This is a genomic window from Ruegeria sp. HKCCD4884, assembly GCF_013110855.1.
GTDB lineage: Bacteria > Pseudomonadota > Alphaproteobacteria > Rhodobacterales > Rhodobacteraceae > Ruegeria.
Genome location: NZ_WVRJ01000022.1, coordinates 1 through 52,210, shown reverse-complemented (window position 1 = coordinate 52,210; position 52,210 = coordinate 1). Strand labels below are relative to the sequence as shown.

The 52,210-nt window shown below is 52.2% G+C and carries 48 protein-coding genes; 27 read left to right on the top strand and 21 right to left on the bottom strand.

Features of this window, described 5'->3' with window-relative positions:
- The 3 genes from GS636_RS21885 to GS636_RS21875 form a co-directional block, all read right to left on the bottom strand.
- Positions 1 to 883: cation transporter (locus GS636_RS21885; RefSeq protein ID WP_171672753.1), on the bottom strand; the 883-nt coding region annotated here is incomplete at its 3' end.
- A 62-nt stretch (positions 884 to 945) separates the two neighbouring features.
- Positions 946 to 1,557 carry a TetR/AcrR family transcriptional regulator gene (locus GS636_RS21880; protein ID WP_171672750.1) on the bottom strand — a complete coding sequence of 204 codons (612 nt, stop codon included), beginning with the start codon at positions 1,555 to 1,557 and terminating at the stop codon, positions 946 to 948.
- A 72-nt stretch (positions 1,558 to 1,629) separates the two neighbouring features.
- The gene (locus GS636_RS21875) at positions 1,630 to 2,904 is read right to left on the bottom strand and encodes a serine hydrolase (RefSeq protein ID WP_171672748.1); all 1,275 of its coding nucleotides are present in this window, start codon (positions 2,902 to 2,904) and stop codon (positions 1,630 to 1,632) included.
- A gap of 428 nt (positions 2,905 to 3,332) precedes the next feature.
- Between GS636_RS21875 and GS636_RS21870 the strand changes: the two genes are divergently transcribed.
- From GS636_RS21870 to GS636_RS21860, 3 genes are all read left to right on the top strand, one after another.
- Complete coding sequence (locus GS636_RS21870; protein ID WP_171672746.1) at positions 3,333 to 4,187, top strand: hypothetical protein; 855 nt, start codon at positions 3,333 to 3,335, stop codon at positions 4,185 to 4,187.
- Positions 4,188 to 4,336: 149 nt separating this feature from the next.
- Complete coding sequence (locus tag GS636_RS21865; protein WP_171672744.1) at positions 4,337 to 5,623, top strand: serine hydrolase; 1,287 nt, start codon at positions 4,337 to 4,339, stop codon at positions 5,621 to 5,623.
- Positions 5,624 to 5,698: 75 nt separating this feature from the next.
- Complete coding sequence (locus GS636_RS21860; protein ID WP_216602995.1) at positions 5,699 to 6,979, top strand: phosphatase PAP2 family protein; 1,281 nt, start codon at positions 5,699 to 5,701, stop codon at positions 6,977 to 6,979.
- Between the two features lie 137 nt (positions 6,980 to 7,116).
- Here GS636_RS21860 and GS636_RS21855 read toward each other — a convergent pair whose 3' ends face one another.
- From GS636_RS21855 to GS636_RS21830, 6 genes are all read right to left on the bottom strand, one after another.
- Positions 7,117 to 7,995 (bottom strand): CopD family protein, encoded by an 879-nt coding sequence (locus tag GS636_RS21855; protein WP_171672741.1) that lies wholly within the window; start codon positions 7,993 to 7,995, stop codon positions 7,117 to 7,119.
- Complete coding sequence (locus GS636_RS21850; RefSeq protein ID WP_171672739.1) at positions 7,992 to 8,336, bottom strand: copper resistance CopC family protein; 345 nt, start codon at positions 8,334 to 8,336, stop codon at positions 7,992 to 7,994. The genes GS636_RS21855 and GS636_RS21850 overlap by 4 nt, the downstream gene beginning before the upstream one ends.
- A gap of 12 nt (positions 8,337 to 8,348) precedes the next feature.
- Entirely contained in the window at positions 8,349 to 8,792 is a 444-nt protein-coding gene (locus GS636_RS21845) for a cytochrome c (RefSeq protein WP_253762970.1), read from the bottom strand.
- A 20-nt stretch (positions 8,793 to 8,812) separates the two neighbouring features.
- Positions 8,813 to 9,280: a DUF411 domain-containing protein gene (locus tag GS636_RS21840; RefSeq protein ID WP_171672734.1), complete on the bottom strand. Its 468-nt coding sequence runs from the start codon at positions 9,278 to 9,280 to the stop codon at positions 8,813 to 8,815.
- A gap of 58 nt (positions 9,281 to 9,338) precedes the next feature.
- Positions 9,339 to 9,674, bottom strand: coding sequence for a hypothetical protein (locus tag GS636_RS21835; protein ID WP_171672731.1), 336 nt, complete (start codon positions 9,672 to 9,674; stop codon positions 9,339 to 9,341).
- Between the two features lie 63 nt (positions 9,675 to 9,737).
- Complete coding sequence (locus GS636_RS21830) at positions 9,738 to 10,334, bottom strand: hypothetical protein (RefSeq protein ID WP_171672729.1); 597 nt, start codon at positions 10,332 to 10,334, stop codon at positions 9,738 to 9,740.
- A 44-nt stretch (positions 10,335 to 10,378) separates the two neighbouring features.
- Here GS636_RS21830 and GS636_RS21825 point away from each other — a divergent pair, with 44 nt between their 5' ends.
- Positions 10,379 to 10,975 (top strand): Crp/Fnr family transcriptional regulator, encoded by a 597-nt coding sequence (locus GS636_RS21825; RefSeq protein WP_171672726.1) that lies wholly within the window; start codon positions 10,379 to 10,381, stop codon positions 10,973 to 10,975.
- 252 nt (positions 10,976 to 11,227) lie between these two features.
- On the opposite strand, the gene GS636_RS21820 is transcribed toward GS636_RS21825, so the two are convergent.
- The 3 genes from GS636_RS21820 to GS636_RS21810 are packed head-to-tail and all read right to left on the bottom strand — an operon-like array spanning position 11,228 to position 13,370.
- Positions 11,228 to 12,490, bottom strand: coding sequence for a DUF2254 domain-containing protein (locus GS636_RS21820; protein WP_171672724.1), 1,263 nt, complete (start codon positions 12,488 to 12,490; stop codon positions 11,228 to 11,230).
- 44 nt (positions 12,491 to 12,534) lie between these two features.
- Positions 12,535 to 12,822, bottom strand: coding sequence for a coiled coil domain-containing protein (locus tag GS636_RS21815; RefSeq protein ID WP_171672722.1), 288 nt, complete (start codon positions 12,820 to 12,822; stop codon positions 12,535 to 12,537).
- 47 nt (positions 12,823 to 12,869) lie between these two features.
- Complete coding sequence (locus GS636_RS21810; RefSeq protein ID WP_171672721.1) at positions 12,870 to 13,370, bottom strand: Dps family protein; 501 nt, start codon at positions 13,368 to 13,370, stop codon at positions 12,870 to 12,872.
- 211 nt (positions 13,371 to 13,581) lie between these two features.
- On the opposite strand from GS636_RS21810, the gene GS636_RS21805 reads away from it, so the two are divergent.
- Positions 13,582 to 13,800, top strand: coding sequence for a hypothetical protein (locus GS636_RS21805; protein WP_170429673.1), 219 nt, complete (start codon positions 13,582 to 13,584; stop codon positions 13,798 to 13,800).
- An 817-nt stretch (positions 13,801 to 14,617) separates the two neighbouring features.
- Here the strand turns inward: GS636_RS21805 and GS636_RS21800 are convergent.
- On the bottom strand, positions 14,618 to 16,753 hold the full coding sequence (locus GS636_RS21800) for a winged helix-turn-helix domain-containing protein (RefSeq protein WP_171672720.1): 2,136 nt from the start codon (positions 16,751 to 16,753) through the stop codon (positions 14,618 to 14,620).
- Between the two features lie 888 nt (positions 16,754 to 17,641).
- The gene (locus GS636_RS21795; protein ID WP_171672719.1) at positions 17,642 to 20,545 is read right to left on the bottom strand and encodes a hypothetical protein; all 2,904 of its coding nucleotides are present in this window, start codon (positions 20,543 to 20,545) and stop codon (positions 17,642 to 17,644) included.
- Between the two features lie 1,667 nt (positions 20,546 to 22,212).
- Between GS636_RS21795 and GS636_RS21790 the strand changes: the two genes are divergently transcribed.
- Genes GS636_RS21790 through GS636_RS21770 form a run of 5 tightly spaced genes read left to right on the top strand, consistent with a single transcriptional unit; the run spans position 22,213 to position 24,503 of the window.
- Entirely contained in the window at positions 22,213 to 22,806 is a 594-nt protein-coding gene (locus GS636_RS21790; protein WP_171672718.1) for a hypothetical protein, read from the top strand.
- Complete coding sequence (locus GS636_RS21785) at positions 22,790 to 22,999, top strand: hypothetical protein (RefSeq protein WP_171672717.1); 210 nt, start codon at positions 22,790 to 22,792, stop codon at positions 22,997 to 22,999. The genes GS636_RS21790 and GS636_RS21785 overlap by 17 nt, the downstream gene beginning before the upstream one ends.
- Positions 22,996 to 23,772, top strand: coding sequence for a hypothetical protein (locus GS636_RS21780; RefSeq protein WP_171672715.1), 777 nt, complete (start codon positions 22,996 to 22,998; stop codon positions 23,770 to 23,772). Before GS636_RS21785 ends, GS636_RS21780 begins: the two co-directional genes overlap by 4 nt.
- The gene (locus GS636_RS21775) at positions 23,765 to 24,304 is read left to right on the top strand and encodes a hypothetical protein (protein WP_171672713.1); all 540 of its coding nucleotides are present in this window, start codon (positions 23,765 to 23,767) and stop codon (positions 24,302 to 24,304) included. The genes GS636_RS21780 and GS636_RS21775 overlap by 8 nt, the downstream gene beginning before the upstream one ends.
- The gene (locus GS636_RS21770; RefSeq protein WP_171672711.1) at positions 24,297 to 24,503 is read left to right on the top strand and encodes a hypothetical protein; all 207 of its coding nucleotides are present in this window, start codon (positions 24,297 to 24,299) and stop codon (positions 24,501 to 24,503) included. The genes GS636_RS21775 and GS636_RS21770 overlap by 8 nt, the downstream gene beginning before the upstream one ends.
- Before the next feature lies 1 nt (position 24,504).
- Here the strand turns inward: GS636_RS21770 and GS636_RS21765 are convergent, their stop codons facing one another.
- On the bottom strand, positions 24,505 to 24,690 hold the full coding sequence (locus GS636_RS21765; RefSeq protein ID WP_171672709.1) for a hypothetical protein: 186 nt from the start codon (positions 24,688 to 24,690) through the stop codon (positions 24,505 to 24,507).
- A 232-nt stretch (positions 24,691 to 24,922) separates the two neighbouring features.
- On the opposite strand from GS636_RS21765, the gene repA reads away from it, so the two are divergent.
- The 6 genes from repA to GS636_RS21735 all read left to right on the top strand — a co-directional run bounded on the left by repA (position 24,923) and on the right by GS636_RS21735 (position 31,394).
- Positions 24,923 to 26,107, top strand: a complete 1,185-nt coding sequence (repA, locus tag GS636_RS21760) for a plasmid partitioning protein RepA (protein ID WP_170782330.1) — start codon at positions 24,923 to 24,925, stop codon at positions 26,105 to 26,107.
- Entirely contained in the window at positions 26,107 to 27,213 is a 1,107-nt protein-coding gene (locus GS636_RS21755) for a ParB N-terminal domain-containing protein (RefSeq protein WP_171672706.1), read from the top strand. The genes repA and GS636_RS21755 overlap by 1 nt, the downstream gene beginning before the upstream one ends.
- Positions 27,214 to 27,395: 182 nt before the next feature.
- On the top strand, positions 27,396 to 28,436 hold the full coding sequence (locus tag GS636_RS21750; protein WP_171672703.1) for a helix-turn-helix domain-containing protein: 1,041 nt from the start codon (positions 27,396 to 27,398) through the stop codon (positions 28,434 to 28,436).
- Between the two features lie 473 nt (positions 28,437 to 28,909).
- Positions 28,910 to 29,632 carry a ParA family protein gene (locus tag GS636_RS21745; protein ID WP_171672701.1) on the top strand — a complete coding sequence of 241 codons (723 nt, stop codon included), beginning with the start codon at positions 28,910 to 28,912 and terminating at the stop codon, positions 29,630 to 29,632.
- Between the two features lie 11 nt (positions 29,633 to 29,643).
- On the top strand, positions 29,644 to 30,015 hold the full coding sequence (locus tag GS636_RS21740; protein ID WP_171672699.1) for a hypothetical protein: 372 nt from the start codon (positions 29,644 to 29,646) through the stop codon (positions 30,013 to 30,015).
- 329 nt (positions 30,016 to 30,344) lie between these two features.
- The gene (locus tag GS636_RS21735; RefSeq protein ID WP_171672696.1) at positions 30,345 to 31,394 is read left to right on the top strand and encodes a hypothetical protein; all 1,050 of its coding nucleotides are present in this window, start codon (positions 30,345 to 30,347) and stop codon (positions 31,392 to 31,394) included.
- Here GS636_RS21735 and GS636_RS21730 read toward each other — a convergent pair.
- On the bottom strand, positions 31,391 to 31,540 hold the full coding sequence (locus GS636_RS21730) for a hypothetical protein (protein ID WP_171672694.1): 150 nt from the start codon (positions 31,538 to 31,540) through the stop codon (positions 31,391 to 31,393). The genes GS636_RS21735 and GS636_RS21730 overlap by 4 nt on opposite strands.
- Positions 31,541 to 31,758: 218 nt before the next feature.
- Between GS636_RS21730 and GS636_RS21725 the strand changes: the two genes are divergently transcribed.
- From GS636_RS21725 to GS636_RS21700, 6 genes are all read left to right on the top strand, one after another.
- On the top strand, positions 31,759 to 33,168 hold the full coding sequence (locus tag GS636_RS21725) for a DUF4041 domain-containing protein (RefSeq protein ID WP_371808766.1): 1,410 nt from the start codon (positions 31,759 to 31,761) through the stop codon (positions 33,166 to 33,168).
- Positions 33,158 to 34,324, top strand: coding sequence for a hypothetical protein (locus GS636_RS21720; RefSeq protein WP_171672692.1), 1,167 nt, complete (start codon positions 33,158 to 33,160; stop codon positions 34,322 to 34,324). The genes GS636_RS21725 and GS636_RS21720 overlap by 11 nt, the downstream gene beginning before the upstream one ends.
- Before the next feature lie 54 nt (positions 34,325 to 34,378).
- Positions 34,379 to 34,717, top strand: a complete 339-nt coding sequence (locus GS636_RS21715; protein ID WP_171672690.1) for a hypothetical protein — start codon at positions 34,379 to 34,381, stop codon at positions 34,715 to 34,717.
- A 518-nt stretch (positions 34,718 to 35,235) separates the two neighbouring features.
- Positions 35,236 to 37,854 carry an AAA family ATPase gene (locus GS636_RS21710; protein ID WP_171672687.1) on the top strand — a complete coding sequence of 873 codons (2,619 nt, stop codon included), beginning with the start codon at positions 35,236 to 35,238 and terminating at the stop codon, positions 37,852 to 37,854.
- A gap of 904 nt (positions 37,855 to 38,758) precedes the next feature.
- Positions 38,759 to 39,673, top strand: a complete 915-nt coding sequence (locus tag GS636_RS21705) for a DNA-processing protein DprA (RefSeq protein WP_170782351.1) — start codon at positions 38,759 to 38,761, stop codon at positions 39,671 to 39,673.
- Positions 39,674 to 40,300, top strand: coding sequence for a hypothetical protein (locus GS636_RS21700; protein WP_171672685.1), 627 nt, complete (start codon positions 39,674 to 39,676; stop codon positions 40,298 to 40,300).
- Positions 40,301 to 40,659: 359 nt separating this feature from the next.
- On the opposite strand, the gene GS636_RS21695 is transcribed toward GS636_RS21700, so the two are convergent.
- From GS636_RS21695 to GS636_RS21680, 4 genes are read right to left on the bottom strand one after another with little or no spacing between them, the layout of a single operon-like run.
- Positions 40,660 to 40,944, bottom strand: coding sequence for a YciI family protein (locus GS636_RS21695; RefSeq protein WP_171672683.1), 285 nt, complete (start codon positions 40,942 to 40,944; stop codon positions 40,660 to 40,662).
- A 53-nt stretch (positions 40,945 to 40,997) separates the two neighbouring features.
- Positions 40,998 to 41,846 carry an MBL fold metallo-hydrolase gene (locus tag GS636_RS21690; RefSeq protein ID WP_171672680.1) on the bottom strand — a complete coding sequence of 283 codons (849 nt, stop codon included), beginning with the start codon at positions 41,844 to 41,846 and terminating at the stop codon, positions 40,998 to 41,000.
- Complete coding sequence (locus GS636_RS21685) at positions 41,846 to 43,270, bottom strand: sulfatase-like hydrolase/transferase (protein WP_171206964.1); 1,425 nt, start codon at positions 43,268 to 43,270, stop codon at positions 41,846 to 41,848. Before GS636_RS21685 ends, GS636_RS21690 begins: the two co-directional genes overlap by 1 nt.
- Complete coding sequence (locus GS636_RS21680) at positions 43,267 to 43,749, bottom strand: MarR family winged helix-turn-helix transcriptional regulator (protein WP_171169398.1); 483 nt, start codon at positions 43,747 to 43,749, stop codon at positions 43,267 to 43,269. The genes GS636_RS21685 and GS636_RS21680 overlap by 4 nt, the downstream gene beginning before the upstream one ends.
- 119 nt (positions 43,750 to 43,868) lie before the next feature.
- Between GS636_RS21680 and GS636_RS21675 the strand changes: the two genes are divergently transcribed.
- The 4 genes from GS636_RS21675 (at position 43,869) to GS636_RS21660 (ending at position 48,552) form a co-directional block, all read left to right on the top strand.
- The gene (locus tag GS636_RS21675; protein ID WP_171672678.1) at positions 43,869 to 44,819 is read left to right on the top strand and encodes a tripartite tricarboxylate transporter substrate-binding protein; all 951 of its coding nucleotides are present in this window, start codon (positions 43,869 to 43,871) and stop codon (positions 44,817 to 44,819) included.
- A 72-nt stretch (positions 44,820 to 44,891) separates the two neighbouring features.
- Entirely contained in the window at positions 44,892 to 45,443 is a 552-nt protein-coding gene (locus tag GS636_RS21670) for a hypothetical protein (RefSeq protein ID WP_171672676.1), read from the top strand.
- Positions 45,443 to 47,032 (top strand): tripartite tricarboxylate transporter permease, encoded by a 1,590-nt coding sequence (locus GS636_RS21665; protein ID WP_171672673.1) that lies wholly within the window; start codon positions 45,443 to 45,445, stop codon positions 47,030 to 47,032. Before GS636_RS21670 ends, GS636_RS21665 begins: the two co-directional genes overlap by 1 nt.
- Positions 47,029 to 48,552, top strand: coding sequence for a sulfatase-like hydrolase/transferase (locus GS636_RS21660; RefSeq protein ID WP_171672671.1), 1,524 nt, complete (start codon positions 47,029 to 47,031; stop codon positions 48,550 to 48,552). The genes GS636_RS21665 and GS636_RS21660 overlap by 4 nt, the downstream gene beginning before the upstream one ends.
- Before the next feature lie 206 nt (positions 48,553 to 48,758).
- Here GS636_RS21660 and GS636_RS21655 read toward each other — a convergent pair whose 3' ends face one another.
- The gene (locus GS636_RS21655; RefSeq protein WP_171672669.1) at positions 48,759 to 49,934 is read right to left on the bottom strand and encodes an aminotransferase class V-fold PLP-dependent enzyme; all 1,176 of its coding nucleotides are present in this window, start codon (positions 49,932 to 49,934) and stop codon (positions 48,759 to 48,761) included.
- 195 nt (positions 49,935 to 50,129) lie between these two features.
- Here GS636_RS21655 and GS636_RS21650 point away from each other — a divergent pair, with 195 nt between their 5' ends.
- A complete protein-coding gene (locus GS636_RS21650) occupies positions 50,130 to 52,040 on the top strand; it encodes a DUF3604 domain-containing protein (protein ID WP_253762968.1) in 1,911 nt (636 codons plus the stop codon).
- The last annotated feature ends 170 nt before the right edge of the window (positions 52,041 to 52,210 follow it).

Here is a 52,210-nt window from a genome sequence, read left to right as displayed (position 1 = left end):
TCGCGTGTTTAAGTTTCTGTCGCAGACTCTGCTCCAGTTCATCCGAAAGAGTGTCCACTTCAATTGCGGACACTGGTCGCTGAGGATCAAACAAGACAACGATAGAGTGACTTCTCCCTGTTTTTACAACCAGTAGTTCAACCAATTTGCCTCCAAATGACGCTATCGGCTCTTTGACGACAGCCAACACCATTTCATAACTGGCCTTTGGCGCTACGACCCCTGCCAACTCGGCCAATCCCGCTCGAAAGTCCGCAAAGTAACGAATTGCAGCCATCGAACATAAGATTAGAACAATCAGAGAATCTCCGATGGGGGCGACAACCGCCAACGGCCCATCTTCTATAGAAGCGACCAAAAACAAACCGACACCCGCGGCGGCAGTTACAGCGCCGTCAAAGGCAGCCGCATTGGCCTCCAGCTTTAAAATATCACTGCGCTTTCCGCCTTTCCTCCAGGCTCTCTGGTGAAACAACCAAAGAACCAGGCAAGTCATCAAGATCGCGGCGAGATAAACTGCTATGGGTTCGAACTGCAATGGTGGCGGCAGCTGACCGTTCGCGTATGAGCCAATGTTGCGAAGCGCATTGATGATTGCAAAGAGCACCACCCCAAGCAGCGAAAGCGCCCTGAATGTTGTAAAAATTGACTCCTCCGACCCGTAGCCAAAAGGGCGCATGTGGTCGGGTGCCTGTTGGACTCTTCCAATAACCCTTCGCGCAAAAAGTGCTGCCGCAAAACCGACAAATGAAAACAACCCATCAAGGAGAATGGCTTGGGAGTTCGATAGAATGGCTGCGCCGATACCCGCCAGCCCCATCAAGAGCGTGCCAATCATACTAACGGTTAGAGCACGTTGCTCAGATGCATGTTCATTCCGCATGAGTGCCTCACAAAACTCTTGAGTGGACCGGGAAAGGTACAGTGCTTGAAAGGATCTGGCTGTCAAACGCCTCGGCGTGGAATGCGATCTGGGATGAACTGACGCAAATATGAGATCGAGGCGGAAAGCCCATCGTCGATCATCTCGGGTGTCAGAGCCCCATGCCTCTGAAATGATAGGCTGAGGAACAGATCAAATATCTCAATTGCATGGAAGAAACGTAGTTCGCGTTGGTCAATCTCAGGCAAAACAAAGTAGCTGTCCATGAGTTCCGCGAATTGAGCACCAAGCTCAAAGTCGTTCTGTCTATCGGTAGCCTTGATCGCAGGTGCCGTTGCACTCCCCAAAATAAGCCGGCAATAGCCTGGCTTCTTTTGATACAAAGCAACGCCCCGGCGTGCTGCGTGTTCAAACAAGCTACGCCAATTCTCCAAGGCAGTGCCTGAGTAGGGCGAGATTATGTCTCCGATTAACTGCTCACCAAAACGACTGGCCGCAGCTGCAAACACCTCGTTGGCCCCCTTGAAAAAGTGGTAAGCAGAACCTGACGGGATATCGGCTTCTGCCGCGATCCTGTGCATGGTGATATCTGGAAGGTCTTCATTTTCCAGAAGTGTTTCGGCAGCAAGGATCAACTTCAATCGTCGCTCCTCGCCTTTAGCGTAGTGTTTCATTCACAGTCTTAACCATTGGTATTTGACACGTCCGTACCAACATCAGAACCCGCGCGTCAAATTCCAGCTGCCCTACATCTTTGCTGTTTCATCTAGAATCGCTGGAACAACCTGTAGGAAAATCATGGAATTCATGCGTTCTGTTTCCGTCTGAGGGTAGCCACCGTTCATTGCAATGACGGTTTCACTTTCTGGCTCAACCACCAAAACCTGACCGTGTATTCCGACAAACGCCGCGAATTTGTGGCCACCAATTTCCAAGATCCGGATCTGATCTTTATACCACCCATTTGGCGCGAGTACGGCCTCTTTTCCGTTGCTCCAAGCACCGCGGACCCTGTCGTTTCCCATCCACAGGGCGTCCAGGAAAGCGGCAGGGATGACTTGATCTCCAGCGTAGTTCTTACCTCCGGCGAGCATCATGCGTCCGACGCGCGCTAGGTCACGCGTTCTCATGTTCAATCCCCCGGAAGCAACTGTTGCACCCGACGGGTCAGCCATCCAATATGCCTCGCCCTCAGCTCCTAGCTTTGACCATAACTTGTCTTGCAAATACTCGGCCAATCCAACACCGGTTGCCGCTTCGACAGCAAGACCCAGAACTTCTGTGTTGGGGTCCTGGTACTGATAATGTGTGCCTGGTTCATATTTTCGTTGCGCGATTGTAACCAGGTAATCTTCGATGCCGTTCAAACCGCTATCATTGGGTCCGTTCCATTCCTGAGACTCGGTGAATTTTGGGTCCCACGAAAGAAAGGGCGGTGTGGGAATGTCGAGGCCTGAATTCATGTCGGCCACGTCTTGCAGCGAAACGCCTTCAAACGCTGTCCCTTTGAACCTTGGCAGATAAGCTTCCACCGGTGCCGTCATGTCCAGTTTACCCTCGGCCGCAGCAATTCCAGCAAGAATGGCAGTGAAGGACTTCGTTACTGACATGTCCAAGTGGGTCGATGTTTCATCCATCCCGTTCCAAAAATGCTGGTGCAGCAGGTCGTCGCCCTTCAGAATTACCATTGAATGGTTCTTGAGCCTGTCCCGCAACAAAGTCTCGATATCCAGTGGACCATCAGCGTCTTCAGCAGTCAGTCCGGACAAGTCGAGACTATTGGACTCCGTCCAGCTCTCGGGCTCAATGTCACCGCTCGGTTCAACAACGTAGTGACGCGTGAACTTGTAGGCATTGGGAAAGGTTACGGCTGCGTTTTCGCCGCTATCCCAGTTTTCTTGGGTGACACCAAAGCCTTCTACTTGATCGAGGAACGCCTGATCTGGAGGCAGTATTGACTGAGCATATGCTGCTGATGACAGGAGAAAGCTAACTGCTACTATACAATTGATTTTGTTCATCTGTTTTCCTTGATGCCGTTGAGCTTATTTCTAGTGACTGCACTGCATGTCTTATGAAATCGAAGCGCAGTCAGATCTGAGAAGTGTGCTTTGCGCCATTGGCTGAGCGCGGAATTTGTTATTCGAGTCCAGCTTCACCGATATGGTTACACCAAGAATGGCGATGCCGACAACAGTCGAGTTTTGGCTGGGATTTCAGCTATACCGGGCTGTCGCTGACGCGCACCCTTGCTAAAAAAATGAGCAATTTTATAACCTTGTGACAAATCAGCTTCGACAATTTCCCAAACCCAAACCCACTGCTCTCGAAGTTATCGACAAGAGTCGAAAATAAACTATAAAAATCTCGTGGGAGAATCTGGTATGTTTAACGTTAGGAGCATCCCTTGTCTTGCATAATTATTAGGCCCTGGGGCCGGGCAACTCAGTTGAGCACGCTAGCCAAACGACTATGTGTGCCTTCGAGGCTGGTTCTCTTTGGAATTTGCTGCTCGGTATTTTTAACCTCTTTCGCCAAAGCACAAGAAGAGTGCGATGCCGCGTGTCAGGCGGCACGTAAGGCACAGGACCCGCTCGCCGCAGTCACCGCACTACTTACGGATAACACAATCGGCTTTGGCCCCAATAGCGACAGCACAACCTACAATTTTCAGCTTCAGCCAGTTTACACGTTCGAGGGAGAAGCCGCGAATGTGATTTTGCGCGGATTGATACCTTATGTTGGTTTGCCAGGTGGTGTAGCGGGCGCAGATGCCAGCCTCCCAGAATTCGCCTTTTCCGACAGTGGCGGAGGAACAGATTTCGGCTTTAGCGATACCATTGTTCAGGCCTTTTATGTTCCGGAAGTGGAACCAGGGACATTCAAGATCGGATACGGCGTCCAACTCTCTTTCGATACTGCTGAAGACGGATTCAACGGGCCCGGAAACGGAGCGGGCCTTGCACTTGTTGGGTTCAATTTTGCTGGCGATTTGTCTTATGGCGGGGTGGTCGGGCATCTTTGGGGAGAGAATGATTTTTCGCTCACCACCATACAGCCGATAGTCTTCTACAATTTGGAGAATTTCCTCGGAGGTTCTTACGTCGGCTACTCCAATACGAGTAGCTATAATTGGAACACAGGCGACTGGGTTGTTCCCGTCGGAGCGACCTTCGGGAAGACGTTCGTCGTGGGTGGCGGAAATGCTATCGACCTGAATGTTGGTGCCTATTATCTCGCCGAGGCGCCGGACAACAGCAATGACTGGCAGCTCAAATTCGGCGTTTCCTGGTTCTTGCCGTGAACCCGCCAAGACAATCCCCATACGATGACTGTCGATGTCACAGAGTAGGCCATCAGGAGAGCGTTTTCCCTACTACCTATATCCGCCGAACTCCTTTCAGGCAGTCGCTGCAAGGTTCGCTCAAACAGATCCAAAGAGGTTTTTTTGCAATGAGACACATCCCTACAACAGCATTCGGGGCTATTCTGGTTGGAGCGCTGACGGTCAGTGCTGAAGCGACAACCTTTAAAGAGCCGGACGCTGAATTCATCGAAGCTGCGTCAGCAATTGGTTTAACGGGAGAGAACTGGGAAACACCTGAATTCATCGCCTCTGCCATGCCACACGTCTACAAGTTTTCCCACAGCTACACGCTGCACAAGGGCGATTATGTTCGTGAGTTGCCCCAAAGCGATCAGGTTCTGAACCTAGAAGAAGTAATGGTTCAGGATTATGACGGGCCAATTTCTGCAAGAGACTTCCTGTTGAACCGGATGCAGAACCACAATGCAGTGATTATTCAAAATGGTGAACTTATTCATGAGCACTACGGAAATGGATTGGACGAGTTTTCCACGCATCTAGACATGTCGGTTTCTAAGTCCTTTACAGCGATGGCCGCGGCAATTGCTGTTGGAAAGGGTTTGCTTAATTGGGAAGACCCAGCAATCCAGTACGTACCTGAATTAGCAGGGACCGCATTCGAAACCGCCACGGTGCAAGAGATTTCTGACATGCGAACTGCGGTCGTGCTGGCCCCCGGAACAGCGGAAAAATATTGGGATACCCGCCTTTCTGAGGCACAGGGTTATTATGGTCAGGAAAAGTCCGAAGCTTACCCAAACGGCACGATGGACTTCTTTCCTCTGATCACTGAGCGGCAAGACTACGCAATGGGTGAGAAGTACGACTACCAGGATGTCAACAGCGAGCTTCTGGGGCTTATCGTGGACCGCGCGACAGGCGAGTCTTTCACGACAATTCTTGAGCAGGACCTTCTACAGAAGGTGGGTGTCGCTTCAGATGCCCATTTCATGTCCGACAAGAAGGGCCTAGCGATGGGGTCTACAGGCATGAACATGGCTACCAAAGACCTCGCTCGTGTCGGCCTGATCTTTCTGAATGAAGGCAAGAACGAACTTGGGGAGCAAGTGTTGCCCGCCCAATTTGTCTCTGACCTTTGGGAAGGAAATGAAGCCGTACGCAGCGCTTGGCTCAAGGGCAAGGAATCTGCGCTAGCTCCGGGTTACTACAAAGATCAATTTAGAGTTCTTGAAGTAGGTGATTACCGCATTTTGGCTATGATTGGCGTCAATGGGCAAATGTGCGTCATCAACAAGGAAACAAACTCGGTCATTGCCTTGAACGGTGCGTACCCAATGGCAGAAACCCCTCGTTTCGCCACCATGCAATTCCATCAGTTCGTGCCAGCGATCTTAGATGCCATGTCAAATTAGTAGTGGTCGCTGAACCAACTCGTGAGGACAAGTCTGCCCACTAGTTTCAAAGGGGTGCAAGTTGAGGCGTGAACTATGGAAATGTTAAGAAAAGCAACTGCGGTCGTGCTGTGTGCGTCTCTAGGTGCACTGTCTTCTCCGTCAGTTGTATCTGGTGACACGACTGATGACCTCGAAGACGTCGGCGACGTTCTTCAACTGGCAATTCCTCTCGCAGCCCTTGGGATAACTTATGCTAAGGACGACAAGGAGGGGCGACAACAGCTCGCAAAGGGTGTTGGCACGACCTTTCTGACCGTTCAGAGCCTTAAGTTTCTTGTGGAGAAATGGCGCCCCAATTACTCGGCGGACAATTCCTTTCCGTCGGGGCACACCGCAGCTGCATTCTCGGGTGCTGCTTTCCTTCAAACACGGTACGGATCCAGCTACGGCGTACCAGCTTATCTGCTAGCGTCATTTGTCGGTTACACCCGAGTTCGCGCCGAGAAACACTTCTCCGACGATGTCCTGGCCGGTGCAAGTATCGCAATGCTTAGCAATTGGTTGTACGCGACGCCCTTGGAGAACGGAGTCAGGGTTCTTCCCACAGTCTCGCAGGATGCAGTCGGCTTGCAGGTGTCGATGCTTACTGGATCAAGCAAATCGGCAGAGACAAAAGAGACAGAACCCTTCAAACCCAGGTTTAGGTTTTCATTCTCCTTCGGCGCGAGCAGTCTGGACAACAACGACGTACGATCTCCCAGTTCAACCGGCTCACAGCTAGACCTTGAACAGTTTGATACCTTTTCAAACCCGACCACAAGTTCCGCAGCGAGTTTCGAGTATTTCATGTCTGATCGGCACGAGTTCTACGCGGTCCTAAATCCGCTAGAGGTACGAGACGAAGGCACTTTTTCAAACCCCGTTCGGTTCGACGGCACGGTATACCCGGCAAACACGACAACTGCGATGGATTACGTTATGAACGAAATTCGTGGCGGTTACCTGTACAACGTCGTCCCTGAAGGTCGGTTCGATTTGAAAGTTGGCGGGGGTCTGACCTTTCAAAATACCTATGTGCGACTTGTTTCCGGCAATCTGGATCAAGAAGTCGAAAACAACGACTTTGCGCCATATGCGAGCATCCATGCCAGCTATGAACTGTCTGATCGGTTAGAATTTCAGTTGGGTGTCGACGGCACTTCGTTTGACTCTGTCGAGTTTCTAGATGCGGTCGCCTTGCTGAGCTACGAACTCACTCCACAATGGGATATTGGAGTAGGTGTTCAAAGCTTCAGCCGAAAGCTGGATGTGGCTGAACTGAAGAACAAATACGATGCCACCAGTGTCTTTTTGAATGTTGGGTATTCATTTTGAAGACTTGGAAGGAACCCAAATAGGCTGTCGAGGCTCAATCAGTCGACCTTCGCTGCTTCCCGTGCCTATGACTGGAGGCAGCCCAAAGCGGACATTCGTAACAAGGCTTTGCAGTTCCGGCTTCGGACTATAAGCCGTCAGAGATTGATGGGAGGTGTCGTCACACTGGTTAGCGTTGCCGTTGCAAACAGGATCAGGACAACAGCCAACATCTCAATTGAAATCGAACGTCGTAGAGCAAGTGTCGCACCACGCGTCTCAGCCCTGAGAGCCGGAACAAATCTCAGCTTGTTCAGCGCCGCGAGACCAAGAAGGGTAGAAACGATCACGACCTTGACCAGAAGCACCAATCCATAGGCCGTTCCGAACAAAGCGGTCACGGAGCCCGAAAGCAGCCACGCGAGCGCTGCGCCTGCAACAATCAGGACGGCAACTCCGTAAGCAGCGACATTGCCAAAGTGGTGCAGTAGATCGGCCCCGGTTGGAGTGAGCGCCGCTTTGCGCAAAGGCAGGAGAGCGCCAACCCAAAACGCGGCAGCCAGCAGATGCAGAACCAGTAAGACTGCGAGAAGCCCCCTTGGCTCTCCGAGGGAGTGTCCCACCTGAGCAAAGGAAACCGCAACGGCAAGGCTGCCCGCCAAAGCGATCCACTGCCCGACGCGTGGGAGCAAAATTGCCAATATCGCGAGTTCACCCACTCCTCGCCAAATCGCGGCGGTGCCAAGTGGACTGTCCCAGACAAAGCCAAGCATCATTGGGTCCGTCGCGCCCTCAAAGCCCATCCCGGATATCCGCGCCGCCCTAATGCCGAAACGCAAAGCCAGAACGGCGAGACCGAGTAGCGCGGCACCGACCGCGAGGTGCCTGGCAAGGCGCCAAACAGACACTTCGGCGCGCGTTGCAAAGAGGACGGCGAACAGGACGTTACCCATCGCCAGCAGCGCCGTACCGTAGCCAAGTGCTTTCGCCAGAATGGCCAAGACGACAACACCGTCAATGGGGGCCAGTCCGGTCACTCAGTTACCGTGAAAGAGAAGCTGCCCTGCATCGGGTGACCGTCGGAAGCCATACCGCGCCAGTCGAAACGATAGCTTCCGGGTGCAAGCTCCTCCAAAGGCATAGCGCGGAACTCCATAGCGGGGTCCATACCTATCTCGCGCTCAATTTTAACGTCGCCATCGGGTGAGGTCAGCGTGACCGAGATGATGCGCATCGGATCATCGAACCGCATGGAAAGCTCCGGCACGTCCGTGACAGTCGCGCCGTCAGCCGGTGTCGTTGCCTCGGACTTTGAATGCGCAGCCGCAAGCATTGGAGCCATCGCTACGGCCAAACCAAGAAGAGTTTGTTTGATCATCTGAGTTTTCCTCTATTCGGATTGGGCATTCAGTTCGTCGTGATACTCACGAATGTCATCAGGCCAGGTTGATTTAATAAAGGACAGCACTGCAATGATTTCTTCATCGCTGAGCACTCCTTCATAGACCGGCATACCAGTTGCGGGCGCATTCTCCATCAGTCCGGCCAGGCCAAATTTGGTCAAGGTGAAGAGCGTTTCATCATCGTGGTGCCACGTGTGCCCTGTGGCGTCGTGCGGCGGTGCCGGTAGTAAACCATCCTCGCCGCGCATCTGCCAGTTTGGCTGTCCTTCCAGGCGTGCTCCGTGGCAGGCAGCACATTGGTCCGCGTATATATCTTGGCCAAGGGCGACCAGTTTGGCGTTATCCGGTGTCAATAGACCGACCGCTTCGGAGGGCTGAGCCAGAACGAAAGCTACGGCGAAACCGGTGAGCGCAAGCCCACCGGTGACCAAGAGTGTTGTGCACCCTAGCATCAGGTATCGAACGGCTGCGCGGTGCCCGCACGGTAGTATACTGTACCGACCCCAGCCTCTCCCCCAAATGCAATGACGTCGTAACGGGCGGACGGATCGTCGCCCATTCCTGGGGAGCCCATTGGCATGCCGGGAACCGCAAGCCCTGTGATGTCTGGCCGATCCTTCAACACGGCTTCCAGAGCTTCGAACGGCACATGGCCTTCAAAGACATAACCGTCGGCTTCAACGGTGTGACAGGATGCAAGGTTCAGTGGGATACCTCGTGCTGACTTCTGTGCCTCGGGGTCTGTCAGTTCCTCAACGGTGACGGCGTAACCACGAGCGCGAGCCAAGTCGGCCCATGCGTGACAACATCCGCAACCTGGTGAGCTGAGCACGTGCATTGGGGTGCCTGCACGGACGGGAAGAGCGGTCGCGATGAGAGCAGTTGCAGACAGTGTGGTGAAGTGACGACGTGTGATCATGTCTGTCGGTCCTTTGAACTGAAATTTGAACGGAATGCGGGCGAGCGCCCGTTGCCGTTCAGGCTTTCGGAGGACCGGTGGGAACACCAAGTGCGAGGCCCGAAAGATCGGCTCCAGCGTACGTCACACCACCCACTGAGATCACCAGTGCAGCAATCGGCGAAATCCCCGCCGTGGCGACAAGATCACCAAAACAGGATGTTGAGCCCTTGCCGCTAGTGGTGTCGCAACAATCCGCAGCAGCTTTCTCGACATCAGCCAACAGATCATCGCCCGCCATGTGAGCATGATGACCAGAATGATCCGATCCATGGGTCAAGCCATGCTTCACCGACGCTACGGATGCGCCAGAGAATGCAACAACAAGAAGTATCGACAGGACCAGGCGAAACATACCAAATACCTACTGGCGGTATGAGGTTTTGACAAGTTTCGAGGATGTTTCGCCGCATACAACCTAGTTGCACCCATTATGGGTGCGCCACATCTCTGGATCATGTCCGTCCGGAACAGTGAAACATGGATCATATGTATATCCGCGTAAGACTGAATACTGGCTGACTTGCGCATCAGTCAGCAACGTCAATGTCAACAGGTGAGCGTTCAGATGGACGAAGCGCAGGGCTGCTCGCGCCGCGCCCGCTTCCATAACCAGTCGTTCAAGAGTTTCTGCCGTTGGAACACCTTGCTGAAAAGCCAGATCAAGCGCCTGTTCCATTTCGATTAAGTGTTCGCCTGCCTGTATCGCGTCTGCCTGCATCTGGGCGCGGATTAATTCGATTTCTTGGCGCTGCTCTTCAGTCAGACCAATTTGATCGGCAAGTTCGAGAAGATGCGTTGGCCCCGGAACGCCGTTAAGCTCCGCTGCTCGCGCGAGGCCCCATCCGCCACCACGCGCGATCTCCTCTAGGTCCTGTTCCGACAGAGATTTGATGAGGCGCGTTTCTTCACCCGCATAGGCCGACGTTATCGTGTTGTGGTTCCCAGAGTGGGTCTGAGTAAAAGCCACGGAAGGCAAGATCGCTACAAGAAGTGCGAAACGCTTGGTCGCCATGTTAAAAACCCTCGGTTGAGACAGCATTGGCACGAAGGGATTGCATGGAAGACGCAATACGGAACATGATAGAAATCATGTCGGATCATTGGCTTCATTGTTTTGACTACGCACCAAAGCGAACGCTGGTGGAAGGCGAAACTCTGTTTCGGCGGGATGACAGAGTGGAATGGGCTTTTCTGGTTCGTAAGGGGCGGATCTTCCTTCGGCGAGCGCTGCAAGATGGCGGGCTTTTGACGCTTCATACAGCCAATGCTGGTGATCTGGTCGCGGAAGCATCCCTGTTTGCAGACCGCTATCACTGCGACGCTGTGACCGATCTTTCTACGACGGTCTTATTCCTCCCGAGGGACGAATTGATCACGCACTTAGAGGATGCAGCTTCATCAAACCATCTTTCGATCAGAGCGTTTGAACGAACAGCGAGAGATCTACAGACTTTGCGAACCCGCATTGAAATCATGCGACTGCGAAAGGTGACAGATCGACTGGATGCCTATCTCGAACTGTACGGGCCACCGGAAGAAGGCGGTTGGGTGCGTGTTGCCGATTGGATCGGAGTGACGCCCCCCGCGCTATATCGTGAGTTGGCGAAGCGTCGAGAGAAAAAAGATATTCACCATCTCGCAGCAAAATCGTAGATATTGGCTCGGTTCTGACCCTCTCAGCGGTGAGCCAAAGTAGCCGCTCGCAGCCCCGAAGCGGCCATTCACAAATGGACTTTGAATATCCCGAGAAGTAGACAAAGCTGTCGATTTCTTTTGAGGCCCACCGGTTGTCTTTCTGAACTTGAAGCCGAGCGCGCGCCTTAAAATTTCTCTATAAGTTGGGGGATGGCCCACTCACAAACCACCCCCCAGCCGAACTGGACTGCAAAGGTCCAGGACGGTTGACTAAAATCGTTCAATTGCGGTTTCTACTTGGCCGCAAAACTTATCAATATCGCGCTTTAGCATATCACTTTCTCGCGTCTCATCTCTGACGCCAGATAGTTCTTCCATAACAGCCCACAAATCTTTTTCTGGAGCTGCCTCCGCGATGCGCACCAAAGCTCGAATAAGGGCGGCCGTTACGAGGCCATTGCCCCGGGCAGCGCGTCGCAGAGCTGGCATCGAGTCTTGAAACAGTGCCTCAGCCGTGATGGACGGGTAAATCACCCGCGCGTTTCCGTCGTCATCCCGATACACACCCGTGCAGAGCTTGGATGACCACGCTCGAGCCAGAGATGCTGATAGACGGTCGATGCACACAATTGCGGTAAACGTGTCATTTACACCCGGCGACAAAGCCCGAAGTGCGATTTCAATGAGGAGGTGGACAGAAAAGCGGATATCTCCATTAGGATCTCGCGCGGGGATCAACGGAGCTGCCGCTTGCACTAGATCATTCAGGCTCTCGTCACTATCACCATAAACATTGGCCAAAGTGTCCGTTGGAACCATGAAGTCACCTGGCTGCACATCAAAAACGACGACTGCCCCTGCTTCCTTGGCCGCACTCACCAGACCTTCGGTGTTGATCGAATTCACATATCCAGTGCCCGCGGCCGAGACTTGGCGCTTGTCTCCCTCCTTAGGGACTGCCTCTGAAGACGGAATATCTGCACTGTTTTCGATTGCGGCGCTCACTTGGCGATCCAAGGCTTCAGAAATCCGCGCCGCCTCCTGATCAATGGTTACGCGCGTCGAAACAGTATGAACGAAGAGCAACAGCAAAAGAACTGAGATGATCGAATAGACTATTCCAATCGCGACGGCCAAATTGACGGATGTGTCATCGCGTATGAGCCACAAGATCAGCAAGCTGTATAAAAACGTAGCTCCGAGTGAGCCAACGGCGATCTGGTTTACCCGGTCTTCGCCAAAGCGCTGCAAGAGCCTGGGACCTATGGATCCTGCTGCCAAAGTGTAGACCAATAGAACAATGGAGTAGACCATGACCAACGCGGACATGGATGCTGCCGAGATTGCGCTGAGCACATCGCTAGCATTGTGATTGGAAACACTGAGCCAATCAGAAGTGGACCAACCCCAACGTACGAGCGCTTGCTCCGTTTTGAAGACAATCCCAGCCACCAAAAGCCCTGAAAGACTAATGGCGGCAGGGATGGTTAGGAACCCGCGAAAGTACCTCACTAATTCTCTAGGTGTTTGCATTCCGGTCCCCATTCACGACACGAGCTTTGCTCCTAAACCCAGCTCTACGCGAACCGGTCGGCCGCTTCTTTCAAAGCACTCTGCATATCGCCCCATGCAGCCTCGTAGCCCTTTTTGACATCTTCCCAGGCCTCGTCGCTGGTCGACTTCAAATCATTCAGTTGAGCCTCTGCGTCAGATCTTGCCTTGTAGAGCTTGCTGAGCTGCTCCTCGAGCTCGAGTTTGGCGTCCGCTTCAGCCACCTTCAGTTTGGCCTCGAGAACATCAACTTGAGCATTCCAGCTATCCAGTTGCAGCTGTGCTTTCTTCTCGTACCCAACACGTGTCATCATTTTTCCTTTCTTCGCAGACCTGCGTTCAAATTGAAGGGAGCCATCCATTAGGCCGCGACAATTGCCTTGAGCATCCAGACCGCTTCTTCATGCTTCGCCATCCTGGCATTCATCAGATCCTCGGTCGCTCCATCGCCATAACGGGCAGCGGTCGCGGCAGTCTCACGCAAGTTCCGGGCAATCGCTTCGTGGTCTGCGACCAGTTGTTTGATCATGCCCTCTGCGTCTTTGACCGTCTCTTCTTCGGTCAGCTTGGCTTGGCTAACCATGTCCGTGAACGAGATCGGGGCCACCTGACCCAACGCGCGCACCCGCTCTGCCAGTTCATCCGCAGCTTCGAACAGGTCGCGATACTGACGCTCTGTCAACTCATGGATCGGCAGGAAAAGCGGGCCTACGACGTTCCAGTGCGTCCCTTGCGTTTTCACCATCAGGACCATGGTATCGGCCAGTACTTCCGTCACCGCGTTGGCGATCCAAGCGTTCTTGTCGATGCCTGTGTCGTTGGATTCTTCCTGAACTTCAGACTTCAAGAGTTGCTGTATCATTTTCACTCCGTTTCGTTGCTTGCGGAGTAAAACCTAAGGGCGATTCATAAAAATTCAAATAAAATCATATACTTAATATAGGTATCCGACACATCATGGGGCGCTTCATGATCCTGGGTATCCGGCACAACATGCCAAGATTGATGTAGACACGCAGGCCCATTGGCATACATGCTTGGAGTAACTGACGTAAGCTACTGAGGTCATGCCAGTGTCTGATCCAAATCGACCACCCAAGCGCACGGAAAAACTGCAACTGATGCTCGACCTCGAAGAGCTTAAAGCCATCGATGATTGGCGGTTCGAGAACAGACTGCCATCCAGAGCGGCCGCCATTCGAGAACTCATCCGTCGCGGCTTGATTTCGAACGAGTTCGAAGAACCACCCACTGATGCGCCTTCCGGTGAGTTTCGTGTTGTGGATGAGTGACAGGAACATCCACAGAGCACCAAGCGAAAACCATGTTTGATTACCAAAGACTTTGCAAAGTCCGCTTACTGCGCAATGCCGACATTTGAGCTTCGCGCAGCAGCGAATAGGAGTTTGGTCCCGCAGAGCAACCTTTGGTTTTTGCAAACCTGGGACGCTTAGTATTCCTATAGGACGGGCGCTTGGATGCGGTTGAGTTCATAAAATACCGCACCGGCTAGTGGCTAAATCCGACTACCCCGCGAAACTCCATCGCTGCAAAACGTCTCGCGCTTTTGCCATATTCATTGCGTTTGCTAAGTCGTTTTGCATTCCTTCACGTGCCTGATCATCAAGCACAAGCAACTCGCTAAATCCACACGCACTGCAAGTGATGTCTTCATTTGAAATTGTACTATCGGTAGAGCCGCATTCTGGGCACTTTGCAAGGACATCGTCGTTGAACATTTCGCAACCTCTAGCCAGCTATTTCTAAACTAGGTCAGTTTATTGATGTTTCACGGGATCACAGTGTGCCAACTTGTTTTCCATTGAAGCCAATGACTTCCACTCGTCCGTTTTGCTAGCGTATCAACCCGAATGCAAAACCTGATGATGTTCTGCAACGGGCCGACGCACGGCTTTATCGGCTCAATTTATCCACGATAGTCCGGATTGGCGCTGGTTTCTGAAATCATCACTTGTTCGCTTTCCGAGCGGCCTGCTTCGCGTCACTGTTCTCGCCGTGAGGAAGGCACATGTGAAAACACGAGCTGGCTGTTCCTGAAAACACATCAAGCGTTCTTAGAAACACGAATAACGCGCTGGGATGGTCACCTTAGCCCGACCAAAGCAAGCGCTTTCTGCAATTCAAGGGCACCTCAGGGCCCTCCAAAGGTTGGAAATAAAGATCCTGCGGACGTGGGCTAGACGCGATGGGTCCAAAACCAATAATCTTGGCCCGTTGTTTGTCAGGTATTGATTTCGGAGGATGGGCTTCGACCGGTTTTTCAGGCTCAAAGGGTGTAACCTTCGCCCCTTCCCGTACTTTCTCCCATTTCTTGTCCGAAAGCTTCACGACAGATGAGGACTTGCGGATCGAAACCAAGGCCTCCTCTGGGTTCGAGAGCCCTTTATAATATACAGACTCATCTGCGCCTCGCCGCGCCGGCTCGCTCCTATTATCTTTACAAGGACAAGCCGAGTCAGTTCTGCTGGTTTCGTTCTCCATTCGTTTCAGGCGGCGTTGAACCAGGCCCAACGAAACACCCAGCTCAGTTGCGACACCCCTTTGGGACAGACCCTTCTTCTCCATGAGTGCCTTAATCGCCCTACCCTCAGCCGCATATTGCGCGGCCTTCTCTTCAAGGGAGATCGGAGTTGTAAGCTGACCACGCTCCAGGGCCTTACGAGTGCGATCACGCTCTCGACGGATGTTCGTCGAGATCAACACGCGCAGATTCCAGCTGCGCATCTCAGCATCTGAAATCCTGAACAGGTCTATGAGACGCTTCGCTGAAAAGGAGTAGTTCAGGACCGTGCGCCCCTGGGAGCCTTCCTTAGCTCCCCATTTTGTCTTTGCCTTGAGAGCTTCGGCATCGCCCTCACCCGCCAACAGGCCCGAATTGACAGCGTGCTGGGCCAGCATTCTTTGATAAGCCGGCGCCATAGCCTTGGCTGTGGCCATCCCCTTCAGGCCGATCTCGACACCCTTGGCGACGATTTCATCGGTGAACGCTTTCATATTGGCCGGGCGAACAAGCACAAGCTTTGCTGAAACCCAAGCTAAGAGCCAACGATTTCGATTGCCGCGTGGAATATGCCCTCCGCCCCACTTCCGTTTGTGGATCTTTTCAAGATCTTCGACCGAGACACGGGCATAGCTGTGGCGACCTTTGTGCTGAGGAAGCGTGGCCGACTTTTTGGTAAGAAAAACAACGCTGTGTCTGTAAGCCTCGGTAGCGGCCTTGCGTTCTGCATTGATGCGTTTGAACTCTAATCCACGCGCGATGTATTGGCGCATGCATAGGTCGCGATACTCATCTGATGACATAGGCAGGATCTCATCACATAGCTTATTAAAGTCGTGCTCATAGGGCCGTCCTCCCTGCCCCGGACGAACCCAGAGAGGTCGGCACATCGCGCCACTCTTGGTGTTGATCGAACCTGGCACCCGCAGCACTCGGCTAGGATCTGCAACGGCTGGGTCCGGCATGACATCTGCAAGCATATTGCGCAGGCGCTCCATTGAAAGGCGCCAACGTCTGATTTTGTTGGCACCCTTCACTGGCTTGACATACCAGCTGGCACAGACACCGCGACCCGTGAAAAAGACGGCCGATGGCAAGGGTATGTTTCTCTGCTCACAGGCTGCCAGAATAAACGCGGCAACCTGATCAGCGTCCATGTTATGATTGGTCAGCAGGTCATCAACATCGAGATACAGAGCCCGGATGATGTCGACGTTATCCTCGCATCTCCGCCAAGGCATAATCTTTGTGCGATCCTCAACTGGAACACCTTGTTTCGCTTCAGCGCGATACTGGTGAAGCTGCGGTATCCAATACCAGCTATTACCAATAGGGTTTTGCGAGCAGTAGATATCACCTTCTTTTTCAACGCTGGTCAAAACGGCCAGTGCTTTAAAGGCAGCGTCGTCACCGTAGGGATCCAGCAGAGCATCCATCTTGAACGACTTAGTGATCCACTTGCGGTTGGGAGAGACCTTTTCTCTCCAGAACATATCCTGAGCACGCCAGATCTCGAGTTCTTCTTCAGTGACGCCCTCGTCAAGAATGCGCTCATAGTTTCGCTCGATTGTGACATAGCTGCCGCCATACCCGGCCTCGACACACGGGCCCCAAAGAATACGGAAGTAGTCCTCGGGCGTCCACGGAGCCGGGCAATTATAGACAATCTGCTCCAGGTAGGTTCGATAAGATGGTACGAAGTCAGCATCGATCTGGATCCGCAACGGGATCAGACTTACGCTTTCCTGGACTTGTTCTTTAACCTGGGTCGTTGTTATTAGGCTCGACACACTGGACCGGACACTTTCCGGCCTGCCGCAGTGCTGGTTGCAGCACGCGCAAATGGTGGAGCCAGGACTGGCACATAATCAGTATTCTGACGACGCACCGCATGCGTCTTTGAGCTGCTCAAAACGAACATTTTTAGAATCCATCTTTTATGCTTCAAGACCAGAAACTCGCGGCCGGCGATCTCTACCCCTGAGGCCAACCTAAATTGATCGGCTGAGTGGGAAGTAAGCGATGCCCTGGCTCAAATCAAGAAATCTGAGAAGCGATGAGGGCGATTATTAACGAGTTTTTAAGTATTTAGAGCAAATCGCCCAGGGAAGGAAAGATTAACCCCAAAGACTTGCAACGCGCATCTGAACTGCCATATCTCTCTCATGGGCGGTCCATTGGGCCGCCATCGGACGATAAGAGTCTCCCATTGGATTATTTTATTGTTTCGCGGCCCAGGTAGGATCGCTCCAGGTGCAAATCTGGAGCGTTTCCTCGCTTTAAAGCCCTCAAAAAAGGGGGGGCCCTTCATGGTCTTTCTATCGTCACGCAAGTGCAAATTGACCATAAGCGTGCCCGAGTCACTCAATTCGCGTCAGAACTGTGTAAAAATATTTTTGAAAAGCAGATAGTTAACGCTGCGCTATTTTTCTGTAACGCCATAACCGTGCAACGGTGGAAGCATAAGCGTGCAAACATGGTTCAAGGCTATTTGGGGTAGTCGCTTTTACTTACGTATTCTGAAGTTCGGGCTTTGGACTTTCCACACCTCAAAACGTCAGGAAAACTGCACAACTTCAAGACTGTGTCTCCGAAGCCGCGTTGCAGTACTCTTAGTTTTTGAGCGAGTCGATCAAAACCCCAGCATCTGCCAGGCTTGCAAACGCAGACGAGTAATCCTTGAATTTTGTATAATCTGGCTGCTGTCTCAGAAACTGTGCAAGCTGCCAATCGGCCTCTTCGATGCCCTCTATCAGCATGAAAGTCTCCGATCCGTCGCGCGCCCTGTCAAACACTCGAACTCCGGCGCTATCAAAAACCCCGTTAGACAGGCTTTCTGACAGCCGAGCAAACGCGGGCCTTGTATCAATGGCGCGTCCGTAGCCGATCCTCATGATAGTCTCGGCTGCAAGTTTGGTTTTCAGGAGGGTTTCTGCATTCGCTTTGGTATCCGAGGTAGCCACCAGGTCACGCCATTTGTCCGCCGCGTTCTGAAGCATCCAGGGTATCCAGGCCAGAAGAATTGAGCGCAGTGTTTCGAGCTCGTCATCCGTGATTTCCAGCCGCTCCTGGTCCCATATATGCATATGGTGTGGGTGTTGCTGGGTAACCGTGTATTTTGGCACCCTACCATTCAGTCTTTTCACATGCGCCATCATATCTCGGATTCCACGCACGCGACTGGCTGCAACATATCTGTTGATTTTAGCACTTACGTAGAGCGTTTCGAGTCCGTCGTAGCCTGTAGAGGCCAGAACCTCCTTTCCCGCGTCTGTAAATCGACACTCATTCAGCACGTACTCATAGGGAAAGTCCCAATTCAGAGACTGCGAGCGGAAAAGTTCATAGTCGTCGTAATCGATATCGTAAACAATGCGCCTTTCAAACACAAAGGTCACTCTTCGCGTTGTGGTCGATTGGACAACCTCCTTGTATTCCAGAAGGCCCAGATTCTGTCCAAAGCCCAGAAGGCGGTCGCGCGGGGCATTTGTGATGATATCGACAAGTCTCTGCTCAACAGTGGGCTTTCCGGGGCGAGTCTCAAGGCCGAGGCCGCCCGTGTAGAGCTCCCAATAGAGTTCGCTGCCCTCGTCTGAGAGATTATCCAATCCTGGTACGAAAACATAGCTGATCTCATGGCGCATTTCATACGTCAGATCAAAGAAGGCGAATGTCTGATCTTGGAGTTCTTTGACCGCATGGGCAAACAGGTCGCGGCTCGCGTCAACGACAGCCTGCACCTTCTCAACCTGATCCATCAGGCTATCTGCAAGACCATCCAGACTATCTGGATCATAGTGAAGTCCGCGGCTAAGGATGAACCTCGTCAGGAACACGTTGAAAAACAGGGCAGGGTTGCCGATCTCCTCCAGTGCTGCTGTAAGCCTCCGACCCAGCGCTTTTGTTCTTGGATCCGCATCTGGCTTTACCAAAAAAGCGACCGCATGCTGAGCAAAGCCCATGCGTTCTTCGATAGGAAGGGCAATGATATCTTCGAGCTGCTCGATAGGGCGTGCGAAGACATTCTCCTTAAGCATGAAGGTCGGCGTGCGAATGATATCCAGATCTGTAGAGAGCTTGACCAGGTCTTGAAGGTAGAAGCGCAGCTTCAGATAGACATCTTTCAGTTCTTGCGGGAAATCAGTGTAGGTATCTGGTCGTGTTTCAGCCATTTGATAGATCTGAGTCAGCGGATCTCGGAGAATGTCTGCTGCGCGCTCATCCAAACTGACGTTGCGCAGCACCTCGTCCCGGAAGCTGGACCTGATGAGCGTGTTCAGCGACAGCAGTTGATCTGTCATCAGGTCAATTTGATCTTTGACGTCATCAATACTGTCGAGGATATCCTGAGTGTTCTGTTGGGAGAGTTCGATCAGGTAATCGACTGATCCCTGAAGTACCGCGATGTCTTGTTTGACTTCCGTCAGCAGCTTCAGCGTTTCAATTTGCAGCTCAACGACTTGCGAGATCGCATCCAAAATAATCTCGTCTGCTGTGGGGCCTGAATCTCCAAACACGCCAGAGATCGCAGATATTCCGCTCAGGACATTGCCCACCCCGCTGAAGCTCAGACCGCCTGATGCGTACATCGAGCCAATACCATCGAAAATCTGAAGGCCGCCATTTGCCAGGGCGCTAAACTTTGAGCCGAGTTCGGGATCAAAAAATGAGATGATCTGGGCCGCCCCATTCACCTCTTCGGTCAGGTTCTTGACCCTCTCATTGTGCTTTTCGATATCCGTCAGTTCATTATGTGCATCTGCCAGAGCATTCTGCACGCCTTCACGAACTGTGTCGTTCACTCTTCGAAAGAGATCTTCTTCGAAGTCCGGGCTTAGTCCTGCTTCTGTGCGGACTTCGTCTATTGGCTTGTCCCCCAGCTGAATACTACCCCATCCCTCGTAGGAAACATTCGGCGGGTAGAGGCTGAAGTCGATCTCCATCTGAAAATATGAGCGCGCTGTTTGGACGTCTTCGGTGAAGTTCAAGGTGGAAGAGATTTCATTGAAAAGCTCAAAATCGCTTTCTCCGGGACGATAAGAGCCATGCATTCCGATGGTAGGGCCATCGGTTCTCGAGGTGCGTTGCGCAAGACGTCGGTCAAAGATGAAACCAGCGTTTTTCTCAAATTCACGCGGGTTGGCTTCGATACTGCGTCGCAAAACATCGACCGCATCTATGCCGTGTCGATCTCCAGGTGCTCTGGTTAAAGCAGCCAACAAGCGGGGGTCGAGTTTGATTTTTGCCGCAAGCCTTCCGAACTTAAAGTCCTTGCTGAAAGACAAGGAGACCGAGTTCCCTCCGGAGCGATAACTCTGCACCCACTTTTTGAGGACGGCGCGCTTATAGGGTCCTTGATTGATCGCGGCCAACAAATGGAGTGCGTAGGCACGCGGATTAGCCCTATATGCAGCCTTCAATCTGCGTATTCCGGCCTCACGGGCGATCTTCTTGCTGCGATCACTCTGCTGCTCCCAGTTGGCTCGAAACTCGGCCGCGCTTACCTCTTGCGTCATCGTAATACCCTATTGTGAAAACGCTCTCGAAATCGAATCCGAGTTGACGAGGTTAATTTGAGCTAATTCAATTGCAAGCCCTTCAGAAATTCTTCTAAGTTTGGTGTTTCAGCGAGTATGCTGAGTGAATGATCGTATGACATAAATGTTTCCGAGCGGAGTTGCGTCAGCAACAAGCTCGGCCTAATTTCAATTCGGCACCAGATGAGCAGCAACCACAAATCAAACACCCGCCACAAATGCCAGCTGAGAACCCGGACACCTCTGCAACGGCCAAGAATTGAGAGGTTTGCTGCCAGCGGAAAAGCCGAGAATCTCGCCTAGTTGAAGCACTTGCAGAAAGACTTGTTGACATGCATTTGCGCGAAATGCGCAGAATTTGCATGCTTATGCCCAATTCGCAGCAAGGCAAGTCTTTCCAATACAAGACTTTACTGAACTTGTTTTTGCCATGGAGTAGTCGCCCTCTTGGATCTCTGTCGGTTTGTTTGGCGTCGACGCTTGAAGTAGCCTCTGCGAGCCCCCTACCCTGCCGCGATTGATCCCCAATCATCCGATAAACAGTTTGATCGAAGCGGCCTTCTCGGACACGAGTGACCAGGATTTGACCCATCTGTTCGAGAAGGTTCACAGGCCCGAGCAACGCGCAGCCAGCCACATTTGAAAGCACTTCTCAGCTTGTGTTTCTGGTTGCCAAACTCAACATTTTTCTTACCCAACCTCTCCACATATTGGTTACCTAACTCCAGATTCTGCGTTCTTTTGGAAGAAGTAATGGGGAGAGCAACGCGCTTTTGAGTTTGAACGCCAGACGTAGATTTCAAACGGTCGTATAGGTCCCTGACCGACGCTCAGATCTTCAGGCCGTCGACCAACTGGTTCGACCCAATCCGGGGAAGAGATGCGAGCTTATCCGACGACGTGACCCGAGACCAGCTCCCAAAACAGGCCGTTGACACGACTCGAAACTGTGCATACCCAATATGGACGATGACTTACTTTGTGCACCAGTCGAGCAATCTCATACGTCGCTGATTCAGCGTCGTCTTTGGGAGTGCCATGGTGGGCCAGAAGTCTTATAAGCTTTTTGCACCAGATTAGTGTCGCGGCGAGGGATCATGCCCCTCCACTCCTACCAATCACAGGAGGAGTCCGACATGTCGTATAGTGTTTCGAACGCAGTTGATTTCAGCGATATCAAGCAATCGGTCGAGGAAAGCCTCGGTCGCACACCCAATGGTTGGGCCGGCTTGGTCACGACGCTTTTTTCTGAGATCAAACAGTACTGCGATCAGAAACAGGCGCCCTACCCCGCCATTCTCCAGATCAAAGAAAAGCTAGGAGAGCTCCGTATCTACCACAGGTGTGATGATCGACACATCCAATCGATGATCACCGCCACGATTGCACGCGCAAATCGTACCTGTGAGCGCTGCTCAAACGCCGCCGAGACCCAGCTGTTGAACGGCTGGTACACGACGCTTTGTTGCTGGTGCGCACATGACGTCGCGAGCCAGCGTCATCCGGAGCGGCGAAGGTTGTTTGGCGTACCAAAGAAACCCATTCGAGATCGAATGACGTGCACAACTTGTGGCTATTTCGGTCAGATCGACCGAACGGATGACCGCGGTCGGTGTCCTGCATGTGTGACGAAAGGGTGGTGAGTGATGCTCAAAATCGTTGTCTATGTGAACGAACACGAAGTTGCCCGGGCCCACGCTGGGAACATCAGCGACGATCTTGACGGACTCTGCGACTACGAAGTGCGCGTGAACGAGCGGGCTTTCGAACCCCTCGGCATCGAAGAGAAAGCAGTTCGCTTCGAAATCTCGCAGCATGATCGCGCACAGACCGTGTGGACACTCGTTGAGAAGATCGCTGCCATGTGGCTGGAGAAGATCGGTGCGCGAGAACCCCTCACTACAGCTGATGAGGTGACACGCGCCTTTCTGAAACTAAAGAAGGCCGAATTTGTCGGAGGCCGAGCACCGCTGGCTGATCCAGTCAGCGGAGAGGAGTTCGACGCGCTCGCTGCTGACGTCGAGATTGATCCACTGACCAGTGCGCTTTTGGCACTGCAAGAGGCAAGGATCGCACTTGGCCGGGCAAGGTTATCTGGTCCGATTTCCGCAGATGAGATCAGAGCGCGCAAGGTAGGTGAAGAGAGAGACAACGAATTGTTGTCGCAGATCCAGGCGAGCATTCGCAAGTTGGATGAGCGCATCGCTAAAAAAGAGAATGGCCATGACGAGGACAATTGAGCCAGTTTTCAGCAGGACTGAAAACTCCAGGTTCCTGAAGTTGTCGTTTGCGGTTCACGACAGTGAAAGCAATGTGGTGTTCCCAATCTCGCCTGCCGATTTCGAAGGTATCGAAGATCTCACCGATGACGAGATCATGCGTGTTGTTAATGAAACAGCTGACGCCATGGCGCAACTGAGGGATGAGCAATGAAGCCCGTTGTCGACTGGAATGATATCTACGCGAGCGTTCGGAAAGAGCTTGGCGACCATCGCGCTGGCTGGGCTGACCAACTCGCTCTGGTGCTTGAGGATGTGAAGCGCAGCGTTGAGCACCACCCGGATGTTTTTGGGAGTGAACTGCCGGTCGTCCAGCAGATCAAACAAAAAATGGGCGGCCTTCGAGTCTACACGCGAAAGTGCAATCAGAATATTCTCGACGAGCTAGATACGCGTATCGACGAGATCGAGAGGACCTGTGAGCGGTGCGGAAATTCTGCCGGAATCCAAAACATCCAGGGCTACCTGACGACACTTTGTTGTTGGTGCTACCACGAATACCTAGAGTACAGATTTGAAGGGGCTGAAGCGAATTGGCCGACAGATCTCAAGCTCGATATCGCGGATCGATTTCCGGATCTGGTCAGCGCAGATACTGCGAGCCTGAAGCCAGCAATTGGCCCAGGCTGGCTTGTGCTGCTTGGACGGTTTCTCCAGGCTACAGAACATGTAGTCCGGAAAGCTTTCGTCGAACCAGTTGTCGTGCAAATCACCGACGTGAAGACGAACCGAAATGGCTCAATCGACATCGTTTTTAGCAGATACGATCACTGCCTGGATCAGCTGCTTAGGCGGATCGAACTGGATAGCAAGCGCACATGTGCGAAATGCGGCCATAAAGGCGACATCGTCCGAAAAAAAGATGAGGCGAACGTGCTATGTGCACACTGTCATGAACAAGGCGAGTGGAGCCCCTTCGATGAGTGACAAAAAAGATAACATCACAATCGGCACTGGCAGCGTTTATACCGATCTTGGGCTGCCAGAACCTGTTGTCCGTTTGATGTTCTGCGACCTGCGCATTGTAGCCACCAGAGGGCAATTCTACCCAATCGAGATCGCAGTTTTGAGGGTGATGGATGACAAGGCCCGCACCTGGTCATCTCGCATCTACCCTGCCCTGAACTGGTCAACGCAGGTCCTCGACGCATCTCCTATCGACCTGTCGACAGCTCCAGCTGCCGTAGATGTAGCCAACCAAACACTAAATCTCATTGAGAGCTGTGCTGCTGGCTGGATCTACTCGGACTGTTCTGCAACAGGAGCCCTGATCGAACGCCTACTTGCAGAGGCGGACGTCGGCTATCTGCAAAAAGTGGACATTCTCCCGGCCCGTCAGCTGTCTGATGAGATGCGAGATCAACTGAAGAAGAACAGGCGGACATCAGACGATCCCGGAGTGGAGGTGCAGCGGTTGTGGAGCTGCTACCAAGCGACGAAGGAAATGAACAATGAATGATGAGGGATTCTCAGACGAAGAAATCTTCGGCCGACCGTTGGAATCCATTTCCACAGATGACTTGATTGCCGAGATTCGAGCGCGCTTGAAAGTGGATGAAGCGGTTTGGCCAGCGTTGCTCGCCGTTGTGCAGGATCACGTTGTAGCAGTTGATGATGTGGCGATCTGGACCGACGAATGGATTAAAGAGAACAAATGAATCAGGACTTCTTGCGATCAAGAACCCGATCCGCATGGGACCAATCTATACTGGACATCAGATCCTCAACGGCCAGCGGGTCGACTACACGATCCGAGCCTGCGGTTCTGATGACGCCTCGGACGTACACAATAACTGCGAAGGTTGCGACTATACTAAGGATGAGGCTGATTAGTTCAGGTGTCATACTGATATGGTGACGCCCTTGCATACCAAGTTCGATCAGTCGACTTCACAATTGTGAAGTCACAACCCCATCCTAATTGGCATACTTCACAATTGTGAAGTCTTGAGCCCAACATTTAGTGTGACCTGTAAGTCCCCTACCCCACATGTAAATAATCGTTGACATGAATCACCTCATGAGGTCTCTCTAATAGTAGAGCGGCAAACGCCAACACGAGCAGATTGAGGTAACTATGATCCCGACCCTTCCGATTGCGTCGACTAGTCCGGTCGATATCGCTGCTGAGATCAGTACGCGCCTGAATATGGCGATCAAAGAGCACCTGCTCGCGGCCTATGCACCTGACTCTAATAAGCAGCTTAGACTCTTTCCTGCAACCGAAGTTTGCGAGCTGTTAGATATCAGTCACCAATACCTCCGGAAGGCAACTACCGAAGGTAAAGTTGCGGAAGCATCAGAGATCCGCGGCGGCCGTCGTTACTACACCGGACAGGAAATTATCCAACTCCGGCGTGATCTGGATAGCCATGCAAAGCGACCCGGTCGATACGTCCCCTGCCGCCGTGATGGTGAGCACCTCCAACGCATTCAGGTCATGAATTTTAAGGGCGGGAGTTCGAAATCAACCAGCTGTATTCATCTGGCCCACTATCTGGCCTTGCAAGGCTATAGAGTGCTCGCGATTGACCTGGATCCGCAAGCCTCTTTGACGTCGATGTGTGGTCTTCAAACCGAACTCGATGAGAATATCGAGACGGTCTACGACGCCATCACCTACAACAACCCAGTCCCATTCAAAGACGTAGTTCGGCAAACCTACTTTCCGAACCTGGCTATCGCGCCGGGTGGCTTGATGCTGTCAGAATTCGAAACTGAAGCTGCAAAGCAAACCAGTGTCGATGAGCCGTTCTTTATGCGGCTTCACAACGCCATCATGAGTGTCGAAGATGACTACGACGTGGTCATTATCGACAGCCCACCCTCTTTGGGCTTTATCACAATGAGCGGAATGGCATCTGCCACATCCGTGATTGTGCCACTCACGCCGTCCATGTTGGACGTCGCGAGCACCGCGCAATTCCTCCAGATGGCCAGCAGCTACATGGAGGTTATTGAGAGTATTGGCGCCAATCTGAGCTATGACCAATTCCGCCTGTTGGTCACCCGGGACGAGCCAACCGACATTCCGTCACAAACCATTGTGAGCTTTCTACGGGCCCTATTTCAGGAGCGTGTCATGATGGCAACCAGCCTGAAGTCAACGGCTATCGCAGATGCTGTAATGCTCCAACAGAGCATCTACGAGTTGAATAGAAGCGACATTACGCGATCCACCTATGATCGAGCAAAAGCTAGTATGGATGCTGTCGGTGTCGAGGTTGAGCAAATGATCAAAGCATCTTGGGGGCGTGAATAATGGCCACGAAGAAAAAGAGAGACGTCGCCACGAACCTAATGAATTCCGTTAAGGCCTCATCAGTCACCGGCACCGATGTGAAGTCCAAACAGCCTACCAGGAAGCCGTCTACAACTCCCGGCATCCAGCTCATTGAAAGGACCTACAATGCTGTCCGTGAGATCGATCCAGACCTCATTGATGACAGCCCGCATGCTGACCGGTTGGAACTCTTCACAATTGTGAAGTCCGCGGAAGCGCTCACTGAGGATCAAGACGTCGATCTTCAAGATGGATCCCGTGAGCGGCTTGTCGACAGCATTTTGACCCATGGTCAAAAAGTACCAATCTTGGTCCGGAACTCTTTAAAGGAGAAAGGACGCTACGAGGTTATCTTCGGGCGACGCAGGCTTGCGGCGATCCGCTACATCAGATCCAACCCTCGACCAGGGGAAGAAGGGGAAAAAGACAAGAACCTGAAGATCCGGGCGAACGTCGAAACGAAGGACCCACTTATTTCGGATGCCGAATTTGACAACCAAGTTCTTGTAACTCAGGCATTGGAAAATGCAGCTCGCAAGAACCTGTCTGCGTATGAGAAGGCCCGTTTCGCCAATCTCATCCACTCTACGGGCGTGGAGAAACAAGAAGTCGCACGCATGATGAACTTGTCGGCATCCAACCTTTCCAACCTCCTTAAGATCACGAAAATGGTGCCTGATAGCCTGGGCGACATGATCGGGGCCGCATCCGGGTGTGGCCGCCCGAAGTGGGAGGCTCTCGCAACCGCTCTGGAGGAAAAAGCTCTCACCGTTAGGGAGGCGACAAAACTCCTACGTGACATGGACGCAACAAGTTCATCTGATGATCGCCTCAAGGCCCTATTGGCCGAAATCAAGCGCCGGGCTGAACACAAATCCAAGACAGAAGTGCGTGAACTGGGCGGCATTGCAAAGGTTCAGAAGGGCCCTTCAGGCCTAAAACTGACAGTAAACGAAACAAAAGAAACGGCAGGTTTCGCGGATTGGCTCGATACGAACATCGAAAAGATCCTGGAAGAGTCCCTGAAAAGGTTCCAAGCAGAGAACCCAGGGAGAGCTGACTTCACAATTGTGAAGTCTGAATGAGGCAACGAGCAAAGGAGATAAGGCGGAAAAGAGAAACCCCCAGAACCGAAGTTCCGAGGGCTGCACAAAAACCGCATACGCGGAAATTAGTCTAAGCACCTAATTTTTAGCAGCCCGCGAATCACTTCACAAGAAAAAACACCCTTGGGTGATCGGGATTTCTTTGTCTGCTGACAAAAAACATGAGGACAGTTAGAGATTTTGCTCCGGACGGAGCTACCGGGCAATCGGCCGGGCAGGGGAGTAGTGCACCCAAATGGCAGCAACTTCGTGCAGTTGAGGAGGCGCGAGAGGCGCTAGGTCTGAAAGCAACCAGTATAAACGTCTTACGGGCTATGCTGAGCTTCATGTCGGCAGATCGCGTGTCAGAGATGGCACCTGACCATCACGTGGTCTACGCAGGAAATGCTGCGATTGCCCAACGGGCACATGTCAGCGTTCAAACTGTCGAACGGCACATTGCGAAGCTGGTTGACCTTGGCATTATTCAACGTGTCACCGCGGCAAATGGGAAGCGATGGTGCCGGAGGGATAGTGCAGGGCAGGTGGCACTGGTTTCAGGCCTCAGCCTGCTGCCGCTGACCACCAGGCACGCTGAATTCACAGCTGTGGCCGCACAGTACCAACGCACGCAAGATTCACTTAGGGCACTTAAGGATGAGTGCCTACTGGCGTTGGCACGGCTGCAAGAGGTCTGCTGTGAAGGCATCCAGCACCTCATGGATCATGCTCGGACAATCCTGCGTCGCCGACCGCAACAGGACGTTCTTCAGTGCCTTCTGAATGAGATCAATGCGGCTATGCCCGTGGACAACACCGCAGAAGAAGAGGTTCAGCCCAGCAAATTGAGGGATGGTGACATCGAAAATGAGGGGCACAAAGAGCATTCACTGAATCCTGATAGTAAAAAAAGAAAATCTCTTTCGATTAGTTTGACCCAAGACGACATGGAGCGATCTTTCCCAGCCTTGTGCGCAGAATTGCGATTTGCGCGCAACAATGAGGAAGGTTTGCGAATGATGGACGACATTGCCCAACAATTGCGCCTGGGGCAGGCGTGGTGGAAATGCAAAGAAATGGGACCAGCGATTAGCTTTATCTTGTTAGGATACATCCTAGAGCGCGTGGACAGCGTGCAGAACCATCGGTCATACTTGGTGTCTATGATGGGAAGGCTGGAAGCCGGCGAGATCGAGCTGGAACAACTGGTGAGGCCGTTGTGACTTTCAGCGCCTGGAAGTCACACTCGTCAAATAGACCACATCCCTAATGGAACCTTTGCTTCACCAGGCTTCACAATTGTGAAGTGACACGTGCCGATCAACTCATTCAAGATCCATAAGCATCAAATCTACAAGGAAGCGAAAATCTCCTGTTTCACGTGTGCTTGTCAACAAAATATACTTTAGATTGCGTGGTTTAGAGGGAGGCTACCCTGACATTACCCTCTTTTTTCGCTAGTAACGAAAAAGGGGGGTAATACCCTTGGCTTGGGCACCCGGCCTGCTCAAACTCAATGTCAAACTTCACAAACCCTATGAAATAAGGGGCATCGATAGGTCAGTCTTGTAAAGTAAAGACGAGTCAAGTTCAGACTTTACTAGTAAAGGTCGGTAAAGGCCTGCCTTTCAAAGAAAAGTCTTGGCCAGTCTTGTAAAGTAAACGCTGTCTAAACCTTTACTTCGTATCTTCCTCATTGAGCCGAGCAGCTCTTCAAAAAATCATTGAGGAAGATTTTGTTATGTCGACTATTTCATTTTGCAGCTCGAAGGGCGGCTGCGCAAAAAGCACTACATGTATTCTCACATCTCTTGAGGCAGCACGGGCCGGCAAGCGGGTCCTGATCCTTGATAGCGATCCGAAGAAGTGGCTATCTGGCTGGTCGGATATCAAAGAGATCCCAGAGAACATCACCGTTCAACATGTCGAACGCGAAGAGATCACAGAGCAAGCCCTGTATGCCGCCGACGAATACGATGTCGTTCTGATCGATGTCGAAGGCTCTGACGATGCAAGCATCATTGACGCAATTCTGGTGAGTGACCTGGTCGTGATCCCAGGTCAGGCGTCTCTTCCAGATGTAAAGGCGGCCGTCCAGGTCCTGAAACGGGTTCGGTCACGCAGTAAGATTCTTGGACGTGATATCGAGGCACGCGTGCTTTTGACATTCACTGAAGCAGGCCCAATCGAGGCGAACATCAGCAAGGACATGCGCCAGGTTCTGGTAGAGAACAACGCCCCCCTCATGCGTGCGCAGTTGGCGCATCGGCCGATCTTCAAATCAATGGTTTCCGCAGGAGGCGACTATGTCGATCTGCCAGCGCGCTACCAAGGCTCCAACCTGGATTCTGCGGTTGAGAATGTAGAAGCCATCACCAACGAAATTTTCACCCTTCTGCGCGAACGCGCCGACAAATAAGGAGTTCAGCTATGAGTGCAGATACATCCGCAATCGGTAAAGTCACAATGGATGACGATGAGCCATGGTCTTACAAGGACAAGCATGGTCGGAGACCATCAGGTTCTGACACCAAGCATGCCAAACGTGTTCGCATGATCGCCGAGATCCAAGCAGACGCGGGTAGGGAGCTCGACCCTGAAGAGCTGGAAGATGAGATTGAGCTGCGCCTGGAAAAAGAGAAAAAGGCGGCGCGCCAACAAGTCTTCTCCACAAAGGTGAACCTTCGGCTCTATCGCAAATGGGACAAAGTTGCCAAGAAGAAGGGCAAAAGTGTCGTCGTGGCTATGGAGGAGTCGATGCTGGCTTTCCTCGAAAAGCACGATGTCGACTTTGAGTTTTAGTTCAGTAAAGACAAGACTTTACTTAACTTACAGTGGGGCAGGGGGGATCTCCTGCCCTAGGAAGTCCCAAAAATACTGAGTGAGGCACGGTGGCACGCGGAAAATTCATCAGGCAAGCGCGCAACTTCGGAAGACTCTGTGGGCGTCTGTATGTCGAAGGCCAGGATGTCGGAAGCAAACTGATTACCGAAGGGCTTGCTGTCAGATACATTAGTGGAGCGACAAGCTGTCCGCCGCGGCCGGGAAACTGGTGTGGTTGATAGTGTTTCAGCGTCTCGCGATACGTTTGCACCGCTTTCTACCCCGCATTGAAGTATGGATTTCAAATCATGTACCTATTTCCAAAGCCAGATGACGCCTTCAGGGTTGTAGACCGTAACTTCACGTCCATCGTTCTCGGCAGCAAAGAGAGTAACGAGGCGGCTTACAGAGCATGGCAGCGCGCCGAAGCAAAGAACACCCCCATAGGTCAGATGAAAAAGAGTGCTGGGGGTAGGGCAGCGATCAAAGCCGTTAATGACTTTCTGAAAAAACTTGAACTGGATGAGGAGTACCAAGGGTGGTTTCACTCGGCAACTTATGAAGATGTGGCTACATATTGGGCTCAGCACCTTTTCACCTGGAGATTGAAGCAGACTTTGCCTGAAACTGTCGAATTCGTAAGCGCGTTGGCGAAGGGCTCAATCGCCTGTAGGGGTCTCTGGGGGAGTGGGGAGCGTGCAGCGGCGATCCAGATGGTGGCAGATTTGCCTTGGGCGAATACGGACACGATGCAGTGGTATCTGGCTGTTCTACGCACCAATCGGGACGATATCCCCGATGAATGGCATCTGCCGGCACAGGCAATGACGATGTCGGCTATCGCTCGTATGGTCATGCTGGAAGGCAGTAGGCTGGGGTCTCCATCAGATCGTGCCTGGAACATCTATGATCTGATGAATGCGAGACATCCTGATACCGGAGATCTGATGGCTATCCGGTACTTCATGGATCAGACGCTGGCGGCAGCGGAAGGTGTCGAGACCCATTCGGAGTTTGCAGATCTCGCGCTCAAGCATATCGAAGACGACGACACCAGACAGCGGGAAGCGAAGAAGTACCGCGCCGGGAAGGTTGTTCCTCCCCATAAGCAGTGCCTGCAAATCAATGAAAACATGAAGTCTTTCATGTCGAAGAGATCGGCCGAGGAACTCTTTTACCTCGCAAACATCGCCTGTTTTTGTCAAAAGCTGTACAGACGCTTGCAAAAAACTCGGGACCTGGGCCTCGATCCGATCACTCCTTTTGATGACTTCAAGGCATTTCGAGATGTGCCCGAAGATCAACTGAAAGAGGCTATGAAACACGCAGCCTCTTACGAGTTCTCGATGGGGTTTTAGTCCTCATCGTAGTAGGCGCTCTCCCAGTCATCTGGGCGCTCGTCATACCCGCGGTCAGTCCAGTATGTGTCGTGTTCCGGGTTGAGCTGGTTTGCGCGATTGTCGATTTCATCTTGGCTGTGATCATGTCCATTGAAGCGTCCCATTTGCTTTCCTTTCTTGCTTAGGGTGACTTCAAACTATGATGAGTCGACCAAGCCGTTCAGTGGATAAACGGGGACAACTTTAGCCGGCTGACAGACGTCGAAATCCATTAGGGTGCTGGTTTTCCATGACTTGTATTTTTGCGATATCTTTTCAATTTATCCGCGAATGATAAGCTGACCGTGATTATGAGAAACGTTTCAAATAGCGAGCATTGACTGTGGCAGATTTTGCACTTTGGCTGATCTTAGCATCGCCGCTCTTTGTGATTGTGTTGATCATCATGATGGCATCCAAAAGGAAGAAAATTCGGAGCCTTGAGGAGGCACACCACGAAGAAGTTCAAGAACTGGAAAGAGATAAGGCGGATGAAATCTCCAAACGCGAAGCTCTTGAAGGTCGCTTCAGCGGCGTTCTGGATATTGAGAAAGAAATCCAAGATCTGGCTGCAACAAAGTCGGAGTTGGAGAGGTCTACCGAGCAAATCAGAGCGGACTACAAATCAAAGAAAGCGGTGTTCGACCGCCTAAAGTCAGAGCTGGCAGTTTACGATGACCGGCTGTCTTTCGCCGAGCTTGGCGTGTACGAACCTCACTTCGAGTTCCAAGACAGTGAGAGCTACAAAGAAGCCATCAAGGAAGTGCGATCCCGCCAAAAGGCCATGGTGTCCGCCAAAACAGCGGTTACCTGTGACATCGAGTGGACTCTCGATGGCAGTAAGTCAAAAGGCAAAACCATGACCGGCCGCAATATCCGGCTGGCTCTCAGGGCGTTCAACAATGAATGCGAAGCAGCCATCGCCAATACACGGTGGAACAATGTGAACGCGATGGAGAAACGGATCGGAAATGCTCGGGTTCAGATCGACAAGCTGAATGAATCTAACCGCATAATCATCGAGCAGCCCTATATTGACCTGAAGCTCGAGGAGCTTTGGTTGGCACATGAATACAGAGAGTGCCTTAAAGTCGAAAAGGATGAGAGGGCCGAGGCTTCCAGGCTTGCCCGCGAAGAGGCCAAGTTACTAAAAGAAGCGGCGGCGGCTCAAAAGAAGGAAGAAGAATACCAGGCGCTGCTGGATAAAGCCCGTGCGGAAGCAGGTATGGCAACTTCCAATGAAATCGATGCCGCTAACACGAGGGTCGCGGAACTCGAACAGCAACTAGAAGAAGCCCGTGAGAGAAACGAGCGTGCTCAGGCTATGGCTGAAATGACCAAATCGGGTTACGTCTACATCATATCGAACATAGGCTCTTTTGGCGAAGATGTTATCAAGATCGGCATGACACGCCGGTTGGAACCTTACGACCGTGTGCGGGAATTGGGAGATGCCAGTGTACCCTTTCTATTCGACACCCATGCCATGATTTACTCAGATGATGCGCCGGCACTGGAAAGAGCTCTTCACGCGGAATACGAGGATCGTCGGGTCAATACAGCGAACTACCGCAAGGAGTTTTTTCGGGTCACTGTTGATGAGGTGGAGGAAGCCGTGAAACGCCTAGCACCGGAAGCTGATTTTTTCAGAGATATTGAAGCCCAAGAATTTCATGAGACCATCGCCAAACGCAAACAAGAAGCTGAACTGATGGAAGTAGAGAAAGCTGCTGAGTTTCCAGATGAGATTTAATGCAATCAGGATGCCGCTCGTCTCTCTGATCTCGCAATGGTGCCTTGGAGTCGCATTTTGGCTATTGGCAGGCTCCGTTTCAGCAGCCGAGATAGTTCTGTCCGAGGGTCTGACCTCTGATCAAAAGATTATATCGATCAGGGGGCCAATAGAATTCGGGGACGACGATACATTTTTTGATCTCGCCCAGCAGACTGAGAAAGCAATCGTGTTTCTGGAGTCCCCGGGCGGGAATGTAGATACCGGAATTTCCATAGGCGCCGAGATCGCCATTCGTGGCTTCACCACGTTAGTTCTGGATGGTGATGGTTGTCACTCGATTTGTGCAGTCATTTGGGTTTCAGGTGTTCGCAGGTACATGTCGCCAGATGCTGATATCAGTGTTCATGCCGCTTACCGGCTGGTGAACAACAAAGATGGGGATTTAGAGTTACCTGAATCTGGAGTGGCAAATGCCAAGATTGGTGCCTTTCTCAATGAGGTTGGATTGAGCCGACAGGCCATTGAATACTTTACAATGGCACGGCCAGAAGAACCTTTGTTGCCAATAACCCCTGCCATTGCACAGCTGCTCGATATCGATGTGCATATCCAGGATGGGTTTAAAGTTACAACGGCCGCTGAAAGGCCTACACCGCGTCGGATTACCCGCCAAGTATCGGAGTATTTTGGCTTGGCGGGAAACTGCGTGAGCTTATTCGGGATCGAGCCATCCTATTGGACCGCCCAGGGGGAGCGGACTCTAAGGCGTGGGCATGAACTGTTCGGTGGTGAAGTATTTGCGTCTCTCCTTGGGGAATACACTTCGGCAACCAAAGCGGAACTGAAGAAAACGGGTTTTGTTAGGTGGTGTATTGCTGCCGAAGCTGGTCTGCGATCTGACGGACTTCCCACGGGTCTGGCAGGACCCAGCTACGACTGCGGGAAGGCATCTACTTCGACCGAGCATTCTATCTGCTCATCAAGAGACCTGTGGGCGATGGACCGGGCAATGGCCAGCTTGTATTTCTATTTTCGAGAGAACTCGGACACAAATCGATCACGAGCTTTCTTGTCTTCGCAACGAAAGTGGCTCCAGAGGAGAGACTCATGTGGGGCCAGCGTCGAGTGTCTACTAGAAAGGTACTCATCGCGCTTGTTTGACTTTGGCGTCTGATTCAGACGACGGAATCCAATTCTTGAAAATCGGAAATTCCAGTAGAGGGTAGAAATGCCAGAATACGACTTAAGAACGATTCAGGCGATGCAGGACGCTGGTCTTGACACCGTAGTCGAGTTTGGTGGCGGTTTTTGTCAAGTCACATACGTCTCGCTAACGCCTCAACAAGTTTTAAGATACCTCGAAGAAGGGTTGCCCTACGTTCTTCGCCTCCAAGGAATCGAGCCTGAGGAATTCGAAGAGTGGCAAACACATGATGGACGAGCACTTTGCAAAGAAATCCTGAAAAGCGGAAAGCTGTGCGGCAACCAAGTTGCCTCCCAGTGCTCCCTCGACGAATGGAAGCGCCTACATCGAAATGAATACTGTCTACGTCACGGTGGCGAATAAAATATCAGGAAAGGCACCAGCTGTTGAATGAAACTGTAGACCTGCCAAAAGACCTCGCCGTCCAAGTGTGCAAAGCTCTGATTGCATGCGTTGATGAGCTATCTGTTCATCATGTTATAAAGTACGGTCACCTCGAAGGCACACAAAATCCAGCCGTTCTCCTACGAATGGAGCAAGAAGACCAGGTCAGGCAAAATGCACTTCCTGTGCTCAACGAACTGTGCGACCGGTTAACCGCAGAGGGAGTTGATCCAATTGCTTGATCTATTGGTGCCGCTGCTAGTACTTGTCTTCGCTATTCTAGTGATCTGGCTGATCTTCAGTGTCGTCGGTGACATGGCTAAAGCTCGCGGTCACAGCCCTTGGCCCTGGTGGATCATCTCCGTTTTCTGGTCACCCTTTGGATCAATGATTGTCCTCTGGCTCTTTTTCGATGTGGCAGACGAAGATCAAGTTTGAGACTGGGGTCGCTGAGGCGCGCCAGAGATTGATGCAATAAACACATCTGGAATAGTACGTTGATCAAAACTGAATCTGAGGCAATGCAAGACATTCTGGACTGGTCCCAGGGTAGACCGGTTTGGCAAAGGGACGCACTGCGCCGATTGGTTTCCAACACGGAGCCGTTGTCAGATAGGGAAATCCTTGAACTGACAGAGTTGTGCAAGAACTCTACGCTGCCAGCTGACCCATTGGCATCGGAGCATATCACCGCTCAGAAGTCGGGTGCGCCTACAGTTGCCTTGAAAGCTCTCCGCAATGTTCAAAACGTCAACGCGCTCGCAGAAAACCAGTTGCTCACCTTTATTCCAAAGGGTGTAACCATAATCTATGGGGACAATGGTGCTGGAAAATCCGGTTACGTCCGCATCCTGAAAAGTGCATGCCGAGCCAGATGGAAACGCGGGCGCGAAGACGAGATTCTGGCCAATATCTATGGAACGCCGACTGGACCGCAGCGCGCAGAGGTCGAATTTCACGCCGGAGCGCAGGTTCAGAAATCAGAATGGACCAGTGACTCAGCGTCAGCCGCGCTGCTTTCCGAGGTTAGTGTATTCGACACACGGACGGCTAACGTGCACGTCGAGGAAACAAACGATCTGGCTTATACTCCATTCCCAATGAGGTTGCTGGAGCGTCTTGTATTGTCATGCAAGGGCGTCAAAGAAAACCTGGACCGCGAAATTGCGGATTTGAAGCGGCAAACTCCACAAAGCATTTCTGCGCCCAAGTGTTCCCAGGATACTCAGGTGGGTCAGGCCATCGCGTCTCTCAGCAAGGATACAGATTTAGAAACGGTGTCTGAACTTGCCAACCTTTCTGAGGTAGAGGTTGCCCGGCTGGCCGAACTCAATGCAGACTTTGCACAGGACCCTCAAGCCGCAGCTAGGAGGCTACGGGCGCAAAGAACTAGATTGCAGTCGCTCCATGAGGATTTGCAGAACGTCTTCAATTCGGTTTCCTCGGCAAACATCGAAAAGCTAAGAAGCCTTGCTGCGGACCTTAAGAGTAAGAGCGAAGCGGCTGCCGTTGCCTCAAAAGGGCTCTCCAAGGACGAAACTCTAAAAGGTGTTGGCTCCGAAACCTGGCTCGCGCTTTGGGACGCAGCCAGGGCCTACTCGGTGCAAGAAGCTTATCCCGGCATCGTCTTCCCTGTGGCGGACGCTGGATCACATTGTGTTCTTTGCCAGCAGGAACTGGATGGGGATGCCAGCACTCGGTTGAAACGGTTTGAGGACTTCGTTCAGGACAAGACACAAAAGGAAGAAAAAGACGCACAGCAAGCATTGGATGCCATACGAGACCAGATAGCCAAGACTTCAATTTCAATGACGAAGGTTTTGGAAGCAAGACGGTTTCTTGGTGATGAGCTTGGAAAGCCTGAGCTTGCTGATGAGTTGCGCCGGGCAGCTCTGCTATTGATGTGGCGAAGACGGCTCGCTCTTGGATCCAACGGTGATACCGTTCTTGAACTGGCTAGCTTCGATCCAACTCCTCTGAATGCGGTCATGGATGCTCTCGAAAGCCGAGCGCAAGTTATGTTGGCCGATGATGAAAGCGAAGACCGCAAGGCTCTGAAAGCGGATCTTAGCGAACTGCAAGATCGTCAATGGTTGGCGGGAATCGTTGATGATGTCACGGCTGAAGTAGACCGCATGATACAGGTCGATGTACTAGAAACAGCTCTCAAGGACACACGACCCGGTTCCATTACTCAGAAAAACACATCTCTGTCTGAGGCTTTGATAACTGATCGTTTGCGTGGCAGATTTCTCAGGGAGATTGATCATTTAAATCTGGCTGGTCTCGAAATTGAACTAGCACAAGCCCGATCACAGCATGGCGTTTCTCGGTTCCGTGTAAGCTTAATCGAAAGCAGTTCAAGCAATGCCGGTGATATATTGAGTGAAGGGGAATACCGCTGCGTCGCTCTTGCTGGCTTCATGGCCGAACTTGCAACCAACGACAGCGGCTCTGGTATCATATTCGATGATCCGGTTTCATCGCTGGACCACCTTCACAGAAAGGCCATCGCACAAAGGTTGGCCGAAGAAGGGCGGACCAGGCAGGTGATAGTGTTTACTCACGACCTGCCTTTTCTTTTCATGCTCCGGAGCGCTTGCGCCCATGTGGATGACCCTGGGATGAGGACCGACGTCGCCTTAAGGCACATCCAGAAGAAGAACAGGACACCCGGTCATTGCCGAAATGAAGCACCTGACAGAGCCCAAGATGCGCAAGCACGCCTCGCAACAATGCGCAAGCACCTTGAGAATTGCCGTGTTCAGTATGAAAATGATCCAGACAGTACAGTTTGGTTGGTTACTGCAAGAGGGTTGATCGATAGCCTTAGGCAGACGTGGGAAACCGCCATAGAAGATGCTGTTGCGCCGGTATTGAGGACTTTTTCCTCCAAGGTGGACACCAAAGGCTTTGCGAAGCTCTCAGCGATAACGGAAGCGGATGCGACAACGATGCGCCAACATTACGGAGTTTGCTCTGAGCTGCTGCACAAAGCATCCGATGCCTTGAACCCAGTAGCACCGACACCGGATGACATAGATCGGGAGTTTGATGCATTGCAGAACTGGCTCAACGCGCTTGCCCAACGTCAAAAGAGCATCAAAGTCGGATGAGCTAGTGAAAATTGCCGAAGCACTAATCCGCTGATTTCAGGGGGCGACGAGTCTCAAAGATTCAGTCTCATTAATTACGTACTCCGACAATGTGCCCGAGTGTAGTCGGGACAACTGACAATGTGAGTTATGAAAACCCCGCAATTGTTCCGGGTATCGGAACCTTTGGAGTTGTGATTTATTTAACAGGCTGGCAGCTCACCATCCAGCGTTGTGCTCAGGAGTTATGGGAATATCCCGGGCGCTCATTCATGCCACAACGATAGGAATACTGTTATGAGCGAAATGTCAGATAGAAAAATCATTCTGGGGCCTCTCGTGCTTCCATATGAAACGGTCGTCTGGAGCCCAGAAGAAGTTAAGCCATTTCGGCCAGGGCTTACTAGTCTGGCAAATCCAGCTTTGGTGGCGGTCGACCAATTTATATGTATCACTGAATTTGATCCGCTTTGTGCGCGACTTGGCTTGTCGCATAGCGAGACGATCATGAAGTTGGTTCGCGACCAAGAATCTTAGTGAACTATGGTGCTGTACTACCAGATTTGGTGATCGCTTATTGAGAAAGCTGATACACAATAATTCGGTTCCCAATCGGTGTTAAAGTCGGTTGGGGGCTCTAATAACATTCTTGCTCGTGAGTCATTGATAGTACAGGAAATATACCGTGGCGCAGCCAGTGGTTGCAAGCATTCGCGCGTCGTACTCAGCCACCTGTATTTCGCTCAATGCGGTAAGACTGATCCAGCGGTTTCGTAGGGGAGGGGTCTGAACCTGATTGGCAAGCGACAACTCGTCTCCTGATGCACCGGGAATCTATTGGTATTGTCTTACCGCTATGGTCTGAGGCACACTGCTGCAAACAAATCACCCTCGGTGGTGGTTATCTGGGAGACGCAAATGAGCAATGTACCAGCGTTCAGTCGCTGTGAATAAGCTGGCATTATCCAATAGCAGGTCACCCGCTCTTGCCCCGATTTCGCCGCGTCGTGAGCTTGGCGCATACGAAGCCTTGTTTTTAGAGCAGGGAGCGACTTTCAAACGATTGGCTGAAAGGTTTGCGAGTGATCCAACTGCGTTGCCTTCAGACTTTGTTTCTCCGCAAGACGCCGACGCCGCCGCCAAGAGAACCATTGAGAAGCTTTTTGCTTCAGGCGTTAAGCAATTCGGCGTTCGAATACACAAAGCTGGTGACTATCCTGAGAAGCTACGCCATGCCAAGTACCCCGTCGAACTGCTCTACTACCAAGGGGCTTGGGAACTCAGTGAAATGCGCGGCCTTGCTGTTGTTGGAAGCCGTAAACCATCAGAGGATGGTGCCCGCAGGGCCGCACGTCTGGCCAAGGAACTCGTAAAGCGAGATTTCGCCGTCGTGTCGGGGCTGGCGACAGGAATCGATACCGCCGCACACACTGCGGCTCTGGAGGCCGGAGGTGTTACAATTGCAGTGATCGGCACGCCACTTGGCGAATACTACCCAAAAGAAAACCGTGATTTACAGGACCACATTGCAAGGGAACACTTGCTGATTTCTCAGATTCCGGTTCTGCGTTATGAGGTCCAGCCATTCCAGCACAAAAGACAGTATTTCCCTGAGCGGAACGCGACGATGAGTGCCCTCACGGAGGGGACTATTATTGTCGAGGCTGGCGAAACCTCTGGCACTCTTACACAAGCGCGTGCAGCTCTCTATCAAGGGCGCAAGTTGTTTATCCTAGAAAGCTGTTTCCAAAATCCAGCCATCACATGGCCTGCTCGCTTTGAGAAAGAGGGCGCAATCAGGGTTCGCGAACCGAACGACATTTGGAGAGCTCTAGACTAAATGCGCCTCTCTGAAATTGACGATCACAACAGGGGTGACCATTCTTACCTAACCCCGCATGATGAGTGCTTCTACCTTTTGGAATACACTTCGGGGCGGGATTTCCGCTTTTCCAAGGCCAATCAGATCATCTCGAACCTCAAAAAGAAACCGAGTGAACGACTTTCAAAGGGCGGCTACCACTATAAGGCGCAGGTAATACGTCAGGCATCCAATACGCTAAGAGGGGCCTTAGACCCAGGCTGGTTGAGGACCAGCACGCTCATCCCTGTTCCAGGGTCAAAGTGTTTCGGACACCCAGACTACGATGATCGTATGGAACAAATCTGCCGAGGCATCCAGGAAGGGTTGGACGTCAGGAATCTCGTTACACAAACGGTTTCAACAGAGGCGGCTCATGAAGCCGGAAACAAACCGCGGCCGAGCGTTGACGAACTGGTAGACATTTATCAGATTGACGAAAACCTGTGCGATCCATCTCCTACGGACATTGGCGTATTTGATGATGTTCTGACAGCGGGAACGCATTTCAAGGCAATGAAAGCCGTCCTCAACAGGCGTTTTCCTGGTGTTAGAGTGACTGGCTTCTTCATCGCACGCCGGGTCTTTCCAAACCCTTTTGAGTAGCCATGACCTTCCAAGATAGGGGATTTGTCGCAACCCAGTTTAGAATGTGCCCGCTGCTTCAAGTCAATTCCGTGTAATAGACATTATGGTAAATATATCAGCGCTACTGACCTAAATCCAAGCCTCTAAGCACTCTGATTGACCAGCCTTGGGCTATCGTTTTGCAAATTTGGGATTCCTGTGAGCGTACGGCCGTGCCGGCGAACAAACGACTGCGTAAGGCTCGGTTTTATCGTTGTCTACTGTTAGCATGATTGGCCGGTCGCAGCCCGAAGCGGACCTTCAAAATTGAGCTTCCCAAACTTGGCAACGCGGATTTTGAAACAAGTCGCCTCAAGCCGCCCGTTAAGCTGCGCCCGTCAGCTGACAGACAATTGCTTTCCAGTAGAAAATATCCGGAAAGTTCGATGGCCGGATCGGAAAAGCGGGTCGCCTTCGATCAGCCGGACAATGCTGTCTCTATCGACGGCATTAACAATCCACAGGCCACCGACGGGCTTGGCGGTCTCGTTTGGTGCAAGTGATGCACCGTCAACAAAGATGTGAGGTTGAGCTGTAAGGTAGGTGAGGTGGTCCACAAATAATTGCTCTCGAACCGCCGACATCTCCGGTGCGTCTTCAAAAAGAACAATCCAGTGATTCATATCATTAACCTGTTTCTACATTTGTGACTTGAACCTTGTTGAATCCAATCATTTTAGAGCGTGTACTCCTGTAAGTCTTCGACAATCCCGAACGCCCCTTGAAAGACACTCTTTATATTGTTCAAAGCAGCAGTGTGTGAGGGCTCGGTGTCCATATGCACGCGGAAATGAGTAAGCAGAAGTTGTTTGACGCCATTGCTGTGCGCGTTTGAAGCAATCTCAGATGGGGAGGGCGTCAGGGTAGCCATCATGGGATGAGCGGGCTCGCCGTCCAAGCGGTAGCACCAGTGAAGCAAAAGGTCGGCGTTTTTTGCTAGAGCGGACAAGTCGTCACACAATCCAGCATCTCCCGAGTAGACAAATTTCTTGCCTTCACTTTGCACAGAGAATGCAAGGCAGGACAGAAAGGGTTGCGCGTGAGGTACTTCGCACGACGTCAACAACCAGTCTTTGCGTTCGTACGAAAAACCCGGTTCAATCTCTTGTACCTGCGGCGTTGGCCAAGGCCGTGGCAAACTGCCTCCGCGTGCTTTCCAGACTTCTTGGCTCGGTACAAAATCTGTGCGTGCACGGAGGTCGTGCGATAAGACGCCGCCTGGGCCGAAGTACCCCTCGGTGACTAGCGCGATAGGCGGCGGACCAAACACTTTGAGGGGCGCGGCACCTTCGTCCCAAGCGGCATGTACCAGGCGCGCATAGTCCATCATGTGGTCCGTATGCAGATGCGTGAAGAAAAGGTGAGTGATGTCTGAAGGCGAGCGACCCGAGCGCAAAAGGTTGTCAAACACGCCACCCCCGCAATCAAACAAGATCACGTCATTCCCGACTTCTAGAAGGTAGCCGCTGGAGGCACGGCGGACGTAGGCTTCAGGAGAGCCAGAACCTAGAATAGTGAGCTTCATTACGTGACCCCCGGCGGCGGTGTTGCGCCGGGAGCACCGAGCTTCAACGCAGCTTCGCGCCCCCCATATTGTGCGATCAAATCGGCCTGATCGTTAAATGCCAATGCGTCGACAGCTTCGATATCCACGTGGTGCGACATAGCCTCCTGCATTCGCAGCAGCTTATCTTTGTAACGAGGATCTGGGGCAAGATTTGTCAATTCTTCCGGATCTTCCAAAAGGTCAAACAGCTCTGGTTCGAAGCCGATATACTGGTTCAACTTCCAGCCTCCTTGGCGCAGCATGAATGCTCCGGACACGGCCCCGGCGGCGTGATATTGGCTTAGAATTGCACGGTGTAAGTGCGGGGGGGCAGCAGCGATTTCAAATAGTGACTGCCCTGCACAAGCAAAGTCCAAACAAAAGTGTGCAGGTATAGTAGCAGAAAGGTCCAGAAGGCTGACTGGCGTTTCACAAATACCGATGGGCACATTCGGCCCGGCCATGATCATCGGGATTGCAACGCTCTCTTCATAGAGATTGGATTTTCCCCAAAGCCCACGTGCGCCAACATTGTCGCCATGGTCGGACGTATATACAACTACTGTGTCATCAGCCATGCCGCTTGCTTGTAAAACATTCAAGATTCGACCCACATTGCTATCCAGCCAGCTCGTAAGACCGAAATAGGCCGACATGGCTGCAAGCCGTTCTTCTTCGCTGTCGAAGCGGTTTTCGCTATCCATCATAGCATTTTGTTTTTCTACCCATGGGTGACGGACGTGGCCTTGATTTGGGTGGAGTTTCGCTGGAGGAAGGATATCAGAAGGGTACATTTCGAAGAACTCTTGAGGACAGACCAAGGGGAAATGCGGTGCGACAAGACCAACGTATAGACACCATGGTTGGTCGTCGTCTTCTTCCGCTCGGTTCAAAAGCCATTCTTCGGTTCGCTTTGTGACGGCTGCATCATACTCTGTATACTTACTTTGACCTGGACCAATATACTCGCCAAGCATACGAGGTTTCACACTCACGCGCTCATCCTCGCGCCTGATCGAAGCCCAAACCATGCCAACGCCGTCTGCCACCATCATAGGCAAATGCTCAGTGTCGAAACCCGCTGGATCCTCCGGCGCACGGTAGTGTAGCTTGCCAATACTTTCGACAGGAATGCCTCCTCTTTGTAAGGCATGACCCCAACCCTTTATCTGACCGGTATAGGGCATTGCATTGTCCCAGAGCCGTGTGACATGGACAGGTTGGCCAGTCGCAAAACTCGCGCGCGCAGGGACACAGATCGGGCACGGGGTATAGGCGTTACTAAAGCGGGTTCCTCGAGCCGCCAGTGCATCCAGATTTGGTGTTTGCACAAATGGGTGTTCGGCACATCCCATGGCACGCGCTTGATGTTCGTCCGACATGATCACCAGAAAATTTGTCATGACGTTTCCTTTTCGAAGTCCTGCGTCGCAGCTTCGATACGTTTGAGCACTTCTATGAAGTTTCTACGTTCTTTAGCCGTAAACTGTGCATTCAAGGCGGACTGGCGGCTCCGCATTCTCGGCAGTGCTTTTTCGTAAAGTTGGCGTCCTTTCGGGGTGATATGTAGGACGGACGATCTGCTATCCGATTCGCTTTCCCGCACGGATAGCAGGCCTTCCTTTTCCATGATTTTAATTGTGCGGCTGAGTTGGCTTTTATCCATCAGAAGGCGGCGAACGATCTGATGTGGCGCCAGCGGACCAACGCTTATAAGCATTACCAATACCCGCCATTGCACCTGAGAGAGCCCCGCAGTTTCCTTAAGGATTTTCGAAGCTTGGGCATTCAATTGAGCATAAACCCGCGACAGACGCAGGGTGATCATCTGCTCTAAAGGTTCCTCATAGGGACCTAGATGGTGGTCATTGTCCATTTTCATAAATCACCCTTCACTTGCCTGATGGTAGGAGGAGTTTGGTTGACACGTCAACCGATTTTAGTTGACAGGTCAACTTAATTCCGGCGATGCTTGGTGGATCGCGTTAGGGAGGAAACGCTATGAATAAAGCACTTAAGACCATCGCTGCTACTGCTCTTGGTTTGGCGCTGGCCGTATCCGCACAGGCCGAGGACTGGGCGCCACCCGGACCCATTAAGCTGATGATCGCATTTGCAGCAGGGGGTGGAGCTGACACCCAAGCCAGATTAATCGCGGAAGATCTTGAAGCGGCTACCGGATGGGAATTCATTCCCGAGCAAGTGACTGGCAAGGGCGGGATGAACCTTGCGATGGCAATTAAGGATATGCCGAACGATGGATCCGTGATTGGCATGGTCGTGACGGAAACACTTGGGTACAACATGCGGGCGGCGGACGCGGGCGTTGGCCCATCGGATTTCACCGGCATCACCACCACGGCCGGGTTCCAAATGGGGGTTGTGTCACTTTCGTCTAAAGGCTGGAATAGTTTTGAGGACGTAGTAGCCGCGGCTAATGCCGGTGAAGAACTCCGTTTTGGTGTTATGAGCCCACGTCTAGCCGATCTGGCGTATCTGCTAGGTAAAGCGCAAGGCGTAGACTTCAACATTGTTTCGGTCAAAGGCGGTCGCGCAGTTATGAATGGCGTCAACGCGGGCGACATGGATCTAGGTTTCATGGCAGGTATCCAGGGCAAGGGTGTGGCGGCCGGTGACCTGGTCAATCTGGCATCGGCGCTGTCCGAACCGCTGAAACAGACGCCAGATGCACCGACCTTTGCGGATCTTGGCGTTGAGTTCGACTCTGACGGTGCCTTTGTTTTTGTAGGTCCAGCCGGTATGGACACAACGGTACGTGATGCATTGGCTACCGCTATTGGAACCGCGATTTCGACCGAAGGAACAAAGTCCAACGCGATGATCACTAAGGCATTTGGCGGGCCATTGATCCAGAATGGCGACGAATTGCAACAGCGTTTGCAAGCCGAATATGACAAGGCGGGTGAGTTGCTGGAAGCCGCATCTGAATAGTCAATCTGCCCCGCTTTTGGGTGGGGCAGTCATACTTCGCCACCAGTTATCATCGATCAAAGAGACAGGCGTATGTCCCCCGAGAAAGCAACAAATCGCGCCTTGGCATTTGGTGCCATTGTGGTCGCGCTGTTTATCGCCCTTGTGTGGGTTCCCATGGATACGGATACCGGACTGATTGAAAAAGTGCGCCGTCAAGTATCCATCGGAGACGCCTTCGCGCCTACGTTGGCAGCGGTTTTTATCGGTGTTGGGGGGATGCTTTTAGCTATTCAGCGGCTATCGGTAATGGACGGACGCTTGCGCATTGCCAACTTAAGATTTCTTGCCACGTTACTAGTGCTGCTTTTGGTGTGTTTTGCCATCATGCGCTGGACAGGTCCAGCAGCAGTAGCTCTGACTGGTGCAGGTGAAAACTATGCATCTTTGCGCACAACCGCTCCTTGGAACATAGTCGGATATTTTTTCGGTGGAAGCGTGATGATTGCTGCACTCATCGCAATGATTGAAGGGCACGCCTCCTTTCGCGCGTTTTTGATTGGTGTGGTCGCGACCACTCTTTTGATTCTACTCTATGACGTGCCATTTGACGATCTTTTACTGCCGCCCAACGGGGACGTTTGATGGAGGTTTGGACCTACATCCAACTTGGTGTCGCGGCGGTGTTTCACGGGCCAGACCTCTTTTCGATTGCTGGATTTGGTGTTCCGGTGACCCCGATGATGGTGCTGTTCGGTTTCTTATTGGGCATTGCAGTGGGAGCAACTCCGGGTTTGGCAGGGCCGATGGCAATGGCAATTTCACTGCCTATTTTGATTTCAATCTTCGGCTTTTCGCCTGATGCGCTATTGCCTGTAATGGGCTTTTTGATCGGGATCATGAAAGGGGCCACGATTGGCGGCGCGGTGCCAGCGATTCTGTTCAATACACCCGGCACACCAGATGCATTCATGACCACACTTGACGGTTACCCGATGACGCAGGCTGGCAAGGCACGCAAGGCCTTGAAAATCGCGCACGTGAGTTCGGCATCGGGGGACACTTTCTCGGATATTGTGTTGATCCTGTGTGCGCCGTTTTTAGCTGTGCTTGTAGAGGCTTATCTGGATTTGCCTGAGAAAACCGCGCTGTTGGTCTTGTCGCTTGCCTTCATTGCCTCGGTAATAGGGGACTCTGTCGGCAAAGGGCTGATTTCAATGGGGCTCGGCTTGTTGGCGGTCTACATCGGAACGGGTGAAGACTTCTATCCGCGCCTTACAATGGGTACGCAGACGCTGGCGCAAGGATTTCCAGTTGCGACTGCAATTCTTGGCGTATTAATCCTTGGCGAGGTCTTTAAGTCTATTGAGGACCTTTGGCATGACCACCGCCGCACTCAAAAGCGGTTGTCGTACAATGAAATCGGTGACCAGCATTTGAGTCGCTCTGATCTTCGCCGCATCACGCCTTATATCGCCCGTTCTGCCGTCATCGGCACAGCCATCGGGGCATTGCCCGGGGTTGGGAGCACTTTGGCCGCGACGCTCGGGTTTACCACTGGAAGTCGGCGTCACGCCAAAAAGTCACCCGAGGAAACGCAGTTTGGTAAAGGCGCGCCAGAGGGCATTGCATCGACTGAGGCGGCTAACAGTTCAGTTTCCGGCGCAAACCTTATTCCGGTTCTCAGCCTCGGCATTCCTGGAAATGCCGCAGCAGTTTTTTTGATACTCGCCGCTGACAGCATTGGCGGCTTCAACCCCGGACCTTCGGTTTTCAAGTTTACCACGGGCGGAATTAACCCGGAACTGGTCATGGCCTTTGGCCTTTTCACAATCATGATGCTCGCGAACCTCTTCAATTGGACAATCGGAGGCGGGTTTATGCGGGTCGTGGGGTACATGATCCGCATCCCAAAACACATGTTGCTGCCCGTTGTGCTGTTGCTGACGTTTACAGCGATCTATGTCCAAGAGGCACGCATGTCGGCGATCTGGTTCGCGGTTGGGTTTGGAGTGCTGGGGTATCTTATGCGCCGTGTGGGTATGTCTCCGCTACCTTTCGTGATTGCGTTTATTCTTGGCGGCAACCTCGAAGAAACTGCGCGCCAGGCCTTTGCTGCAACCGGCGGTGATGCATGGTTCCTGTTCAATAATCCCATAGCCGCAACATTTATGGCGCTGGCCGTTATCGTTGTTTTTTTCTCTAGTCGTTCCCGCAAGGAGGCCAAACCATGAGCCGTCCCAACATCCTTTTGATTTCGGCAGACCAGCACCGTGCGGATTGTTTTGGCTTCATGGGGAGAAAAGTGAAGACGCCTCATCTGGATCAACTGGCCGCAGACGGCACGCATTTCACATCTTGCATCACGCCTTCTGTGGTCTGTCAGCCAGCGCGGGCCTCAATCCTAACAGGGCAGCTCTGCCGCACACATGGGGTGCACGACAACGGTATCGACCTCGATCCTGAAGTTGGCGGGAAGGGCTGGGCTGGAGCTATGGCTGCTGCTGGTTATCAGACCAGTTTTTTCGGAAAGGCGCACTTTTCTACCTACCACACTTACGAGCCCACCGGGACGCCCGAATGCCTTCAATCTGGGGCTGATTACGGTGCGGATTGGAACGGACCCTATATGGGATTTCAGCATCTTGAGTTGATGTTGGTCGGGCACAATTGGTGGGCACCAGTGAAGCCACCATTGGGTCAGCATTATGAGCGATTTTACCACGCCGATGGGCGCGGGGATGAACGTACAAATTTGATGTGGGAAAACGCAGGTGACACCAAGGATGCCGCGCAGACGTGGCATTCCAAGCTGCCCACCGCATTTCACAATACGAGCTGGACGTCGGATCGGTTTATCGAGTGGCTGAAACATGGGCGCGATGAAGAAAAGCCATTCTGCACATGGGTGAGTTTTCCCGATCCGCACCACCCTTTTGATTGTCCCGAACCTTGGTCGTGGCTGCACAAACCGGAAGATGTGGACCTACCACCCAACCGCACCCGTAGTTTTCTGGGCAAGCCGTGGTGGCATAAAGCGGCGATGGAGAATGAACCGGCAGACCCTAAATTTGCAGATGTGCGCAAGGCTTACAGCCGAATTGCGCCCCAAACAGATGAACAACTACGCGAGATTATTGCCAATACCTATGGCCAGATCGCCTATATTGACCATGAAGTCGGACGCATGCTTATTGCCCTCCAACAAGCGGGTTTGGGTGAGAATACAATAGTGATTTACATCTCTGATCATGGTGATTGGCTAGGTGATCATGGGCTTATCCTTAAGGGCCCGATGCACTATGAGGGTTTGCTAACAGTGCCAATGATTGTGCGCGGCCCAGGTATCCCTGCTGGTAAAGCCGTGGACGAGCCAGTCTCAACACTCGATCTGGGGCCGACCTTTTTGGACTATGGGCAGGCGAAACCGTTGCAAACACAGCATGGCACGAGTCTACGTGAGGTCTGGGAGACCGACGGTGGTCGCGACTTTGCACTTAACGAGTGGGGCCTACTGCCTGGGCGCGTAGGTGTCGCTTTGGAATTGCGTACGGTTCGTACGAAAACACACAAGATGACTTTGGAACTAAACTCTGGCGCGGGCGAAATGTACGACCTGGTTGCGGATCCGTTTGAACAAACTAATCTGTTTGACGATCCGGCGTGTCGTGAAATCAAGGATAAGCTCAAAGGCTATATTGCAACGCGGCCAAATGACACCGTCTCGGATCGACAACCAGTGGGAACCGCATAAACTAGCATAATATTCTGAATCGAGAGGTAATAGTCGAACCACTTCTCTAGGCTCAATTTTGCCGTTCTATGCGGTTAACATAGTAGGCCGTTCGCAGCCCGAAGCGGACATTCACAACCAGACTTTGCAATACCAGCTTCGCGGACAAAGCGGTCTATTATCTGTGCCCGCAACTTCTGCTTTTTGAGGCAAGCTCTAGCGCTGCTTCAATGAATAAGAGAAGAGAGACGTTCTACAGCACCGCGCACTTCTTCTTCCGTATTGTAGTAATGGGGCGCGATGCGCAGCAGCGTTGGTAAGTTACGACGTTCCGAGTCGATCCGCGTACTCGAGGGGGCTGATGCCCCGATGACATAACCTGACGCTGCCATTTGCTTGACGATTGATTGGGTTTCAAACCCCTCAATAGAGAAACTGACAATTCCGCAACGAGATTTGCCCAAATCTCGCACCGTTACATCCGACACTTCCGAGAGAGCTTTTCGCGCTTCCTCGGCTAGAAACGTAACACGATCATTGATCTGGTCGATCCCAATCTGGTCGGCATAGTCGATTGCCGCTCCAAGTCCTGCCCGTAGTGCATAGGAGTTTTCCCAGGTTTCAAACCGCCTGGCGTCGTCACGCAGTTCATACTTGTCTCGAGCCACCCAAGGCGCACCAAAATGGTCGATCATCGCGGGTTCCAAAAAGTCCAACCATTTGTCTTTGATATAGAGAAACCCTGTCCCCCGCGGCCCACGTAGATATTTTCGACCTGTGGCTGACAGAAAATCGCATCCGAGTTCTTCAACATCGATCCGCATCTGGCCCGCTGCTTGACATGCATCCAAAAGGTAGGGAACGCCGTGCGCATTTGCGATACGACCAACTTCGACGGCCGGGTTCACCAAGCCACCGTTCGTAGGGACCCAAGTGATTGCAACAACACCGACATCATCCCCCATCGCTTCCTCAAGCGCGGCCAGATCCAACGTTCCGTTTTCATCAGACGGTATGACTTCGATTTTCAAGTTCTCGCGTTTTGCTCTTTGGAGAAACGCAACATAGTTGGCCGCATACTCCGCTTCACAGGTAAGAATCCGCGAACCCTGTTTTAGCGGAAGGGCATAGAACGCATGGCACCAAGCGACTGTTGCGTTCTCCATCAAGGCGACTTCGTGAGCAGCAGCACCGATATGTCCGGCCACCGAACGATACACTTTTTCTAAAGGTTCGGCCTGACTGGCTTGCGCCTCATACCCACCGATTTGCGCCTCAAGCTGGGTATGCGTGATAACGGCTTCCACAACGCATGTGGGCATGAGCGCTGAGCCACAGGCCAAAAGATGAGTTGAATGAGCAATACCTTGGGTATCGGCACGAACTTGATCGACATCGATCATCTGAAACTAACCTTATAGTGTGCTTGAAATCAGACATTGGCGGCAACGCAGGAAGGAAGCAAGTTCGCGCTCGACGAGGTCCTTCGCAGTTTTTTCGTGAGAGTCTGCAATGCGGATTTAGCAAACCTTCGAACTCAGTCGAAATAACTTCCTGAGCAGAGTTGTGCTATGGTGCCTTCAATTATGGAGGAAAAATTGTTTCGCTATGTTTTGCCAGCAGCTCTCATTTTGGTGAGCCCAGTCTTAGCTCAGGATGCAATAAATCCGACAGGCCTTTCCGGTCCTTCCGGTCGACCTTATTCACCTTACGCTGAACGTGCGTATCCAACACAAGTCTATTTTGGTGACACTCACGTTCATACTGGCCTTTCCGGGGATGCTGGTGGAGGCGGTACGCGCCTCATGCCGCGCGATGCCTATCGGTTTGCGCGTGGAGAAGAAGTTGTGTCGAACACGGGGCAACCAGTAAAGTTGTCGATGCCTCTCGACTTCTTCATGATTACAGATCATTCGGATGCGATGGGTGCGATCACTGACATCATCGGAGGTGCTCCCAACATCTTGGCAGATGAACAAGGCAGATATTTCCATGAAGAATTCAATAAGGGTGGAGAAGCCGCACTAGCGGCAGCGCTCGAGCTTACAGCGGCGTTTGCTCAAGGACAGGTTTCGCCTGCGCTGAACTATCAACCGGGCAACCCCGCGTACGCCCGAGTTTGGGACGAAATTATCGATGCCGCGGAAGAGTACAACGATCCAGGCGTATTCAGCACCTTCATCGCCTATGAATGGACATCTCTCGTTGCAGGGAACAATTTGCACCGAAATGTGATCTTTCGCGACGGCCCTGAGCTCACAAGACAGATACTGCCCTATACTACGACGCCACCTGTGGGCTCACCCAACCCTCGTGATCTTTGGAAGTGGCTGGAAAACTATGAGCAAACGACAGGCGGGCGTGTACTTGCTATTCCACATAATGGGAACTTGTCTAACGGCTGGATGTTCCCGTTAGTCGATGACTTCGCGGATGGGGTGCCGTTAGATCCCGCATACGCAGAAGCGCGAAACAAATGGGAAAGACTATACGAACCAACTCAGATTAAGGGAGATGGTGAGGCCCACCCGTTCCTATCACCTGACGATGAATTTGCTGACTTCGAAACATGGGATTACGGCAATCTGGATGCTTCTGTTCCGAAAGAGCCGGAAATGTTGTCTGGCGAATACGCTCGATCTGGGCTGCTTCGCGGCTTAGCCTTGCAAAAGGTTTTGGGAGTAAACCCTTTCAAGTTTGGTATGGGAGGAGCCAGTGACACGCACACAGGTTTGACAGCACCAGACAACGATAATTTCTTCGGTAAATTCACCGGTTACGAGCCCAGCGAAGAGCGCAGCCAACATGTCAGTAAGACCTATGCTGACGGGAACGTTGCGCTGCGTTCGTCGCAATACATTACTGGTGGTTTGACAGCTGTATGGGCGCAAGAGAATTCCCGCGAAGCCATTTGGGATGCGATGCATCGGCGTGAAACCTACGCAACGACAGGACCTCGAATGCGCGTCCGAATGTTCGGAGGATATTCTTTTACCGAAGAGGATGCCTTGCGGCGGGACTTGGCGCTAGTGGGATACACTAAGGGTGTGCCGATGGGTGGCGATCTTGGCCCAGGTGAAGGCGCACCTTCTTTTCTGGTATATGCGCTTCGTGATCCGATGGGAGCAAACCTGGATCGAATCCAGATCATAAAGGGCTGGATAGATGCAGATGGAGAGCAACGGGAAAAAGTCTACGACGTGGCCTGGTCTGGTTCCCGCGAACCAGATGCCGCTGGTAAGTTGCCGTCAGTAGGCACCACAGTGGACCTTTCTATCCCCTCGTGGACTAACACGATTGGAGCCTCTGAGCTGGGAGCCGTGTGGGAAGACCCGGATTTCGATCCCTCGGAAAGCGCATTTTTTTATGCCCGGGTAATAGAAATTCCGACCCCTCGCTGGACGGCGTATGATGCAGTGAAGTTCGGAATAAACATGCCGGATGGCGTCCTTATGACAGCACAGGAACGTGCCTACACTTCGCCGATTTGGTACTCGCCACAACAGTAGTTCGATTTACGATGTCGGTCGGGTATGGGCTCAGTACTGTTGTTCTCTGTGGTTTGCCTGATTGGTGGTTCCCAGCCCTAAGCATGCGTAATTGGGCAAACCTTAAAAGCGAGGGTCAAATCTCTAATGCGTTTCTGAATCTCCGCTCGAAGAAGTTACCACAGTCAATA

Bases quoted from the DNA above. Each gene is read 5' to 3' on its own strand.
- GS636_RS21880 (WP_171672750.1), bottom strand. From the start codon at position 1,557: ATGAAACACTACGCTAAAGGCGAGGAGCGACGATTGAAGTTGATCCTT.
- GS636_RS21875 (WP_171672748.1), bottom strand. From the start codon at position 2,904: ATGAACAAAATCAATTGTATAGTAGCAGTTAGCTTTCTCCTGTCATCA.
- GS636_RS21865 (WP_171672744.1), top strand. From the start codon at position 4,337: ATGAGACACATCCCTACAACAGCATTCGGGGCTATTCTGGTTGGAGCG.
- GS636_RS21860 (WP_216602995.1), top strand. From the start codon at position 5,699: ATGGAAATGTTAAGAAAAGCAACTGCGGTCGTGCTGTGTGCGTCTCTA.
- GS636_RS21850 (WP_171672739.1), bottom strand. From the start codon at position 8,336: ATGATCAAACAAACTCTTCTTGGTTTGGCCGTAGCGATGGCTCCAATG.
- GS636_RS21840 (WP_171672734.1), bottom strand. From the start codon at position 9,280: ATGATCACACGTCGTCACTTCACCACACTGTCTGCAACTGCTCTCATC.
- GS636_RS21835 (WP_171672731.1), bottom strand. From the start codon at position 9,674: ATGTTTCGCCTGGTCCTGTCGATACTTCTTGTTGTTGCATTCTCTGGC.
- GS636_RS21830 (WP_171672729.1), bottom strand. From the start codon at position 10,334: ATGGCGACCAAGCGTTTCGCACTTCTTGTAGCGATCTTGCCTTCCGTG.
- GS636_RS21825 (WP_171672726.1), top strand. From the start codon at position 10,379: ATGGAAGACGCAATACGGAACATGATAGAAATCATGTCGGATCATTGG.
- GS636_RS21820 (WP_171672724.1), bottom strand. From the start codon at position 12,490: ATGCAAACACCTAGAGAATTAGTGAGGTACTTTCGCGGGTTCCTAACC.
- GS636_RS21815 (WP_171672722.1), bottom strand. From the start codon at position 12,822: ATGATGACACGTGTTGGGTACGAGAAGAAAGCACAGCTGCAACTGGAT.
- GS636_RS21810 (WP_171672721.1), bottom strand. From the start codon at position 13,370: ATGATACAGCAACTCTTGAAGTCTGAAGTTCAGGAAGAATCCAACGAC.
- GS636_RS21795 (WP_171672719.1), bottom strand. From the start codon at position 20,545: ATGACGCAAGAGGTAAGCGCGGCCGAGTTTCGAGCCAACTGGGAGCAG.
- GS636_RS21790 (WP_171672718.1), top strand. From the start codon at position 22,213: ATGCTCAAAATCGTTGTCTATGTGAACGAACACGAAGTTGCCCGGGCC.
- GS636_RS21785 (WP_171672717.1), top strand. From the start codon at position 22,790: ATGACGAGGACAATTGAGCCAGTTTTCAGCAGGACTGAAAACTCCAGG.
- GS636_RS21780 (WP_171672715.1), top strand. From the start codon at position 22,996: ATGAAGCCCGTTGTCGACTGGAATGATATCTACGCGAGCGTTCGGAAA.
- GS636_RS21775 (WP_171672713.1), top strand. From the start codon at position 23,765: ATGAGTGACAAAAAAGATAACATCACAATCGGCACTGGCAGCGTTTAT.
- GS636_RS21770 (WP_171672711.1), top strand. From the start codon at position 24,297: ATGAATGATGAGGGATTCTCAGACGAAGAAATCTTCGGCCGACCGTTG.
- GS636_RS21765 (WP_171672709.1), bottom strand. From the start codon at position 24,690: ATGACACCTGAACTAATCAGCCTCATCCTTAGTATAGTCGCAACCTTC.
- repA (WP_170782330.1), top strand. From the start codon at position 24,923: ATGATCCCGACCCTTCCGATTGCGTCGACTAGTCCGGTCGATATCGCT.
- GS636_RS21755 (WP_171672706.1), top strand. From the start codon at position 26,107: ATGGCCACGAAGAAAAAGAGAGACGTCGCCACGAACCTAATGAATTCC.
- GS636_RS21750 (WP_171672703.1), top strand. From the start codon at position 27,396: ATGAGGACAGTTAGAGATTTTGCTCCGGACGGAGCTACCGGGCAATCG.
- GS636_RS21740 (WP_171672699.1), top strand. From the start codon at position 29,644: ATGAGTGCAGATACATCCGCAATCGGTAAAGTCACAATGGATGACGAT.
- GS636_RS21735 (WP_171672696.1), top strand. From the start codon at position 30,345: ATGTACCTATTTCCAAAGCCAGATGACGCCTTCAGGGTTGTAGACCGT.
- GS636_RS21730 (WP_171672694.1), bottom strand. From the start codon at position 31,540: ATGGGACGCTTCAATGGACATGATCACAGCCAAGATGAAATCGACAAT.
- GS636_RS21720 (WP_171672692.1), top strand. From the start codon at position 33,158: ATGAGATTTAATGCAATCAGGATGCCGCTCGTCTCTCTGATCTCGCAA.
- GS636_RS21715 (WP_171672690.1), top strand. From the start codon at position 34,379: ATGCCAGAATACGACTTAAGAACGATTCAGGCGATGCAGGACGCTGGT.
- GS636_RS21705 (WP_170782351.1), top strand. From the start codon at position 38,759: ATGTACCAGCGTTCAGTCGCTGTGAATAAGCTGGCATTATCCAATAGC.
- GS636_RS21700 (WP_171672685.1), top strand. From the start codon at position 39,674: ATGCGCCTCTCTGAAATTGACGATCACAACAGGGGTGACCATTCTTAC.
- GS636_RS21695 (WP_171672683.1), bottom strand. From the start codon at position 40,944: ATGAATCACTGGATTGTTCTTTTTGAAGACGCACCGGAGATGTCGGCG.
- GS636_RS21690 (WP_171672680.1), bottom strand. From the start codon at position 41,846: ATGAAGCTCACTATTCTAGGTTCTGGCTCTCCTGAAGCCTACGTCCGC.
- GS636_RS21685 (WP_171206964.1), bottom strand. From the start codon at position 43,270: ATGACAAATTTTCTGGTGATCATGTCGGACGAACATCAAGCGCGTGCC.
- GS636_RS21680 (WP_171169398.1), bottom strand. From the start codon at position 43,749: ATGAAAATGGACAATGACCACCATCTAGGTCCCTATGAGGAACCTTTA.
- GS636_RS21675 (WP_171672678.1), top strand. From the start codon at position 43,869: ATGAATAAAGCACTTAAGACCATCGCTGCTACTGCTCTTGGTTTGGCG.
- GS636_RS21670 (WP_171672676.1), top strand. From the start codon at position 44,892: ATGTCCCCCGAGAAAGCAACAAATCGCGCCTTGGCATTTGGTGCCATT.
- GS636_RS21665 (WP_171672673.1), top strand. From the start codon at position 45,443: ATGGAGGTTTGGACCTACATCCAACTTGGTGTCGCGGCGGTGTTTCAC.
- GS636_RS21660 (WP_171672671.1), top strand. From the start codon at position 47,029: ATGAGCCGTCCCAACATCCTTTTGATTTCGGCAGACCAGCACCGTGCG.
- GS636_RS21655 (WP_171672669.1), bottom strand. From the start codon at position 49,934: ATGATCGATGTCGATCAAGTTCGTGCCGATACCCAAGGTATTGCTCAT.